Origin of the sequence: Herbiconiux ginsengi (assembly GCF_900107435.1) — a bacterium.
GTDB classification, from domain to species: Bacteria; Actinomycetota; Actinomycetes; order Actinomycetales; family Microbacteriaceae; genus Herbiconiux; species Herbiconiux ginsengi.
Genome location: NZ_FNPZ01000004.1, coordinates 402,107 through 459,777, shown reverse-complemented (window position 1 = coordinate 459,777; position 57,671 = coordinate 402,107). Strand labels below are relative to the sequence as shown.

Sequence of the window (57,671 nt, the reverse complement as noted above, 5' to 3'; positions counted from 1 at the left end):
GAATTCCCAGGAACTTCGCCGACCGGTAGGAGCGACGCATCGCCCGCAGGATGCGATCGGACCCGGATTGCAGCGGCATGTGCAGCTGTGGCATCACCGACGGGGTCTCTGCCATCGCATCGATGACGTCGTCGGTGAACGCCGCCGGATGCGGACTGGTGAAGCGGATGCGTTCCAAGCCTTCGATCTGACCCGCGGCCCGCAGCAGCTTGCCGAAGGCGAAGCGGTCGCCGAACTCCACGCCGTAGGAGTTGACGTTCTGGCCGAGGAGCGTGACCTCGATGGCCCCGTCGTCGACCAGGGACTGGATCTCGGCGAGCACCTCACCTGGCCGCCGGTCTTTCTCCTTGCCACGCAAGGAGGGCACGATGCAGAACGTGCAGGTGTTGTTGCAACCGACCGAGATGGAGACCCACCCGCTGTAGGTGGAGTCGCGTTTGGTGGGCAGCGTCGAAGGGAAGGTCTCGAGCGATTCGAGGATCTCGATCTGCGCCTCGTCGTTGTGACGTGCACGTTCGAGCAGGCTCGGCAGCGCTCCCATGTTGTGGGTTCCGAACACGACATCGACCCACGGGGCCTTGTCGAGGATGACGTTCTTGTCTTTCTGCGCGAGGCAGCCACCGACCGCGATCTGCATGCCCTCGTGCCGTCGCTTCACCGAGGCGAGATGACCGAGATTGCCGTAGAGCTTGTTGTCGGCGTTCTCCCGAACGGCGCAGGTGTTGATGACCACCACGTCGGGCTCGACGCCGTCAGCCCGCACATAGCCGGCCGCCTCGAGCGATCCGCTCAAGCGTTCGGAGTCGTGCACGTTCATCTGACAGCCGAAGGTGCGCACCTCGTAGGTACGCGCCCGCCCCGACGCATCACGGGACGCATCCGATGGCGCGATGAGGGTGGGGGCTTCACTGACGGTGCTCATGGTTCGTCTATTCTACGAACGCTGGCCTGAAACCCTGACCGTCAGCGGAAACGCGGCCCACCCGAGCCCTTGCGCTCCGCCAACGCTCGCCGGGTGACCTCGCGCACGACCCCCGAGGTGTAACCCCGTCGGGTAAGGAAGCCGATCAGCCGACGCTCGGCCGTGGCGTCGTCGTAGGACGACAGCTGGCCCGCTCTCTTCACTGCGGCCTCCAGGGCACGATCGAACTCTTCTCCTTCGTCGAGCTGTTCGAGCGCGGCCTGCACGTAGGCTGCCGGAATCTTGCGCGCCATGAGCTCGCGGGAGATGACCGAACGGCTCTTGTGGTTGCGTTCGCTCAGTCGCTCCACCAGCGACTCCGCCAGCGCGAGATCGTCGAGGTATCCGAGCTCCTCGTAGCGCGCCACGAGCACCACTGCCTCTTCGTCGGAGGCCCCTTGCGCCATCAGCAACGCATGGGTCTCGTCGGCCGAGAGTTGACGACGCCCGAGAGCCCGGATGACGGTGTCGCTCACCCGCTCCAAGCGTTCTTCGTCGCTCACCTCCTGCACGACCGGCAGCACGGCGACCGGTGCGAGTGCCGACACGGCCGAGAGCGTCGCCGGCGAGCGAACGGATTCCGCCCGCGGCTCCGCCTGGGCGTCCGGAGTCTGAGGCCGGCGAGCCCGCCCGGCCGGATGATTCGTCGAACGCCGCCCTTCCGTGGCGCCGGGCGGCGCCGAGTACCATTCCTCGGCCGGTGCACTCTCTCCGGGCGTGACCTCGGCCTCCACCTCAGCCCCGGACTGGGGCGCCGCGACGCGACCGCGCCCACGACGCACCGAGTCCAGGCTGATGATGTCGTTCATCGGAGACTAGGCACCCTTCCGGGCCGCGATCTTCGGCTGAATCGGATCGACTGTGGCAGCACCGGCCGTCGCGGCGGAGGCGATCGCTGCCGCACCGGCCTCGCCGATGCCGAGCTTGGCGAGGATCTTGTTCTCGATCTCGAGCGCGATGTCGGGGTTCTCGATCAGGAAGCGACGCGAGTTCTCCTTGCCCTGGCCGAGTTGATCGCCGTCGTAGGTGTACCAGGCGCCGGACTTGCGCACGATCTCGTGCTCGACGCCGAAGTCGATCAGGCTGCCCTCGCGGGAGATGCCGACGCCGTAGAGGATGTCGAACTCGGCCTGCTTGAACGGCGGCGCCATCTTGTTCTTCACGACCTTGACGCGGGTGCGGTTACCGACAGCCTCGGTGCCCTCCTTGAGGGTCTCGATGCGACGGATGTCGAGCCGCACCGACGCGTAGAACTTCAGCGCCTTGCCGCCGGCCGTGGTCTCGGGGCTGCCGAAGAAGACGCCGATCTTCTCGCGCAGCTGGTTGATGAAGATCATCGTGGTGTTGGTCTGGCTGAGACCACCCGTGAGCTTACGGAGCGCCTGCGACATGAGGCGTGCCTGCAGACCCACGTGCGAGTCGCCCATCTCGCCCTCGATCTCGGCGCGGGGCACGAGCGCCGCGACGGAGTCGATGACGATCAGGTCGATCGAGCCTGAGCGCACCAGCATGTCGGCGATCTCGAGCGCCTGCTCCCCTGTGTCGGGCTGCGAGACCAGGAGCGCGTCGATGTCGACGCCGAGCTTCTTCGCATATTCGGGGTCGAGCGCGTGCTCGGCGTCGATGAACGCGGCGATGCCTCCCGCGCGCTGTGCATTGGCGATGGCGTGCAAGGTCAAGGTGGTCTTACCCGACGACTCCGGACCGTAGATCTCCACGATGCGCCCGCGCGGCAGCCCTCCGATGCCGAGCGCGACATCCAGCGCGATCGATCCGGTCGGAACGACCTCGACAGGGGCGCGTTCGTCGCTGCCGAGCCGCATGACCGATCCCTTGCCGAACTGACGGTCGATCTGGGCGAGTGCGGTTTCGAGGGCCTTCTCACGATTTGCGTCTGACGGCATTTCGGTCTCCTTCTGATCGGTGTGCGGCCTCTTCGGCTGCGTCGGTGTGCCCACAGGCTGTCGTGTGCGTCCGAAGGTTTCCGGATGGCAACGACAAGGCGTTACGAGGATTTCGTCGAACGAGGACCACGGTACGGATACCGTCCGACATTCAGTCGACCGGCATCCGATCTGTGGAGAACTTCTCGGAATCTCCCGATGTGCAGAACACTACCCGCTTCCGAACATATCTTCGAGACAATCGCGGCGTGTCACGCCCGATCTTCGAATGACCCCGGGCACAGAAGAAGGCCCCCGGACGCATCCGGGGCCTTCGAATCAGCTTCTGGGTTGAGCGGGCAATCCCGCTCCGTGCCAGCGCGACGGCGGAACATCCGCCGCCCGGCAGACCGCGAGCCACACCTCTCGCGGGGAGATACCTGCCTTCAACGCTTGCTGTGGGGTTCGATCACCGAGATCGACGAGCACGAGATCGTTGGTCACGACCTGGCCGTAGGCGACACCGAACTCGTCGACGATCGCTTGCCGGAATTCGCTGAGGCGCAACCTACCGGACCACGAGGTCGGCGTCGAAGTCGGCGACGAACTCGTCGGGAATCGTGTCGGGGATCGGGTCGATGCCCTCGACGATGGCGAGACGATCGCCCACCTCGCGCATGATGACGGAGATCGGGGTATCGAGTGCCTCCGCGACCGAGGCGAGGATCTCGCTCGAGGCCTCTTTCTGACCTCGCTCGACCTCGCTCAGGTAGCCGAGCGCGACGCTCGCCTTACTTGCCACTTGACGAAGGGTGCGGCCCTTCTGCAGGCGGAAGTCCCGAAGCACGTCGCCGATTTCCTGACGAACTAGAATCACTGGACCCTCCTTGCGTTCCCGTCACGGTCAATTTCGAGTGGCACCTGAACCGGCCTCTCGGCTGTGGTTCGTAGCAGAAACTCTAAACGACTGGGACTGGACATATCTTGTGAATGACATCAGATGTAACGAGATCGAAACGCGTCACATTCCCGAGCCCGTGCTTGACAGGGATTCTTCCAGGAAAGCGAGGGCTTCGCGCACGACGGCGGCCCGGACGGTGTTGCGGTCACCGTCGAGGTGAAGAGCGAAGCTCCGCACCGAGCCGCCGACGGCGACGCCGACGAATGCGGTGCCCGGCGGATGCCCGTCCTGCGCATCTGGCCCGGCGACGCCCGTCGTGGAGATCCCGATCTCGGGTTCGACCCCGTCGAGCGCGAGCGCCGTGCGCACGCCCACAGCCATCTGCCGCGCCACATCGGGATGGACGGGACCGTACGCGGCGAGCACCTCGGCATCGACGCCGAGCACGCTGTGCTTGATGGCGGTGTCGTAGGCCACCACTCCCCCGCGGAGCACGACGGATGCGCCGGGAACCGCCACGAAGGCGGCCGTCAGCAGGCCGCCGGTGAGCGACTCTGCGACCGCGAGGGTGACGTGACGCGCCGTCAGCGCGGCGACGATGCGCTCGGCCCGCGCATCCGGTTCGTCGCTCATCCTGCTGCCGGGGGCGCCGCAGACGCGGGCGGTGCGGGCGGCGGCGTGCGGTTCAGCCGCCACGCCTGCACGAGGTAGTCGATGCCGGTGACCACGGTGAGGATCAACGCCAGCGCCATGAAGACGGCGTTGACCCAGTTCACCCAGTCGCCGAGGAGGCTCGGGAAGGGCAGCAGAGCGAGCGAGATGGCGATGGACTGCACCAGCGTCTTCAGCTTGCCGCCCCGCGAGGCCGGGATCACCCGATCCGACAGCTGCACGAAGCGCCAGACCGTGATGCCGACCTCGCGCACCAGGATGACGATGGTGACCCACCAGGGCAACTCCGCCAAGATCGAGAGGCCCACCAGTGCGGCGCCGGTGAGCACCTTGTCGGCGATCGGATCGAGCAGCTTGCCGAGATCGGTGACGAGATTGCGGCTGCGGGCGATGTGCCCGTCGATGCCGTCGGTGGCGATGGCCAGGATGAACAGCACCGCGGCCGCCCAGCGCAGCCATCCGTCCTGCCCGTCGTCGACGAGCAACATGATGAAGAAGACGGGCGCGAGCAGGATGCGGATGACCGTGATCGCGTTCGGCAGGTTCCAGTTGCTCGGCTTGGATTGCGCCTGCGTGCCGTCGTTCGCCACCGCGATCACTCCCTGCCGGTCAACCCCCAGGCATCCTCGTCTGAGTCGCCCTCCACCTCAGGGTACTGGTCGAGCGAGGCCGACGGATACGGGGTGTGACCCGACGCGACACCGGCGCTCGACGAGGCGGGCAGGGCGGCCGGCGCAGCGGGCACGGAGCCGCCACCCGTCTCGCCGCGCAGCATCGCCAGCACCTCGGGCAGCTGCTCCGCCGTGACCAGCACGTCGCGGGCCTTCGACCCCTCGGAGGGGCCGACGATCTCGCGCGACTCGAGCAGATCCATCAGGCGGCCCGCCTTCGCGAAGCCGACCTTGAGCTTGCGCTGGAGCATCGAGGTCGATCCGAACTGCGTGTTCACCACGAGCTCCGCCGCCTGCAGCAGCACTTCGAGGTCGTCGCCGATATCGGAGTCGATGTTCTTCTTCTCGGCCGCCGACACCGCGACGTCGTCGCGGTACTCCGGTCGGGCCTGGCGGGTGACGTGCTCGACGACCTTGGCGATCTCGGCCTCGCTCACCCAGGCGCCCTGCACGCGAATCGACTTCGACGAGCCCATCGGCAGGAACAGGGCGTCGCCCTGACCGATCAGCTTGTCGGCGCCCGGCTGGTCGAGGATGACGCGCGAGTCGGTGACGCTCGTCACCGCGAAGGCGAGGCGGGAGGGCACGTTTGCCTTGATGAGGCCGGTCACCACGTCGACGCTCGGACGCTGGGTGGCGAGCACCAGGTGGATGCCGGAGGCGCGCGCGAGCTGGGTGATCCGCACGATCGAGTCCTCGACGTCGCGCGGGGCCACCATCATCAGGTCGGCGAGCTCGTCGACCACCACGAGGAGGTAGGGGTAGGGCTTCAACACGCGCTGCGAGGCCGGGGGGAGCTGGATCTCGTCGTTGACGACGGCGCGGTTGAAGTCGTCGATGTGCCGGAACCCGAAGCTCTCCAGGTCGTCGTAGCGCATGTCCATCTCCTTCACGACCCAGGAGAGCGCCTCAGCGGCCTTCTTCGGGTTCGTGATGATGGGGGTGATGAGGTGCGGCACGCCCTGGTAGGCGGTGAGTTCGACCCGCTTCGGGTCGATCAGCACCATGCGCACCTCGCTCGGCTTCGCCCGCATGAGGATCGACGTGACCATCGAGTTGACGAAGCTCGACTTGCCCGAACCGGTCGAGCCGGCCACGAGCAGGTGCGGCATCTTCGCGAGGTTGGCGAGCACGAACTTGCCCTCGACGTCTTTGCCGACGCCGATGGTCATCGGATGCGTGTCGTTCATGGCCTTGGACGATCGCAGCACGTCGCCGAGCACCACCGTCTCGCGGTCGGTGTTCGGGATCTCGATGCCGATCGCGCTGCGACCCGGGATCGGCGAGAGGATGCGCACCTCGTTGGAGGCGACCGCGTAGGCGAGGTTCTTGCTGAGCGCGGTGACCCGCTCGACCTTGACGCCCTGGCCCAGCTCGATCTCGTAGCGCGTGACGGTCGGGCCGCGGGAGAATCCGGTGACCGCCGCATCGACCGAGAACTGCTTCAGCACGTCGGTGATGGCCCGCACGATCTCGTCGTTGGCTTCCGATCGCGCCTTCGCCGGGCCGCCCGCCACGAGATTGGCCGCCGAAGGGAGACGGTAGTTCGCGGCATCCCGTTCCCGTGCGGCGGCGAGGGTGAACGCGTCGTCGGCCGCGGCCGTCTCGTCGACCGGAGTGGTGGGCAGGGGGGTGCCGGAGAAGGCGGGGAGCGCCTCGGTACCGTCGTCGTCGAGCAGGCCCGTGGCCGATGGCCGGCCCGGCAGGATCTCGCCGGTGATGCGCTTGATGGCGAGTTCGGCCGCCTCCATGTCGTCGAGCAGACCGTTGCCGAAGCTCTCGGTGGTGACGATGTCGGCGGCGCGCTCGAAGGCGCCGTTGTCTTCGGGGGGCGCGGTGCGGTCGACGACTCGCGGGGCCATGAGCGGGGCGTCGAACTCGGGGTCGATCTCGCGCTGGTTCTTGTTGCGGCGCCACCAGGGCAGGGCATCGCCGTCTTTGTCGTCGGTGCGATCGGCGTCGAAGTCGAGCATCTCGTCGATGGAGCCGGTGGCGGTCTTCTTCGACCGACCCTTGGCATCCTTGGCCTCGGCCGGCTGCTCGGGTTCCGGAGCCGGGGCGCCGAACAAGTAGGCGTAGAGCTCGCGGATGCGCCGGCCGAGCTTGTTCGGGGGCGTCTTCGTGATGATGAAGAGTGACAGCGCCGCGAACACCACCATCACGACGGTGGCCCCGATCGGCGTGATCAGCGCCACGAGCGGCGCAGCCACGATCCAGCCGAGCACGCCCCCTGCCACGGCGAGTCCGTCGATGCCGGCCGCGGGGTCGGGGGTGCCGCCGAAGATGTGGCAGAGGCCCGAGACCGAGACGAGGAAGACGGCCAGACCGATGCCGATGCGGCCGTTGTCGTTGACCGAGCTCGGATGCCGGAACAGCCAGAGCGCGAGCAGAAGGAAGATGACGGGGAGCGCGTAGGAGACGCGGCCGAACAGGCCACCGAAGGTCCAGGCGCTGAGCGAGCCGGCCACGGCGTTCGACGCGAGGAACCACTCCACCAGCGCGCCGGCGACGGCGAGCAGGAAGATCAGAAAGGGGAAGCCGTCGCGCCGCTCCTCTTTCTCGAGCTTCTCGGGCCCGAAGGCTCGTGCCGCGCCACCCACCACGTGGGCCAGCCCCAGCCAGGCGCGCGTTACGACGCCCGGGCCCTCGTGCTCGGTGACGGCGGGGTACTTGACGGTCTTCTGGGTGGCGGTGCGAGACGGCGTGGCACGCCCCTTCGCCGCCGACCCGCGCGCCGGAGTGGCCCGCGATCGGGGCGTGGACTTGCTACTCGTGGCCATGCTTTCACGCTACCTGCGCGGCGCGCGGAGGCCGTGATGCCGCGCCGGGTTCCCCCTACGCCTCGATGACGAGGGGCACGATCATCGGCCGGCGGCGGTAGCTCGTGTTCACCCAGCGGCCGACCGTGCGGCGCACGACCTGCTGCAGGGCGTAGGGCTCGCGCACGCCGTTCTGGGCCGCCTCCGTGAGGGCCGCACTGATCTTCGGCTTGACCGCGTCGAACACCCGCTCGTCTTCCGCGAATCCCTTCGCGTGGATCTCCGGCCCCACCACGATGCGCCCGGTCTGGGCCTCCACCACGACGATGATCGAGATGAAACCCTCTTCGCCGAGGATCCGGCGGTCTTTGAGGTCGGCATCCGTGATCTCGCCGACGGTCGATCCGTCGACGTAGACGTAACCGAGGTCGTGCTGGCCGACCACGGTGGCGACACCGTTCTTCAGGTCGATGACGGTGCCGTCTTCGGCGATGAAGGTGTTCGCGGCCGGCACACCGGTCTCGATGGCGAGCTTCTGGTTGGCCACCAGGTGACGGTATTCGCCGTGCACCGGCAGCACGTTCTTCGGCTTCAGGATGTTGTAGCAGTAGAGCAGCTCCCCCGCGGCCGCGTGGCCCGAGACGTGCACCTTCGCGTTGCCCTTGTGGATGACGTTCGCACCCAGCTTCGTGAGCCCGTTGATCACCCGGTAGACCGCGTTCTCGTTGCCCGGGATGAGGCTCGAGGCGAGGATGACGGTGTCGCCCTCGCCCACCTCGATCTGGTGCTCGAGGTTCGCCATCCGCGACAGCACGGCCATCGGCTCGCCCTGCGACCCGGTGGACATGTAGACGATCTTGTCGTCGGGGATGTCGCCGGCCTTCTTGAAGTCGACCAGGACACCCTCGGGCACCCGGAGGTAACCGAGATCGGCCGCGATGGTCATGTTGCGCACCATCGAGCGCCCGAGCAGCGCCACCCGGCGGCCGTGCGCGTGGGCGGCATCCAGCACCTGCTGCACGCGGTGCACGTGACTCGAGAAGCTCGCCACGATGACGCGGCGGGGCGCTCGTTCGATGATCGACTCGAGCACCGGCCCGATGTCGCGTTCGAGCGGGGTGAATCCGGGCACGTCGGCGTTCGTCGAGTCGACGAGGAAGAGGTCGACACCCGCTTCACCCAGGCGAGCGAAGGCGCGCAGGTCGGTGAGCCGGTCGTCGAGCGGCAGCTGGTCCATCTTGAAGTCGCCGGTGTGCAGCACCACGCCCGCGGGGGTCTTGATGGCCACGGCCAGCGCATCCGGGATCGAGTGGTTCACGGCCACGAACTCGCACTCGAAGGGGCCGAGGTTCTCGACCTGACCCTCGGTGACGTCGAAGGTGTACGGCGTGATGCGATGCTCCTTGAGCTTCGCCTCGACCAGCGCCAGGGTGAGTGCCGATCCGATGAGCGGGATGTCTTCGCGCAGCTTCAGCAGGTAGGGCACGGCGCCGATGTGGTCTTCGTGGCCGTGCGTGAGCACGATGCCCACCACATCCTGCAGCCGGTCGCGCACGATGCTGAAGTCGGGCAGGATCAGGTCGACGCCGGGCTGGTTCTCCTCGGGGAAGAGCACCCCGCAGTCGACGATGAGCAGCTTGCCCTCGTATTCGAACACGGTCATGTTGCGACCGATCTCGCCGAGCCCGCCCACGGGAGTGACTCGGAGTGTTCCGGCCTGGAGCGCCGGCGGTTCTGCTATCGGGCTTTGCATGGGCCCTCCTCGGTTGTCGTGCATGCGGTTGTCGTGCATGGTCTGCGGTCCGCCTATGCGGCCGCGGGGGCTTCTGCGGGGGCCGATCGGGGCGGCCTCGGTCTTCTCAGCGAGTGGTGCCCGCCACTTTCGGCAGGGCGCCACCGGCGGCGGCGTTGCGATCGGGGCGGAAGTTCTTGAAATCGAGACCCGGGATGTCGCGCACGAGGTCGATCTCGCTCTCGATCTGCGCGGCCTCCCACTCCTCCGGGCCCACCAGGGGCAGCCGCACGCGCGGGCTGCCGATGCGGCCGAGCCCGTGCAGGATGTACTTCGCGGCGACAGTGCCGGGAACGTGGGTCATGATCGCGCGCACCAGCGGCTCGAGCGACTTGTGCGCCGCCGTCGCGGTGGCCAGATCGCCCGCGTTGACCGCGTCGACGATCACCCGGTAGGGCGCCGGCGCGACGTTCGCGGTGACGCCGATGAGACCCACCGCACCGATCGCGAGGTGCGGGAGCACGTTCGCGTCGTCGCCCGAGAAGTAGAGCAGGTCGGTCTGGTTGAGCACCCGGCTGACCTCGCTGAAGTCACCCTTGGCGTCTTTGACGGCGAGGATGTTCGGATGCTTGGCGAGCCGCAGCATCGTGTCGTACTTGATGGGCACGCCGGTACGGCCCGGGATGTCGTAGAGGATGACGGGCAGATCGGTCGCATCCGCGATCATCCGGAAGTGCGTGAGGATGCCGGCCTGGGTGGGCTTGTTGTAATAGGGCGTGACGACGAGGTTGCCGTCGGCCCCCGCCTTCTCGCTCTGGCGAGCGAGCTGCATGGCGTGCGCGGTCTCGTTCGACCCGCCGCCCGTGATGATCTTGGCGCGGCCGGCCCCGACATCCTTACCCACCTCGACCAGACGGATCTTCTCCGGGTCGGTGAGGGTGGAGGTCTCGCCGGTGGTGCCGGTGACGACGATGCCGTCGGCACCGCCCGCGATCAGCTCGTCGATGAGCTTCTCTACCCCGGGCCAATCGACTTCGCCGTCGGCCGTGAAAGGGGTGACCATGGCGACCAGGACCTGGCCGAATGGGTTCGTAACGTTAGACACGGTTACAGGCTATCGCCTCTCCGTGTCGACGATTCCAGGACGCCGATTCCAGAACGCCGATTTCAGCGGGGGCCAGGATTAGAAGCCCAGCCGACCGAGCAGCTTCGGATCGCGCTGCCAGTCCTTGGCCACCTTGACCCGGATGTTGAGGTAGACCTGCCGCCCGAGCAGCGGTTCGATCTCGGCCCGGGCCCGCGAACCGACATCGCCCAGGCGCGAGCCCTTCGGGCCGATGATGATGCCCTTCTGGCTGTCGCGCTCGACGAACAGGTTGGCGTAGATCTCCACCAGATCGCGGTCGTCGCGCTCGCGCATGTCGTCGATGGTGACGGCGATGGAGTGCGGCAGTTCGTCGCGCACCCCCTCGAGGGCCGCCTCGCGGATCAGCTCCGCGATGCGCGACTCCAGCCCCTCGTCGGTGATCTGGTCTTCGGGGTAGAGCTTCTCCGATCGAGGGAGCAGACGGATGAGCTCACTCGTCAGCACGTCGAGCTGGATACGGCTGGTCGCCGACACCGGGATCACCGTCTCCCAATCGCGCAGCTCGGACACCGCGAGCAGCTGCTCACCCACCTGCTGCTTCGACGCCGAGTCGATCTTCGTGACGATCGCGACCTTCTTCGCCCCGGGGTAGGCATCCAGCTGGTCGTTGATGTAGCGGTCGCCCGGGCCGAGCTTCTCATCGGCCGGCAGGCAGAATCCGATGACGTCGACGTCGCCCAGGGTCGATTGCACGAGGGAGTTGAGCCGCTCGCCGAGCAGCGTGCGCGGGCGGTGCATGCCGGGGGTGTCGACGATGATCAGCTGACCGGCCGGGTCGTGCACGATTCCGCGGATCGCTTGCCGTGTGGTCTGCGGCTTCGAACTCGTGATGGCGACCTTCTCGCCGACCAGGGCGTTCGTGAGGGTGGACTTGCCGACGTTCGGGCGCCCGACGAAGGTGACGAACCCCGCCCGGAAGTCGCCGTCGACGTCGTCTATTGAGTCGCTCATGCGTTCTCCTTGGTGGGGGTGGTTTCTTTGACGGTCGACTTCTTACCGGACTTACCGGGCTTGCCGTTCTTACCGTTCTTGCTCTCGGGCTTCTTGCCCTCGGACTTCGCCGGCTGCGTGCGCACCGGCCCCGTGCGGGTGGGCCCGGTGTCGGTGGAGACCGGTGCCGGCGCATCCGGATCTCGCCGCACGATCACTGTGATGACGCGCTTGCGACGGCCGTCGGTGCGGTCGGCGGTGAGTTCGAGACCGGAGACCCGCGCCACGGAACCGGCGACCGGCAGGCGACCGAGGGTCTTGGAGAGCAGGCCACCGACGGAATCGACGTCGTCGTCGTCGAGCTCGAGGTCGAACAGTTCGCCCAACTCGTCGACAGGCAGACGCGCACTCACACGGTAGCGGCCGTCGCCGAGGTCTTCGACCTCCACGACATCGCGGTCGTACTCGTCGGAGATGTCGCCCACCAGTTCCTCGATGAGGTCTTCGAGGGTGACGAGGCCGGCGATACCGCCGTACTCGTCGACCACCATCGCGAGGTGGTTCGACTCCAGCTGCATCTGCCGCAGCGTGTCGTCGACCTTCTTCGACTCGGGGATGAACAAGGGCGCGCGGGCGAGCTCGCTCACGTGCATCCGGTCGACCTCCTTCGGGCGCTCGTAGCTCAACCGCGCCACGTCGCGCAGGTAGAGCACGCCGGAGATCTGGTCGACGTTGTCGTTCTCGACCACCGGGATGCGCGAGACGCCCTTGCTGAGGAAGAGCCCGAGGCCGTGGCCGACCGTCGCGTCGTCTTCGATCGTGACCATGTCGGTGCGCGGGATCATCACCTCGCGCACCACCGTGTCGTTGAACTCGATGATGGAGTGGATCAACTCCCGGTCGTCTTCTTCGAGCACATCGAGTTCGGTGGCCTCGTCGACCATGCTGAGCAATTGCTCCTCCGACGAGAAGGTGCCCGATCGCGGCCGGCCGGGAGTGACCCGGTTTCCGATGGCGACCAGAGCGTTCGCCACCGGGCCGAGCACCACGCGCACGAGGTGCACGGGCACGGCGCCGTAACGCAGCACCGCGCGGGAGTGGACCCGCCCGACGCTGCGCGGGCTCGAGCCGACGAGCACGAACGACACCGCCGTCATGATCGCCGCCGAGAGCACGAGAGCGAGCCAGAGCACGTCGATCGAGAAGGCGAAGGCGATGGTGACGAGCACGGCCGCCGTGGTCTCGAACACGACGCGCGCGAAGTTCACCGCGTTGACGTGGGCGCCCGGGTCGTCGGCGATGGCGCGCAGGGAGCGTTTCGCGCGGTAGCGGTCGGCGAGTTCCAAGACGTCGGATCGCGACAACGACAGCACCGCGGAATCGACGGCCGCGAACAATCCGCCGAACGCCACGAGGACGAAGGCCGCGATCAGGAACAGGGCGATGGTCATGCCGGGCGGCGACGCTCGCCCATCGCGAAACCGACGAGGATGTCGCGCTGGATGCCGAACATCTCCTTCTCCTCCTCGGGCTCGGCGTGGTCGAAGCCGAGCAGGTGCAGGATGCCGTGGGTGGTGAGAAGCAGCAGCTCCTCGAGGGTGGAGTGCCCCGCCGTCTGCGCCTGGGCCTCGGCCACCTGGGGACAGAGCACCACGTCGCCGAGCAGGCCCGCGGGCGTCGGAGCGTCTTCGGTGCCAGGGCGCAGCTCATCCATCGGGAAGCTCAGCACGTCGGTGGGCCCGGGTTCATCCATCCACTGAACGTGCAGCTGCTCCATCGCGGCCTCGTCGACCAGCACGATCGCGAGCTCCGCATCCGGGTGCACATGCAACTGATCGAGCGCGTAGCTCGCCAGACGCAGGATGGCGGTCTCGTCGACCGGGATCGAGCTCTCGTTGTTGATCTCTATGCTCAATTGTGTCTCCCTGGCTGCGCCGCCGCTTCTGCGGCGCAGCGCGGAAAACCGCCGCGCAGGTCGCCGGTTTTCCTTCTCATCGTCTGCTCCTGTAGCGACGGTCTCGGTCGCTGCCGTATTCGTGGGCCTGGCCCCCATGTTCACGACGGGCCATCTGCACCTGATCGTATTTGGTGTAGGCGTCGACGATCTGCCCCACGAGGGTGTGCCGCACCACGTCGGCGCTGGTCAGCGTGGCGAAATGGATGTCGTCGAGGTGGTCGAGGATGCGCGTCACGATCTGCAGGCCGCTCGTTCCGGTCGGCAGGTCGACCTGCGTGATGTCGCCCGTGACCACCATCTTCGAGCCGAAGCCGAGACGGGTGAGGAACATCTTCATCTGCTCGGGCGTGGTGTTCTGCGCCTCGTCGAGCACGATGAAGGAGTTGTTCAGCGTGCGACCGCGCATGTAGGCCAGCGGCGCCACCTCGATGGTGCCGGTGGCCAGCAGCTTCGGCACGATCTCGGGATCCATCATCTCGTTGAGCGCGTCGTAGAGCGGCCGCAGGTAGGGATCGATCTTGTCGGTGAGCGTGCCCGGGAGGTAGCCGAGGCGCTCCCCTGCCTCGACGGCCGGACGGGTCAGGATGATCCGCTCGACCTCCTTGCGCTGCAGCGCCTGCACGGCCTTGGCCATGGCGAGGTAGGTCTTGCCCGTACCGGCGGGGCCGATGCCGAACACGATGGTGTTCTCGTCGATCGCATCGACGTAGTCTTTCTGACCCGTGGTCTTCGGCCGCACGCTCTTGCCGCGAGCGGTGAGGATGGCCTGGCTCAGCAGTTCGGCCGGGCTCGCCGCGCGGTCGTTCTCGAGGATGCGCGCCGAGGAGGACACCTCGACCGGCGTGAGGTCGTGCCCGTTGCGCACCATCAGCAGCAACTCCTCGACCAGCCGGCGCGCGGCGTCGACCTGATCGGCATCGCCCCGCAGGGTGATGTCGTTGCCGCGCACGAGCACCGTGACGAGCGGGAACTGCCGCTCGATGGTGGTGAGCAGACGATCCTGCGGCCCGAGCAGACGGACCATCTCGATTCCATCGACGTGCAGGCGCGCTTCGCTCTGCGGAGACTGCGGTTCAGGTGCGGATGCTGTGTCAGCCCTGTCCAAGGGTTCCTTCCTCGAGGCCGCCTCCGAGCACGTGGGCGTGCACGTGGAAGACGGTCTGCCCGGCATTGGGACCGGTGTTGAAGATGAGTCGGAAGTCGCCGTCGGTCAATTCGTCGGCGAGGGATTTCGCGACCTCGACCACCTCGGCGAGCAGGCCCGGGTCTCCGGCGGCCAGCTCGACCACGTCGCGGTAGCGCTCGGTCTTCGGCACGACGAGCACGTGCACGGGCGCCTTCGGCGCGATGTCGGGGAACGCGATGACCCGGTCGGTCTCGGCGAGGATCGTCGCCGGGATCTCCCGGGCGACGATGCGGCTGAAGATCGAGGGGGAATCGGTTTCGGTGGACATGGCTCCATTGTAGGTTTGGCACCGGCTGAACGGACCGGCTGTGGACAACTGGGCACCCGGGGTTCGCTACGAGCGTGCCTGTGCAGGAGCAGACGACCTACCAGCGGCCGAGGGCCGCGTTGATGACGGCGAGCGCCGCCGGGCCCGCACTCGAGGTGCGCAGCACCTCCGGGCCGAGTCGCACGGCCTGCGCCCCCGCGGCAGCGAGCGCCTCGAGCTCGCGCGGCGAGATCCCGCCTTCCGGCCCGACGACCAGCAGCACCGGAACGTCGGAGCCGTCGGTGAACGACACCTCGCTGAGCCGGTCGGTCGCGGTCGGCTCGAGCACGAGCATCCGATTCGCGGCGGCGAGCGCACGCAGCCCGGCGAGGTCGGCCGGTTCGCTCACCACGGGGACGAAGGGCCGGATCGACTGCTTCGCCGCTTCTCGCACGATGCTCGACCAGCGCTCGACGCCCTTGGCGACCTTCGGCCCCGACCAGCGCGAGACCGACCGCTCGGCCTGCCAGGGCACGACGGCCGAGACACCGAGCTCGGTGGCGGTCTGCACTGCCAGCTCGTCGCGGTCGCCCTTCGCGAGCGCCTGCACGAGCACGAGAGACGGCGCCGGTTGCGGGTGCATCACCGCGGTCTCGACGGCGAGCTCCAGCTCGCGCGGCTCCACCCGCGTGACGACTCCGGTGACGACGAGACCCTGCCCGTCGCCGATCGAGGTGTGCTCGCCCACGCGCATCCGGTTCACCGTCACCGCGTGGCGCGCCTCGTCGCCCGCGAGCCGCACGACGTCGCCGACCCCGTGGGGCACGGCTGCGAGATCGTCGCGCAGGAACAGGGAACTCACCGGGTGACCCCGCCGATCAGACGTTCAAGAATCGGTCGCGCAGCTTCGCGAACAGGCCCTGCTGGAAGTGCCCGAGCGTGGGAGCCGGATATTTGTGCGCGCTCGCGAGCTGTTTCATCAGCTCCTTCTGCTTGTGGTCGAGCTTCGTAGGCGTCACGACCTGGATTCCGACCCGCAGATCGCCACGGCCGTTGCCGCGCAGGTGCGTGATGCCGCGGCCCTTCACGGTGAGCACCTCGGCGCTCTGCGTGCCCGGCTTGATCTCGATCTCGATGTCGCCGTCCAGCGCCTGGATGGTGGTGGTGGTGCCGAGCACCGCATCCCACATCTGCACTTCGAGGGTGCAGAGCAGATCGTCGTCGTTGCGCGAGAACACGTCGTGATGACGCACCTTCATCTCGAGGTAGACGTCGCCCTGCGGGCCGCCGGCCGGACCGACCTCGCCCTGGCCGGGCATCTGCAGCCGCAGACCGGTGTCGACGCCGGCCGGGATGTCGACCGGGATGGTGCGGCGGGCGCGAACGCGGCCCTGGCCCTGGCAGGTGGGGCACGGGTTCGGGATGACGGTGCCATAGCCGCGGCAGGTGCCGCAGGGCGCGCTCGTCACGACGTTGCCGAGCAGCGAACGCACCGTGCGCTGGATCGAACCGGATCCGCCGCAGATGTCGCAGGTGACGGGCGACGTGCCGGGCTGGCAGCACGAGCCGTTGCAGGTCTCGCAGATCACGGCCGTGTCGACCTCGAGGTCGCGATGCGTGCCGAAGATGACCTCGCCGAGGTCGACCTCCACCCGGAGCAGGGCGTCTTGCCCACGCTCCTCCCGCGACTTCGGCCCCCGGGATGCGCCGCCCTGTCCGCCGAAGAAGGTCTCGAAGATGTCGCCGAAGCCGCCGAAGCCGGCTCCTCCCGCGCCACCGAAACCCGGCTGGGGGCCGCGGTCGTAGTCGCGTCGCTGACCGGGATCGCTCAGCACGTCGTAGGCGTGCGTGACCTGCTTGAACTTCTCCTGCGCATCCGGGCTCGGGTTCACATCGGGGTGCAGTTCGCGCGCGAGCCTGCGGTAGGCCTTCTTGATCTCCTCGGGTGTCGCTTCGCGCGAGACGCCGAGCACGTCGTAATGGTCAGCCACCAGGGGCTTCTCCTTCGTTCGATGGGCGGAGGCGGTCAGCTGGCGCTGCCCGAGTCTCCGAGAGTGCGGGACAGATAGCGCGCCACGGCGCGCACCGCCGAGATGTTGCTCGAGTAGTCCATGCGGGTGGGGCCGAGCACCCCGAGGCGGGAGATCGACGTGCCGATCCCCGAGTAGCCGGAAGCGAGGATGGAGGTCTCGCCGAGGCCGAACGACTCGTTCTCGCGGCCGATCGAGACGGTGACGCCGCGCTGGTCGGCCTCCATCTCGCTGAACAGGCGGAGCAGCACCACCTGTTCCTCGACCGCTTCCAGCACCGGGAGGATGCTGCCGTGGAAGTCTTCTTCGGTGCGCACCAGGTTGGCGGCGCCGGCGATGAGCAGCTTCTCCTGCCGGTTCGCCGTCACCTGCTCCTGCAGGATGTTCGCCACCACGTCGACCGTCGGGCCGTGCTGATGGGCGAAGCGTTCGGAGACACCGGTGAGGGCGCTCGCGGCCTCGGTGAGCCCCAGCCCGCCGATCGTCTCGTTCAGGCGCATCCGCAACTCGGCGATCAACTCGTCGTCGGTCTCGGCCGGAACATCCACGACCCGCTGATCGACGTGGCCGCTGTCGGTGATGACCACCGTCATCAGGCGCCGCGGCGTGAGCGAGACGACTTCGACGTGGCGCACGCGCGCCTGTGAGAGCGACGGATACTGCACCAGCGCGACCTGATGGGTGAGCTGCGAGAGCAGGCGCACGGTGCGGGCGAGCACGTCGTCGACGTCGACGCTCGAGCCCAGGAAGGTCTCGATCGCGTGGCGTTGCGCCGGGCTGAGGGGGCGGAGGTCGGAGAGGTGGTCGACGAACAGGCGGTAGCCCTTGTCGGTGGGCACACGGCCGCTCGAGGTGTGCGGAGCGGTGATCAGCTCCTCTTCTTCGAGCAGCGCCATGTCGTTGCGGATGGTGGCGGCGGAGACCCCGAAGGAATGCCGCTCGGCGATGCTCTTCGAGCCGACGGGCTCCCGGGACGCCACGTAGTCCTGCACGATCACGCGGAGCACTTCGAGGCTGCGTTCTGAGACCATCAGGAACACCCTCCTCTGTTGGCACTCACCTCACTGGAGTGCCAATTATATCTCCGATTGTGACGCGGCGGTTCGGGACACCCTGACGGAAAATCATTGCTGCTGCGCAGCCCGGGCGCTATCTTGTGTCTGTGTGCGGGCTCGTGCCCGCGTGCTGGCCCGCCCGCGGGCCTCTCCCACCGTCTGAAAGGCGCGAGACATGACTGACCCCAACGCAACACCGCCGTACGACCCGGCCGCCGGCCAGCCCACTCCCCCGCCCGGACAGCCGACGCCGCCTCCCGGATACCAGGCGCCGCCTCCCGGTTACCAGGCTCCCCCGCCCGGCTACCAGGGCGCACCCGTCGCGGCCGCGCCGCTCTCCCCCGCTGAAGACAAGCAGTGGGCCATGCTCGGTCAGCTGGGCGGCATCCTGGGCTGGATTCCGCCGCTGATCATCTGGCTGATCTTCAAGGATCGCGGCCCGCTGACCAACCAGGAGGCCAAGGAGTCGCTGAACTTCCAGATCACGGTTGCGATCTTCGTGGTCGGCCTCTACATCATCGGCACGATCACGGCGTTCATCTTCATCGGCTTCCTGTTCTACTTCCTCGCCTGGGCCGTGCAGATCGTGGGCCTCATCTTCGCGATCATCGCGGGCGTGAAGGTCAACCAGGGCGGCACCTACCGCTACTTCTTCAACTTCCGCTTCATCAAGTAGGGTTCGCGTTCAGAACCGCAAACGTCGCGGCAACCAACGCCCATACGGGCTCGGTTGCCGCGACGTTTGCGTTTTCGAACGCGAACGGTCAGGTGAGGCGGCGGACTACCGCGTCGGCGAGGAGGCGGCCCCGGAGGGTGAGGTCGAGGGTGCCGCGGAGGGCTGCCGGGCCGTCGATCAGGCCGTCGGCGATGAGGCCCGCGACTTCGCGGCGCGCGCCGGGCGCCAGCGACGCCACCCGCAGAGCGCCGCGCACGCGGGTGAGCAGGAGCACCCGCTCGAGATCACGAGCGGACGCGTCGATCGTCTCGCGCCCCACCGCCGGAGACTCTCCCGCCGCGATGCGTTGCGCATAGGCGGCCGGATGCTTCACGTTCCACCACCGAGTCGATCCGACGTAGCTGTGCGAACCCGGGCCGATGCCCCACCAATCGTGTCCCACCCAGTAGCCGAGGTTGTGCCTCGAACGGTGCGATGCCCCACGGGCCCAGTTGCTCACCTCGTACCACTCGTATCCCGAGGCCCCGAACGCGGCATCCGCCCGCTCGTACATGTCGGCCTGCAGGTCGTCGGAGGGCGCGGCGACCTGCCCCGAGCGGATCTGCCGGGCGAGCTTCGTGCCGTCCTCCACGATCAAGGCGTAGGCGGAGACGTGGTCGGGCTCGTTCTCGAGCACCGCGTCGATCGAGCGCTGCCAGTCGTCGAGCGTCTCGCCGGGGGTGCCGTAGATGAGGTCGAGGCTGACGTCGAGCCCCGCGTCCTTCGCCCAGCCGACGACGGAGGGGATGCGGGCCGGATCGTGGGTGCGCTCTAGCGTCGCCAGCACGCTCGGAACGGCCGACTGCATCCCGAAGCTCACCCGCGTGAACCCGGCATCGGCGAGCGTGCGGAGGTACGCGGCGTCGACGGAGTCCGGGTTGGCCTCGGTGGTGACCTCGGCGTTGTCGGCCAAGCCCCAGGTGTCACGGGCCGCGCCCAGCATCGCCGCGAGCTGCGCGGCCGGCAGCAGCGTGGGCGTGCCGCCTCCGAAGAACACCGTCGAAAGCGGGCGGTGCGGGTAACCGGATGCGGCGAGCACGCCGGCTGCGAAGGTCATCTCGTCGATCGCCTGCGACGCGTAGTCGCTCTGCTTCACGCCGCGGAGCTCCGTGGCCGTGTAGGTATTGAAGTCGCAGTATCCGCAGCGCACGCGGCAGAACGGCACATGCACGTAGAGGCCGAAGTCGCGGGGCGCGTCGGCAGGCGATTCCGGCGCATCCGGTGCCGGCAGCAGTCCGTCGGCGGGAGCCGGGTCGCCCACCGGCAAGAGAGACGGCACGACCGCGCCTACGCGCCCTTGCTCGGCATGAGTGCGCGCAGGTAGCGACGGGTGGCGCGCGCCTGCATGATGCGCAGCACCGGCTGGCCGAGCCGGTAGAACCAGGTGCTCGGGCGCGAGAACGCGCGCACGACGATCCAGACCGAGTCGTCGGAGAGGTGCTCCACCACGAAGCTCTCTTCGCCGGACTCCGGATGCCCCGGCAGCGTGCCGTAGGCGAACCCGATGCGCCCCGGTTCGTTCACCAGGTACACGACGCGGATCGGCGCGCGGAAGCTCATGCCGAACGCCCGGATGGTGAGCTCGGCGGTGGTGCCGGCCGAGACCAGCGGGGTGCCGTCTTCGCCGTAGCCCTGCTCCGGATGCGCCGCGCGTGGGCCCACGGGGGCGCCCGACTCGTCATAGACCAAGCCGGCGTAGTCGGTCTCGGTGGGGGCAGCGGGCTGGATGTCGCCGACCGTGATGCCCGATCCGCGCTGCACTCCCCACGCCATCAGTTTCGCCGAAGCCGCCTCGAAGCGTTCGGTGCCCGAGCCGAGGCGCGCGCGGCGCTCCATCGGGTGGAAACCCTTCGGCGGGAAGTAGAGCAGGTCTTCGGCCTGAGTGGCGCCCACGGCGGCGTAGCTGAGCGACGCCTCCGACCGGGAGACCGCACGCGCAGTGGTGGTGCTCGCCATCCCTACTTGTCCTTCTTCTTCTCGGTGTCGCCCGAGAGCGCGGCGATGAAGGCCTCCTGGGGCACCTCGACCCGGCCCACCATCTTCATGCGCTTCTTGCCCTCTTTCTGCTTCTCGAGGAGCTTCCGCTTGCGGGTGATGTCACCGCCGTAGCACTTGGCCAGAACGTCTTTGCGCATCGCGCGGATCGACTCGCGCGCGATGATCCGCGCGCCGATCGCGGCCTGGATCGGCACCTCGAACTGCTGCCGCGGGATGAGCTCGCGCAGTCGCCCGGTCATCAGCACGCCGTAGGCGTAGGCCTTGTCGCGGTGCACGATGGCGCTGAACGCGTCCACCTGCTCACCCTGCAGCAGGATGTCGACCTTCACCAGGTCGGCCTCGGCCTCGCCCGCGGGCTCGTAGTCGAGCGACGCGTAGCCGGCGGTCTTCGACTTGAGGTTGTCGAAGAAGTCGAACACGATCTCGCCGAGCGGCATCGTGTACTTGATCTCCACCCGGTCTTCGCCGAGGAACTCCATGCCCTGCAGCGTGCCACGGCGGCTCTGGCAGAGCTCCATGATGACGCCCACGTAGTCTTTCGGCGCGAGGATCGCGGCGTTCACCACCGGCTCCTCGACACTCACGATCTTGCCGCCCGGGAACTCGCTCGGGTTGGTGACCGTGATGGTCTTCTTGTCTTCGGTGGTGACGTGGTAGATCACGCTCGGCGCGGTGGCGATCAGGTCGAGCCCGAATTCGCGTTCCAGCCGCTCGGAGATGATCTCGAGGTGCAGGAGGCCGAGGAATCCGCAGCGGAAGCCGAATCCGAGAGCGACGGATGTCTCGGGCTCGTAGACCAGGGCCGCGTCGCTGAGCTTCAGCTTGTCGAGCGCCTCGCGGAGGGCCGGGTAGTCGGTGCCGTCGAGCGGGTACAGGCCCGAGAACACCATCGGCAGGGGCTCGGTGTAGCCCGGCAGCGCGACGGTGGCGGGCTTCGACGCGGTGGTGACGGTGTCGCCCACCTTCGACTGCCGCACGTCTTTCACGCCCGTGATGAGGTAGCCCACCTCGCCGACGCCGAGGCCCTTGGAGGGGGTGGGCTCGGGGCTCGAGACCCCGATCTCGAGGATCTCGTGCGTGGCCCGGGTCGACATCATCTGGATGCGCTCGCGCGGACTCAGGTGCCCGTCGATCATGCGCACGTAGGTGACGACGCCGCGGTAGGCGTCGTAGACCGAGTCGAAGATCATGGCGCGAGCCGGCGCATCCGCGTCGCCCACCGGAGCGGGGATGAGCTCGGTCACGCGGTCGAGCAGCGCTTCGACGCCCATGCCGGTCTTGCCGGAGACCCGGAGCACGTCGTCGGGGCTGCCGCCGATGAGGCTCGCGAGCTCTTTGGCATACTTCTCGGGGTCGGCCGCCGGCAGGTCGATCTTGTTGAGCACCGGGATGATGGTGAGGTCGTTCTCGAGCGCCAGGTAGAGGTTGGCGAGGGTCTGCGCCTCGATGCCCTGCGCCGCGTCGACGAGCAGGATGGCGCCCTCGCAGGCGGCGAGGCTGCGCGACACCTCGTAGGTGAAGTCGACGTGCCCGGGGGTGTCGATCATGTTGAGGGCGAAGGTCTGGTCGCCGAGGCGCCACGGCATCCGCACCGCCTGGCTCTTGATGGTGATGCCACGCTCGCGCTCGATGTCCATGCGGTCGAGGTACTGGGCGCGCATGTCGCGGTCGCTGACCACGCCGGTGATGCCGAGCATCCGGTCGGCCAGGGTGGACTTGCCGTGGTCGATGTGCGCGATGATGCAGAAGTTGCGGATGAATGCGGGGTCGGTGGAGGCGGGTTCGAGTGCCTTCAGGGCTAGGGGGCTCACGCATTCCTCTGGGTCGTCGGGGCCGGGCGCGGCGAATGACGGGACGACCTATTCTGCCATGTCCGGAAGAGAGGGGCGGATCGTTGTGTTGAATTGGGGTATGGCTATCTTCCTCACCGGCGCGACCGGGTTCATCGGGTCCACCGTTCTCCGTCAACTCCGCTCGCAGGGGCGCGACGTCGTCGCGCTCGTGCGCAACTCCGACAAGATCGCGGAGGTCGAGGCGACCGGCGCCCGCGCGGTGCTCGGCACCCTGACCGACCGCGAGCTCGTCACCCACCTCGCCCTCGAGAGCGACGGGGTCATCCACCTCGCCGCTCACGACACCGACGCGGCGGCCGCCGACGACGCGTTCGTCTCCGCCGTGTTCGCCGGGCTCGAGGGCAGCGACAAGCCCTACGTGCACACGGGCGGCATCTGGGTGTTCGGATCGGGCGATGCGATCACCGAGCGCACGCCGTTCGACCCGCCGGCCATCACCGCCTGGCGGGTGCCGATCGAGGCGCGGGTGCGCAGCGCCGAGGGCATCAAGACGACGATCATCGCGCCCGGCATCGTGTTCGGCCAGGGGCAGGGCATTCCCCGGGTGATCCAGGATGCGCCGCGCGGCTCGGGCGTCGCGCCCGCCCTGTCGCTCGTGGGCTCCGGCGAGCAGCACTGGACCACCGTGTTCGTCGACGACCTCGCCGAGCTCTACCTGCTGGCCTTCGACCTGGCCGACGGCGGGTCGTACTACATCGGCGCCAGCGGCCAGAACCCGACCGTACGCGAGCTCGGTGAGGCCGCGGCGACCGCTGCCGGGCTCGACGGGCGGGTTGCGCCGTCGACGGTCGAGGAGACGCGCGCACGCCTCGGTGAGGGGTTCGCCGACGCCCTCTTGCTCGACCAGCAGGCCACCGGATCGGCAGCGCGCATCGACCTCGGCTGGGAGCCCAACGGCCCGTCTCTCGTGGACGAGCTGCGGGCGGGCTCGTATCTGGGCTAGCTGCCTCGGGGCCGTGCTAGCTGCCTCGGGGGCCGTGCTTCGCGCGGCCTCCGAGGGCGGCGCCGGTCCTTGCCCGGCGCCGCGCGGCATGTTCGCGTGAGGTCGCTTCGCGGCCTCGCGCTCACCCTGGGTCGTCGATAAGGGCCTGTTGCGTGCCTTCCTGTGCGCATCACTTCGGGAGTGTGAGTGAAATCGCGATCTCTTCCGGGGTGATGAAGGCGCCCTCGGCCTCGACTCGGTGCACGAGGCGTACGAGGTGGGCGTTGATGGGGGCCTCGACGCCGGCGGCGCGGGCCTCGCGCATGACGGCGCCGTTGAGGTGGTCGATCTCGGTGAGTTGGCCGCGGCGGATGCTCTGCAGGGTCGAGCCCGGGTTCGGCGTCGATCCGACTCGGCGCGACATCAGCCGGGGGAGCAGCTGTGCGAGGGGACGGGGCGCTGCCGCGAAGATGCGGAGTAGACGATCGCTCAAGCCGAGCAGGGTCTCGAAGTGCACATCGCGCGCCCGGGCGACGGCGACCGCCTCGCGCATGCTCGCGGTGAGCACGGCGCGCAGCCGCGGATCGGCGATCGTCTCCTGCACGGAGAGTCCGGTGATCGCGGGGAGGGCATTGACCTGGTTGACGATGAGCTTGGTCCATTGCGCGCCGGCGAAGTTCGCGGTGACCTCGATCGGCATGAACGCGCCGAGGGTCGCGGTGGCGAGGCGGAGGGCGGCCTCCGCTGCGGACCGGGCGGAGGCGGCAGAGGCGGTCGGGAGGCCGTCGGCCGCTGCGGAGGCGGAACTCGGCGCCGGGGCGGAGGCGGATACGGAGGGGGACGCGGGCGGGGAGGCAGAGGCGGGCGCGGGTGCGCTGGTGAGCGCAGGAGTGGTGGACGCCGCGCCATCGGACGGCGCAGCAGGAGTGGACGCCGCGGCATTGGACGGCGCGGTGGTGGACGGCGCGGCATCGGACGGCGCGGGAGTGGTGAACGGCGCGGCGGGGCTCGGCGCCGCACCGCGACCGAGGGGCGGCACCGCAGCGGGCAGGCCGAGGTAGGTGGCGGCGGGCGTGGTGATCGACACCTCGCCCGGTGAGAGATACGAGGCGGCGAACAACGCGAGTCCGCCCACCACGGGCGTCGTCGGCAGCTGCGCCGCCGCAGCCTCAGCCCCGCCCAACCCGTTCTGCACCACCACCAGGGGTACGCCGTCCAGGAAATCGGCATTCGCTTCCAGGGCCGCACGCGCATCCTGAGCCTTCACCGTCAGCACCGCGAGCTCGGGCCGCTCGTCGAGGACAGCGGATGCGCGGGGCCGGGCCGTGTGCTCGCCCCAGTGCCCGGTGAGATGCAGGCCGCTCCGTTGCACTGCCTCGAGCTGGGCTCCCCGCGCGGTGACCGTCACCGCATGGCCGGCACGGTCGGCGAGCGCGGCGATCACGCCGCCGACGGCTCCGGCCCCGATGACGGCGATCCGCATCAGAGGTCGAGACCGTAGGCGCGCGTGGGCTCGACGCCGGGCGGATTCTCGCGCTCCGGCATCCGGGCGAACCCCAGGGATTCGTAGAGGCGGTGGGCCACCACCATGTCGGTTCCGCTGTTCATCACGACCCGTGTCGCGCCGCGGCTACGCGCGGTGTCGAGCACGAACTCGGTGAGCTGGCGCCCGACGCCGCGGCCCCTGGCCCCGGGGTCGACGGCGAGCAGTCGGAACTCCAGCTCGCCCTCCCGGCCGAGTTCGGTCAGCGCCTCACCGGGACGGGGCAGCGTCACCGAGCCCAGGAGGTCGCCGGTGGCGGAATCCACGGCCACCCACACCTCGGCGACCGTGGCGTGCATCTCGACGGCCCGCACGTTCTCGGCGTACTCACCGCCGATCTCGTAGTCGTGCGCGTAGGCGGCGAAGCGCTGCCGCGACACGGCCTCGTACTCGTCGGGCCGGACGAGGCGGATCTCGGTGCGCGGCGGCTCGGGCAGGCGACGGATGCCCTCGAGCAGGTCGTCGAGCGCGGCCGCGGCGCAGAAGCGGATCCAGCCCTCCCCCATCCGCCCGAAGGCGCTGCCCGGAGCCACCGCGACGCGCTGCTCGAGCAGGAATCGTTCGGCCCACTCGGCGACGTCGCCCCGGCTGGCGTAGGAGACATCCACCCACAGGTAGAAGGCGCCGGCCGGATCGAGGTAGCGGATGCCGCGCTCACGCAGGGCGGCCGTGGCCTCGGCGAGGTTCTCGCGGTAGTGGGCGGCGGCATCGGTCACCGACTGCTGCGAGCCCGTGAGCGCAACGACCACCGCGCGCTGAGCGGGGGTGTTGATGCAGCTGATCATGGCCTCCTGCGCCGAGCGGAGCAGGGGCGCGAAGCCCGAGGGCGTCAGCAGCCAGCCGACCCGGGCGCCGGTGAGGGCATAGGTCTTCGAGGCCGAGAAGACCGTGAAGACGCGGTCGTCGTCGCCGGTGCCCGCACCGGCCAGGCTCGCCATGCTGACGTGCGCGGTGCCGTAGGTGAAGCGTTCGTAGACCTCGTCGCTGATGACCCAGAGATCGTGCTCGCGGGCGAAGTCGAGCAGACCCTGCATCGTCGGGCGGTCGAAGACGGCGCCGAGCGGGTTCGAGGGCGAGTTGACGATGATCACGCGGGTGCGGTCGGTGACGAGCCGCCCGAGCTCGGCCAGATCGGGCACGAACGCGTTCTCGGGGCGCAGGGGGTAGGGCACGGCGGTGGCCGAGAGCAGGTGGGCGTTCATCGTGAAGGTGGTGTAGCCCGGATCGGGCACGAGCACCTCGTCACCCGGGTCGAGCAACAGTCCCATCGCGAGGTGAAGGCCCTGAGTGGCTCCGTTCGTGACCCAGACGCGCTCCGGATCGGTGAGGATCCCGTTGTGCTCCGCCACCGCGCGCACGATCGCCTCGCGGAGCTCCGGGATGCCGCCGTTGGGCGTGTAATCGGTGTCGTCGGCCAGCCAGGCGCGGGAGCCGGCATCCAGGGTCGCCGGGTCGGCGGGAACGTCGGGCTCACCGATCACCAGGGCGATGACGTCGTCGAGCGACTGGGCCAGTTCGAAGATGCGTCGGATGCCGGACGGCGGCACCGAGTCGGTGTGCGATGCGAGACGGGGCATAGGCTATAACGGTACCTCGCTCGTTCGGATTGTTCGGGCGCTCGAGAACTGGTAATGTTGCCTGTTGGCTTACGCATCCACACGTTTCTGCTGGGTGCGAACAGCGAGTGGCTCTTTCCGCGGCCCAGCCGCAGCGGACCACCGCACCGCACTCATCCGATACAGATACAGAGGTTACTTCCGTGGCAAACATCAAGTCGCAGATCAAGCGCATCGGCACCAACAAGAAGGCGCAGGAGCGCAACAAGGCCGTCAAGAGCGAGCTCAAGACCGCCATCCGCGCCACCCGCACCGCCGTGGTGGCCGGTGACAAAGACACCGCCGTCGCCGCACTGCTCGTGGCCGGCAAGAAGCTCGACAAGGCTGCGTCGAAGGGCGTCATCCACAAGAACCAGGCGGCCAACAAGAAGTCGGCCATCGCCAAGCAGGTCGCCGCGCTCTGATCCTGCGCCGCACAGCATCGGGCCCCGCTTCGGCGGGGCCCTTTTTCGTGCGCTCCCGCTGATCGCCCCGTCCATCCGTACGGTCTGGCGCTTCGCAGCGCGCCGGCAGCGCTCAGACGTGCGGACGAAGGCCTGGAAGGGTGCCGCCGACGCTAGAGCATGCCCCGGGACGACACGGTGCCGATCATGCGCTCGAGGGCGAAGACCGGGTCGCGGCCGGCGCCCTTGACGCTCTCGTCGGTCTCGGCGAGCACCTGGATGCTGCGGCCGAGGCCTTCGCTGGTCCAGCCCGCGAGGTCGCGGCGCGCCCGGTCGACCTGCCATGGCGCCATCCCGAGCTGCCCGGCGAGCTGACCCGAGCCGCCGCGGGTGCCGAGCACCTTCGCCATCGTTCGGAGCTTCATCGCGAAGGCGGCGACGATGGGCACCGGATCGGCTCCGGAGGCGAGCGCGTGCCGGAGCAGCGCGAGAGCCTCGCCGTAGCTGCCGGCGATCGCGGAGTCGGCCACGGCGAACGCATTCGTCTCCACCCGCCCGGCGTAGTAGCGCTCGACCGTGACCTCGGTCACCTCTTCGCCCGTGTCGGACACCAGTTGGGCGCAGGCCGCCGAGAGTTCGGCGAGATCGTCGGAGAACGCCGAGACGAGAGCCCGGATGGCGCCCGGCGTGGCGCGCTTGCCGGCGGCGCGGAACTCGGCCGAGGCGAACTCGTACTTGTCGGTGTCGCGCTTGATCTCGGCGCACACGATCTCGATCGCGACCCCGTCGGCCGCGCGGATCGCTTCGAGCAGCTTCTTGCCGCGCACCCCGCCGCCGTGGCGCATGACGATGGAGGTGTCGTCGGCCGGGTAGCCGAGATAGGCGATCGCGTCGTCGATGAACGCGTCTGTGCACTTCTCGACCGCGGACACCCGGATGAGCCGCGGCTCGTTGAACAACGACGGGCTCGCGAGCGACAGGAGCTCGCCCGGGGTGTAGGAGGCGGCGTCGACGTCGGTGATCTCGAGGCTCGGATCTTCGGCCTTCAGCAGGTCGCGCAGCTGCCGGATGGCGCGCTCGGCCAGGAACGTCTCGGCTCCCGTGACCAGCACGACAGGCGCAGGGCGCACCTGGTTCCACTCGAGCTGCGGGATCGCCGCTTTCGCGGCCGGTTTGGCCGCGGACCTGCCGCGCGCGACTGCCATGCTCACTCTCCCGTCGATCGGCATTCAGCCTAGCCGCCACGGCCGACACGCCCTGCCGGCGTGCCCGCCGAGACGTCGCTTTCCGCGCCATACGACGCCGCATCGCGCGGAAAGCGACGTCTCGTGATTGCGGTGCTAGGGCGGCACGGGCTTCTCGGTCCAGATCGAGAGGGCGGCGGAGGTGCCGGCCACCACGATCAGGCCCCCGAGGTCGGTGCGGAAGGCGCCTGTACCGACCCGGCCGAGGATGCCGAGGAGCCGGTCGGTGGGATGGCCGTAGCTGTTTCCGGCGCCCACGGAGATGAGTCCGGCGACGGCGCGGATGTCGCCGTAGAGTCGTTCGCTCTGGTCGGCACTGCCGTGGTGCGCGACCTTCACCACGTCGACGTGGCCGATCCGGTTGGCCGCACGCACCGCATCCTGAGCCTGTTCACCCAGGTCGCCGAGGAAGAGCAGCCGCATCGGGCCGGTGAACAGCACCGTGACACTCGCCTCGTTGCCCGAAAGAGGGGCGCCCGCGCGCGGCCACAGGATGTCCCAGCGGTAGTCGCCGAGGGCGCCGCTCTGACCACGGGCGGCGTCGGCCACCTGGGCACCGCCGTCTCGCAGGTCGGTGAGGAGCCGCTCGTCGGCCGGCCCGTCAGTGGGGCCGACGAGCGCCACGTCGACGCGGCCGATCACGGCGGCGAGGCCGCCGACGTGATCGCGGTCGTAGTGCGTCAGCACGAGCAGGTCGATGCGTTGCACGTGCATCTGCTCGAGACAGTCGGTGAGCGGCTGCGGATCGGGACCCACGTCGACCAGGGCGATGCGGTCGCGGCTGTGCACCAGCACGGCGTCGCCCTGACCGATGTCGCAGGCGGCCACCTGCCACTCGCCCGGAACCGCCGCGGTGCGGGCGAGCGCGGCGCCGGTGACCGCACCGATCCCGACCACGACGGCCATGGCGGCCAGCAGGCCGGCGAAAGGCGCGAGCCGCGGATGACGGCGCCCCGCGAGAACCGCGACCAGGAACAGCAGGGTGAACACGACCGCCGCAGCGGCTGCCACTGCTCCGTCGGCGACCGGGATGGCCGCGAACGGCGCGCTCGCGAAGAAGCGCGCGACCGCCGCGATCCAGGCCGACGGCGCCCAGGGCAGCCAGGCCGCTGCGGAGCCGAGGACCGGAGCGACGACCCCGAGGAGACAGACGACGAGTCCGAGCACGCTCACCGCGGCGGCAGCGGGCTCGGCGAGGATGTTCGCCGGCAGGGTGTACGGCGTGATCTGCGGCGCCAGCAGGAACAGCACGGGCTGGCAGGCCAGCTGCGCGGCCACCGGCACCGCGACGGCCAGTGCGAGCCACCGGGGCAGGAATCGTTCGCCCACGGATGCGAGAGGCCGGGTGAGCAGCAGGAGGCCGCCGGTCGCGAGCACCGAGAGCGCGAATCCGGCGCTGCGGGCCAGCCACGGATCCAGCGCGAGCAGCACGACCACCGAGAGGCACAGCGGCGGCATCCCGCTCGACGGGCGCCCGGCAGCCAGTGCGATCAACACGATCGCCGCCATCGTGGCCGCGCGGAGCACGCTGGGCTCCGGGGTGACCAGCACGACGAAGAGGGCGAGCACGAGGATCGACACGGCGACCCGGATGCGCCGCCGGAGTCCGAGCGCCCCGCCGACCAGCATCACGGCCGACACGACGATCGCGCAGTTGGCACCGGAGACGGCGGTCAGATGGGTGAGCCCGCTCACCGTCATGGCGTCGTGGAGAGCGGGGCTGACGCCGCTGTCGTCGCCGATGGCGAGACCGACGAGGAGGTCGGCGCCGTCGCCCGGGAGGCCGGCCGTCGTGTGCCGGAAGCCTGTGCGCACACCGTCGGCCCAGGCGACGTACCAGGGCGGTCCGCGGTCGGCCCGCGGACCGTCGCGCGCGAAGAGCAGGAATTCGTGCGATTCCCCCGGCGGCAGAGGCGTCAGAGTGCCGTGCACGCGGAAGGACGCCCCGATCGGGAGCCGCATCCCGTGGGCGACGGTCGCGAAGACGAGCGTCGGCGCGCGGGCCTGGGTGCGGGTGCCGGCCGCGTCGAAGGTCTCGAGCACCGCATCCACGGTCACCCGTTGCCCGTCGGCGTCGGTGCCGAAGGCGGCGCTCGCCGCCGGCTCGGCCACGCCGGTCACGGTGACGACGGCTTCGCCGGCCCGCGAGCGGCCGCCTTCGAGGCCAGGGGGATGCCGCAGGTGCCCCAGGGCGAACGCCGAGGTGCACACGAGTGCGACCGCGGCCGCCGCGAGAACCATGCCGGGCAGCACACCGCCGCGGTATCGACGCGTGCGGCCGGCGACGCGCGGCGCGCGGTGGGACGCGCGCTGCCGTGCGTCGGCCGCAGTGTTTCGGAGAAGGGGCTGGGACGCGGCAGGCGCGGCTGAGGCCGAGTTCGTCCTGCCGCTGCCGGTGCGCTCGGCCGCACCCCGGGTGCGGGGCCACGACGAACCGCGTCGCCGCGCGCGAACGAGGAGAAACAAGGTCGCGGCGGCCGTCGCGCCCCACGCGACGACGACTGCCGACGCCGCGAGGGCCGGTGCGCCCACCAGGAGCCAGGATGCCGCCCAGGCTGCCGCAGCGGGGAGGGCCAGGCGGAGGTCGGCGCGCATCGGTCAGACCGTGACCAGATCGCGCAGACCTTCGAAGGTCTTGTCGCCGATGCCCGTCACCTGGAGCAGGTCGTCGACCGAGCTGAAGGGGCCGTTGTCGGTGCGCCAGGCGATGATGCGGGCAGCCATGGCCGGACCGATGCGGGGCAGACCGTCGAGCTCCAGTTCGGTCGCAGCGTTGAGGTTGACCTTCGCACCGGGGGCGCCCGCGGCACCGGCGCCTCCCCCGCCGGCGACCGCGCCGGCCCCGCTCCCGGCATCGCCGCCGACCGCGGCAGCGGGCGGCGCCTCGCCCACGGCGAACACCCGGAGCTGCTCGCCATCGGTCAACGGCCGCGCCAGATTCACCGACGCCTGATCGGCCTGCTCCGTGAATCCGCCGGCCGCCGCCACCGCGTCGACGACCCGCGCGCCTTCGTCGAGTTCGTAGACACCGGGCGACGCCACGGCGCCCAGCACGTGCACGAGCAGCACCGCACCCGTGGCGTCAGCGCCGGCTTCCGGCTCGGGAGGAGCCGCACGATGGGACGGACCCGAGGCCGGTGACGGGGCGCCCGCTCCGGCCGATTGCGACCCGCCCGCCGCATCTCCACCGGAACCGAGCGTGGTGGCCGCTCCGACCGGCGAGAGCGCGGTGATGAGAACCGACGCCACGAGCCCCACCACCACGAGCACCACCGCGGCTCCGATGCCGACCCGCACCCGAACCGAGGGCCCGGCCGCGGCGCCGGGCGGCTCCAGACCGTGCTCGTCGCCGCCGGGCTCCGGCCCGCGCGCCGACGCCCCGCGATGCGATCCGAACCCAGCTTCCATGCGGCAAGGCTAGGAACCCGGATCGCCTCACGGGGCGCGGAGACGACTTCTGTGGAGAACTTCTAGGAGGCCGGCTTTGTGACGAAGTTGACCAGTCGCGGGGCCCGCGCCACCACGGTCACGACCTCGCGGTCGCCGATCGACCGCGCCACCGAAGGCAGGGCACGCGCGGCCTCCTCGAGCGCCGCGCCGTCGATCTTCGGCGACACCTCGATACGGTCGCGCACCTTGCCGTCGACCTGCACGACCGCCGTGACGGTCTCCTCGGTCAGCAGTGACGCATCCGCACCCCGCCAGCCGTAGTTCGCGATCGAAGGCTCGTAGCCGAGCCGCGCCCACATGTCCTCGGCCGTGTACGGCGCGAACAGCGAGAGTCCGAGAGCGACCGTCTCCACCGCCTCGCGCACCGCAGGGTCGCCACCGCCGGGGCCGGAGTCGATCGCCTTGCGGGCCGCGTTCACGAGCTCCATCAGGCGCGCGACGACCACGTTGAACTTGAACGACTCGATGAGGCCCGGGGCCTCGGCCAAGAACTTGTGCGTCACGCGCCGCAGCGCGCGGTCGCCGTCGCGCCAGTTGACCTCGGGAGACGACGTCACGTCGCCCACCAGCCGCCAGGCCCGGGCGAGGAACTTCGCCGAGCCGGCCGGGGAGACATCCGCCCAATCGATGTCGTCTTCGGGCGGGCCGGCGAACGCCATCGTGAGGCGCACCGCGTCGACGCCGTGCTCGTCGAGCTGGTCGGAGAGGCGAACCAGGTTGCCCTTCGACTTCGACATGGCCGATCCGTCCATCAGCACCATGCCCTGGTTGAGCAGCGCGCTGAACGGCTCTGTGAATGAGACGTAGCCGAGGTCGAACAGCACCTTCGTGATGAACCGGGCGTAGAGCAGGTGCAGGATGGCGTGGGTCACCCCTCCGACGTACTGATCGACCGGCGCCCACTTGTCGACCTCGCGCGGGTCGAAGGCCTTGGTCTCGTCGTTCGGCGAGAGGAAGCGCAGGAAGTACCACGAGCTGTCGACGAAGGTGTCCATGGTGTCGGCGTCGCGCAGTGCGGGCGACCCATCCACCGGGTTCGGCACATTCACCCAGTCCTCGGCCCCGCCGAGCGGCGAGGTGCCCTTCGGGGTGAGGTTCAGCCCCTCGGTCGGCGGCAGCAGCACGGGCAGCTGGTCTTCGGGCACCGGGTACTCCGCGCCGTCCGCTCCGTGGATGATCGGGATCGGCGTGCCCCAGTAGCGCTGGCGCGAGATCAGCCAGTCGCGCAGACGGTAGTTCTTGGCCGGGCGGCCGGTGCCCGCCGACTCCAGGATCTCGATGATCTTGCGGATCGCGTTCGACTTCGACAGCCCGTCGAGCGGCCCGGAGTTGATCAGCCGCCCCTCTCCGGCCAGCGCGAGGCCGGTCTTGGCGGGGTTGATCTCGTTGATGTCGCTCGGCCAGTCATCGGGCAGCTCGTCGCCCTGCAGCACCGGGATGGCCCCGGTCACCGGCTGCAGCGTGTCGACCACGATGCGGATCGGCAGATCGAAGGCGCGCGCGAAGTCGAGGTCGCGCTGGTCGTGCGCGGGCACGGCCATGACCGCGCCGTGACCGTAGTCGGCCAGCACGTAGTCGGCGGCCCAGATCGGCAGCCGCTCCCCGTTCACCGGGTTGATCGCGTAGCGCTCGAGGAAGATGCCGGTCTTCGGACGATCGGTGGCCTGGCGCTCGGTCTCCGACGACTTCTGCACGTCGGCCAGGTAGGTGGCGAATCGTCTCCGCACGTCGTCGGAGGGACCCGACGCCACGAGATCCTGAGCCAGGTCGGAGTCGGGGGCGACCACCATGAAGGTCGCGCCGTAGAGCGTGTCGGGTCGCGTCGTGAACACGGTGACGGGCTCGTCGCGCCCCTCGATGGTGAAGTCGACGTCGGCGCCGATGGAGCGGCCGATCCAGTTGCGCTGCATCGCGATGACCTTCGCGGGCCAGGAGCCCTCGAGCTGCCGCAGGTCGTCGAGCAGGCGATCGGCGTAGTCGGTGATGCGGAAGTACCACTGGGTCAGCTTCTTCTTCACCACGACCGCGCCGGAGCGCTCCGAGGTGCCGTCGGGCAGCACCTGCTCGTTGGCGAGCACGGTCTGGTCCACCGGGTCCCAGTTCACCCAGCTGGCCTTGCGGTAGGCCAGCCCCTTCTCGTACATCTTGAGGAACAGCCACTGGTTCCACTTGTAGTACTCGGGGTCGGAGGTGTGCAGCACGCGATCCCAGTCAAAGGAGGTCGCGTAGCGCTTCATGCTCGTGCGCTGCTGCTCGATGTTGTCGTAGGTCCACTCGCGCGGGTCGAGGCCGCGCTTGATGGCGGCGTTCTCGGCGGGCAGGCCGAACGAGTCCCAGCCGATCGGGTGCAGCACGTTGAAGCCCTGCTGGCGCCAGTAACGCGCGATCACGTCGCCCAGGGCGTAGGCCTCGGCGTGACCCATGTGGAGGTCACCCGAGGGGTAGGGGAACATGTCGAGCACGTACTTGCGCGGGCGCTTGTCGCCCTCGATGTCGCTCTGGTAGGGCTTCAGGTCTTCCCAGATCGGCATCCACTTGTCCTGGATGGCCTGGAAGTCGTAGCGCTCGGCGTCGTCGTGCGACGCGCCGGTGGCGGAAGGGTTCTCGATGACCACGTGACTCTCATTCGTTGCTGTGCGCAGGCGACCACCGGTAGCGGCGGCGATGCCAGAGGTGGACGGCTCGGGGCGGCGCGCCCGGGCGCACCAAGGAACAACAGTACTAAAGGTTGTCGTCTTCCCGGCGTGAGCGCGGTTCCGGAGCCTTCGCCCCGAGCACCGCGAGCAGTGCCGCCGCCTTCACACGGGTCTCCTCCACCTCGTCCGCGGCGTCCGAGAGCGCGGTGATGCCCCCTCCGGAGCCGACGGATGCGCGACCGGGCGTGAGCACGATGCTGCGGATCACCATGGCCAGGTCGATCGACCCGTCGAACGAGAGGTAGCCGAAGGCGCCCGAGTAGATGCCGCGCGGGGCGCCCTCGAGGGCCGCCAGGTGCATCATGGCGCTGCGCTTGGGAGCGCCGGTCATCGAGCCGGCCGGGAAGCAGGCGGCGACGGCATCCGGCCCGGTCACGCCCTCGGCGAGCGTGCCCTCCACCGTGCTGACCAGTTGATGCACTTGCCGGTAGCTCTCCACCTCGAGCAGCGACGTCACTCGCACGGTGCCGACGGCGCAGACACGGGAGAGGTCGTTGCGCATCAGATCGACGATCATCAGGTTCTCAGCGCGCTCCTTCTCGCTCGCAGCGAGTTCGGCGCGCAGCAGGGCGTCTTCGACCGGACCGGCGCCGCGCGGACGCGTGCCTTTGATCGGACGGGTGATGACGCGGCGCTCGGGCGTGACGGCGAGGAACTGCTCGGGCGAGGTGCTGAGAAGGGTCGTGTCGCCGGCACGGAGATAGCCGCCGTGATGACTGGGGCTCGCGGCTCGGAGGCGCAGGTAGGTCTCGAGCGGGTCGGGCTCGCTGCCGGGCGCGTAGTCGAGGCCGAACTCGTTCGTGAGGCACAGCTGGTAGGCGTCGCCGCGCTCGATGACGCGTTTGCACTCCTCGACGAGATGCGCGTAGGCGTCGTAGTCGTGACGCACCGTGGCGACGCGGAGAGGGGCGGATGCGACGGGGGCGGTGGCCTCGATTGCGGCGTCGGGGGCGGTGGCGGGCCTGGCGGCGTCGGGGGCGCTCGCGGTCGTGGCATCGACGGGGGTGGCGGCGCCCGCCGGGGTAGCGGCTCCGGCAGCGTCGGCGAGCGCGATCTCCGCGGCCGCCTCGAGGGCTGCGGCGGTCTCGGCGAACCAGGCCTCGGCATCCGGAGCCGCGAGCGCGAGGAGGGTGACGGCGCCCGTGGCATGGTCGAACTCCACGGCCCGGTCGACCCGCAGGAAGACGGCCACCGGATGCGCGGGGTGCGGCACGCGACCCGCCCGCTCCTCGTCGAGGGTGCCGAGCTCGTAGGCCAGCCAGCCCACCCAGCCGAGGCGGAAGGCGGGCTCGCCCCGCGCATCCGTGCCGCCTGCCGCGGGGCCGGAGAGAGCGGCAGCGGCATCGTCGATCGCGGGGTCGGCTCCGTCGCTCGCGCCGGCACCCACCTCGCCGAGGCCCGCCACGACGTCGGCCCAGGACCGCCAGCGCCGCACGTCGTCAGAGGCACCGAGATAACTCATGCCGCTACCGGCATGTACCCCGCTGTCGAGCCAGAACGCGTTCGGAGCGCCGCCGTGGAGCGCGCGGAACGCGACGGCCGGGTCGAGCTCGACGTCCAGCCTTCGCCGCAGGAGCGTCAGGGGCATTGCACTAGCGTAGGACGTGGCGCAGATCGTGGCGCGACGAAGGAGGACCGACCGTGCTGGAGGCTCCTGCGACGTTCGTCTGGGCCGGCGGCGCCTTGGTCGAACAGGCCCTGCGGCCGCATGACGAACTGCTGGTGGCCGACTCCTGGTACGTCTCCGACTCCGGGCGCGCTCGAGCGATCGACGCGCATCGCGAGCGGTTCCTGGCGAGCGTCGACGAGTCGGCGGGCGGGGTCGCAGCGGGCGACGCCGAGGCGTTCTGGGGGGCGGCGATCGCTCGGTTGAGGGCAATCCGTACGGGGGCGCTCTTCCCCCGGGTGGAACTGGCACGGATCGCGGGCATCAGCGGCGCGGTACCGACGACGAGCGGCGGACGGCTGCCCGACGGCGACACATCACGATCACGGGGGGCATCCGATCGCCCTGGCGACACCTCGGGCGTGGGAGCGGCGGCCGCGACGCCCGACTACGAACTGCGGCTGCGCGTGCGCGCGGCGCCACGCTTGCGAGAGACCGCGGTGCTCAGCACGTACGAGGGCCCCGACCCGCGGCGCGTGCCCCGCGTGAAGGGACCCGACCTCGAGCGCCTTCTCGCCCTCCGCGCGACCGCGCAGGAGAACGGCGCCGACGAGGTGGCGCTGCTGCATGACGGATACGTCGTCGACGGATCGAGCTCGGCGCTGCTCTGGTGGCGCGGCGAGACGCTCGTGGCGCCGGCGAGCGACCTCGCCCGGGTGCCGAGCGTGACCGCTCGGAGCATCCGCCTGATCGCCACCGCCACCGGCACCCGCGTCGTGGAGGAGCGGGCGCGTCCCGCCGATCTCGAGGGCTGCGAACTCTGGATCGTGAGCGCATTGCACGGCATCACCGTGGTCGAGGTCTGGATCGACGGCCCCGTGCTCGAGGTGCGGCCCTCGCGCGCGGCCACGTGGCGCAAGCGCCTCGACGCCCTCTCCCGCCCCCTGTGACACCCGGTGCGTTCGCCGGGTAGCGCGAATTGGGCGAGAAGCCGAGCAAGGTTCCCCATTCGGGCTACCCGGCCGCGGCGAAGGGGTTACCCGAGGGTGAGGGTGCGCGTGACGAGGTGCGCGGGCACGGGGGTGTGCGAGATGAGCACGACGGCGCGCGCGGAGTCGGCCGCCGCTGCGAGCAGGTCGGCGACGAGCGCGTCGGCGTGGTCGGGGTCGACGTTCGCGGTGGGCTCGTCGAGCACGAGCACCGGGAACCCGGCCAGCAAGGCCCGCGCCAGCGCCAGGCGCTGCGCCTGTCCGCCCGAGACGAGCGCGCCCCGCTCCCCCACCCGCGCGGTGAGCCCGCCGCGCGACCGCACCCAGTCGCCGAGCCCCACCCGCTCGAGCACGTCGAGCAGCTCGTCGTCGGTGGCCGTGTCACGGGCGAAGAGCAGGTTCTGCCGGATGTCGTCGTCGAAGAGGTAGGGCCTCTGCTCGCAGAGCCCGATCACGCGGCGCACCTCGTCTTGCGGCAGCTCGCGCACGTCCACGCCGTTCACGGAGAACTCGCCCCGGAAGTCGAGGAACCGCACGAGCACGTGCGCGAGGGTCGTCTTGCCCGAACCGCTCGGCCCGCGAACCAGCACCCGGTCGCCGGGCGCGAGGTCGACGGATGCGCCGGCGAGGGCATCCGTCGACGACCCGGGCCACCGGGCCGAGACGTCACGCAAGCGCACGGTCACCGGGCCTGGCGGCACCTCGCGGCGAGCCGACACCACCTCTGCAGGATCGACGGGCACCCCCTCCGGCACGGCATCGGGAACGACGGATGCGATGCGTTCGGCACTCGCCGACACCTGCCGCCAGGCGCCCCAGGCCAGCGGGATCATGCCGAACACCTCGAACGCCGCCATCGGCACGAGCGCGATCACGGCGAGCGCCGGCCCCTCGAATCCGCCCTGCCCGAGCGATGGGATGCCGAGCAACAGCACCACGACCGTCACGGCCCCGGCGATCAACGAGACGAGCGCCGTGGTGGCGCCCGCCCCCGCGGAGCGACGCACGAGCGCCGAGGTGAGTCGCGCATCCGTCTCGGCGAGCGAGGCACGGGCCGTGGGGGCCGCTCCGTAGGCGACGAGGGTGTCGAGCGAGCCGAGGTAGTCGGCCAGGTCGGCCTGGTAGCGGCCGCGGAGACCGGCGAGCGCACGTTCGGCCCGGCCCGAGACCCAGGAGTTCACGGCCGTTCCGAGCAGCGCGGCGAGCACCAGGCCGATGAGCAGAACGAGCCCCGCGGCCGGGAGGAGGAGCCACACCACGATCACGATCGCGACCGCCGTCAACCCGGAGACCACGAGCGGCTGCACCACCCGCAGGGGGAAGTTCTGCTGCTCATCGACGTCGGACACGAGCCGGGTGAGGAGGTCGCCGCGCCGGCTGCGGCCGAGCCCGTCGGGGCTCACGGGCACGAGCCGCTCGTAGACGCCGACGCGCAGTTCGGGCATCGTGGCGAAGGCGGCGTCGTGGCTGGCCAGTCGCTCGACGTAGCGGAACGCCGCGCGTCCGAGCGCGAACGCCCGCACCGCCACCATCGCGGCGGAGAGGTAGAGGATGGGCGGCTGCTCGGCGGCCTTGGTGATGAGGTAGGCGCTCGTTGCGAGCAGACCGACGGCGCAGAGGGCGCTGATCAGCCCGAGCACGACCCCGGGCACGAACCGTCGCAGCCGCGGTTGGGCGAGCCGGATGACCTCCCCACGCTTCACGAGCGCACCGCCGGATGTCCGGGCTGCTCGCCGACGCCGTCGACCGTCGGCTCCGCCACCGTCGCCGCGCTCGCGGGCTCCGACGCCGGCGGAGACGACACGGGGCGGGACGCGGGCGCAGACACCGACACGTGCGTCCCGGGTCGCGAGGCGTCGAGCAGGACCTCGTGGTCGGCCGCGGCGATGACCGCCGGGCGGTGACTGACCACGACGACCGCGCGTCCCTCGTCGGCGAGCGATCGAAGGGCCTGGATGACCGCGGCCTCGGTCGACTCGTCGAGCGCTGAGGTGGGTTCGTCGAACACCACGACCGCGCAGTCGAAACGTCGCGCGCGATAGACGGCGCGGGCTGCTGCGACGCGTTGCGCCTGGCCGCCGGAGAGCCCGCCACCGCGCGGATCGACGGCGGTCGCCAGGGCGATGGACTCCCCGCCCACCACATCGAGCGCATCCCGTGCAAGGTACTCGTCGGGCGCGGGGTCGCCGAGCGCGACGTTCTCGGCGACGGTGCCGGGCAGCAGCACCGCACCTTGACCCGCCCACGACAGCCACGGCCTCGGCACCGGGTCGGCGTTCGCAGCTCTCCCGTCGACGAGGATCTCCCCCGATGCCGGCACGTAGCCGAGCAGCGCCGCCACGAGCGACGACTTGCCGCTCCCGGATGCGCCGGTGACAGCGGTCACCTCGCCCGCCGGGAACCGCGCATCCAGGGCCGCGAAGGCCACGCTCTCCCCGTACCGGACGCCCAGGCCCCGCACTTCGACCCCGCCCGCCGATGTGGGAGGGCTGGGGCTGAACGGGACGGAGGAACCGACCGCGGGAGCAGACGCGTCACCCGCGTCGAGGATGGCGAAGACGTCGTCGGCCGCCGCGACGCCGTCGGCCGCGGCGTGGAACTGCGCTCCCACGTTGCGCACCGGCAGGAACGCCTCGGGAGCCAGCAGCAGCACGAACAGCCCCACCGACAGCCCGAGCGAGCCGTCGATCAGGCGCACCCCGATCGACACGGCCACCAGCGCCACCGACAGGCTCGCCGCGAGCTCCAGGGCGAAACCGGAGAGGAAGGACACCCGCAGCACCTTCATGGTCTGCGAGCGGTAGTCGTCGGTGACCGAGCGGATGCGTGCCGCCTGCCGGTGCTGCCGACCGAAGATCTTCAGCGTCGCCAGACCGCCGACCACGTCGAGAAACGCGGTGGAGAGCCGCCCGAGCTTCTCCCACTGCTTCGACTGCACCGATTGCGTGGCCCAGCCGATCAGGATCATGAACACCGGGATGAGCGGCAGCGTGACCGCGACGGTGAGCCCGGAGATCCAGTCCTGCGACCAGATCACGAGCACCAGAACGGGAGTCGCGATCGCGGTGAGCACCAGCTGAGGCAGGTACTTCGCGAAGTAGGTGTCGAGCGCATCCAGCCCCGGGCCCACGGTCACCCCGACCGAGGTCGAGTTGCGCGCACCGAGCCAGGCGGGGCCGAGCCGCGTCACCGCATCCAGCACCCGCCCGCGGAGTTCGCTCTTCACGACCGCTGCCCCCCGAGCCGAGTTCACCTCCGAGCCCCACGACAGCACGAAGCGCAGCACGACGACGCCGGCCAGCCCCGCGAGGAGGGGGGCGAGCGCCGCGACCGACGCACCCGCGATCGCCTGCACGATCAGCTGCGTCACGAGCAGCGAGAACGCGACCACGACCGCCGTCTGCAGCAGGGCGAGCACCCCGCCGACGGCGAAGAACACGCGCGCCGCGGAGGCGTACTTCAGGAGTCGCGGATCGACGGGGCGCACGACTCTAGTGTGCCTCCTCCGCGCCACCGACCGGAGCCTCGACCGGGATCTGCGCTCGGCTCACCCGCTTGCGGAAGATCCAATAGGTGAACGCCTGGTAGGCCAGGATGAGCGGCAGGAAGATCAGCGCGACCCACGTCATGATCGTGAGGGTGTACTCCGACGACGAGGCGTTGGTGATGGTGAGGCTGTTGGCGAGGTCGTTGGAGGCCGGCATCACGTCGGGGAACAGGGCGAAGAACAGGCTCAGCACCGCGACCCCGATGGTGGCCGCCATGAGCCCGAACGAGAGACCTTCACGGCCCCGCGCGTTCGCGAGCACGGCACCGATGAGGGTCACCGCCGCGACCGCGGAGAGGAGGACGGATGCGAGGGTGCCGTAGGCGAGCGAGGTCCAGAGCAGGAACGCGGCGGCGACCACGATGGTGACCACACCGGCGCGGGTCGCGAGCCTGCGTGCGCGGGCCCGGATGTCGCCGTCGGTCTTCAGCGACACGAACACGACGCCGTGGGTGAAGAACAGCAGCAGCGTGGTCAGTCCGCCGAGGAGGGCGTAGGGGTTGAGGAGGTCGAAGAAGGTGCCGATGTAGTTGTGGCCCTCGTCGAGCGGCACACCGCGCACGATGTTGGCGAAGGCGACCCCCCAGAGCAGGGCGGGCACGGCGGAGCCGATCACGATCATCCGGTCGAACCGCCGCTTCCACGCCGCCTCCGGCCGTTGGTGCCGGTACTCGAAGGAGACACCGCGGAGGATCAGAGCGAGCAGGATGAGCAGCAGCGGCAGGTAGAAGCCGCTGAACAGCGTGGCGTACCACTCCGGGAAGGCAGCGAACAACGACGCCCCCGCCACGATCACCCAGGTCTCGTTGAGGTCCCAGACGGGGCCGATGGTGTTGATGAGCACGCGGCGGTCGGTGTCGTCACGGCCGAGGAAGGGCAGCGACATCCCGACGCCGAAGTCGAAGCCGTCGAGCACGAAGTAGCCGACGAACAAGAAGCCGACGATACAGAACCACAGGATTGTCAGGTCCATCATGTCTCCCTAGTAGACCGTGGCCTCGTGCCGGACGTCGCCCGACTCGGGATCGGGTTCCGGCGCGTCATCCGGCCCCTTCTGAATGGCCTTCTTGATGAGCTTGAACTCGACCACGGCGAGGGTGCCGTAGATCGCGGTGAACGCGATCAGCGAGATCAGCACGTCGAGGCCCGTGATGCCGGGCGACACCGCATCCGAGGTCTTCAGCAGGCTGAACACGATCCACGGCTGCCGGCCCATCTCGGTGAAGATCCAGCCCACGATCATGGCGCCGAGCGAGAGCGGGAAGGCCCAGATGGCCACTCGCCAGAGCCAGCGCCAGCGGGGCGACCGGCCCTTGCGGGTCAGCCACAGACCCACGAGCGCGATCAGCACGTGCAGCATGCCGAGGCCGATCATCCAGCGGAAGGCCCAGTAGGTGACCCAGATGGTGGGCGTGTAGTCGCCCGGGCCGTAGAGCTGCACGTACTGCGCCTGCAGGTCGTTGATGCCCTCGACCGTTCCGTCGAAGGTGTGCGTCGACAGGAAGGAGAGGAGATACGGCACCCGGATCGAGAACAATTCGTGCACACCGTCGGGCGTGCCGAGAGTGAAGATCGAGAAGGATGCGTCGGCGCCGGTGGACGTTCGATAGAGCGCTTCGGCCGCTGCCATCTTCATCGGCTGCGTCTCGACCATGGCTAGACCCAGTTGGTCTCCTGACAGCACCGTCAGCGCGCCGGCGATCACCATCATCCAGAGCCCGAACTTCAGCGCGGGACGCATGGTCTCGAGGTGCTGGTTGCGGTAGAGGTGCCAGGCGGCGGCCGCGATGATGAGGCCCGCCGTCACCATAAAGCAGGCGAAGATCGTGTGCGGGAAGGCCGCCACCGCCACCTTGTTCGTGAGCAGCGCCCCGATGTCGGTGAGTTCGGCCCGGCCCTTGGCCTCGTTGATGTCGTAGCCGACCGGGTTCTGCATGAACGCGTTCGCGGCGATGATGAAGTACGCCGAGAGGATGCTGCCCAGCGCCGTGACCCAGATGGTGGCGAGGTGCAGCTTCTTGGGCAGTTTGTCCCAGCCGAAGATCCACAACCCGATGAACGTCGCCTCGAGGAAGAACGCCAGCAGGCCCTCGAGTGCGAGCGGCGCACCGAACACGTCGCCCACGAAGCGCGAGTAGTCGCTCCAGTTCATGCCGAACTGGAACTCCTGCACGATGCCCGTCACCACACCCATGGCGAAGTTGATCAAGAAGATCTTGCCGAAGAAGCGGGTGAGTTGGAGGTAATGAGCCTTGCCGGTGCGCACCCAGGCCGTCTGGAAGATCGCGGTCGTGGTGGCCAGTCCGATCGTGAGGGGCACGAACAGGAAGTGGTAGATCGTCGTCAACCCGAATTGCCAGCGGGAGAGCAAGAGCGGGTCGAGTAATTCGTTCACGAGGAACTCCTTGCGTCAGCACCGATCCTAGCCTGCTTGTATACAAGCATCCAAACCCATCGGGGAATCCTCCGGAAGACCCGCTAGGGTTGCTGGCATGCCCTGTGGAATACAGCGATGAACGAGGTGCTGTCCTGGCTGCTGGATACCGTGCAGTCGGTAGATCCCCTGGTCCGGACCCTATTGGCGGGAGTCGCGATCCTGCTCGAGACGAGTATCCTGATCGGCCTCGTGGTGCCCGGCGACACGGTGGTGCTGGTGGCCTCGACCGCCGTCGACGGTCCACTTGAATACATCTCCCTCGTGGCAGTGGTGATCGTCGGCGCGCTCTGCGGCGAGAGCATCGGGTTCGCGATCGGCCGCTGGTTCGGGCCGAAACTGCGCGCCAGCCGGCTGGGGCGACGGATCGGCGAGAAGAACTGGGTGCGCGCCGAGACGTATCTCGCCAAGCGCGGCGGCATCGCCGTGTTCCTGTCGCGGTTCATCCCGGTGCTGCACTCGCTCATCCCGCTCACGGTCGGCATGAGCCCGATGCGCTACCGCCGCTTCATGACCTGGACGGTGCCGGCCTGCATCCTCTGGGCCTTCGCCTACGTCTCGGTCGGCGCCTTCGCGGCCGGCTCCTACCGCGAGCTCTCCCGCGACCTGCACTGGGCCGGTTACGCCTTCGTCGCCATCATCGCCCTGTTCGTCGCGCTGGTCTTCGTGGCCAAGAAGCTGATCAATCGGGCCGAGTCCCGCCACATGCAAGAAGCCCCGCCCTCCCCCACCGAGGTGGAGGGCGACGGGGCTCCCTGAAGCGCGAACGTGTCTAGAACAAGTTCACTTTGTCCAGCCAGTTCTTCGCGATCGTGTCGGCCGACTCCTGGTCGTTGACGCTCTGTGAGTTGAGGTCGACCAGGTCTTCCGCGGTGAGTGCCGCGCTGACCTTGTTGATCACCTCGGTGACCTCCGGGGTCGCCGCGTCGGTGTTGATCAGCGGCACGACGTTCGAGGCCAGGAAGAGGCCCTTCGGGTCGGCCAGCGTCACGAGACCCGAGGTCTTGATGTTCGGGTCGGCGCTGTAGATGTTCACCAGCTGCACCGTGTTGTCTTTGAGCGCCTGGATGGTGAGCGGTCCGCCCGAGTCCTCGATCGGCGTGAAGCCGACGGTGACGTCGTAGGTGCTCTTCAGCCCGTCGGGGCCGTAGGGGCGGGTCTGCAGCTCGGAGTTGCCGCCCAGGGTGAGCGGGGTGGTGACCTTCGACAGGTCGGCCAGGCTGGTCACGCCGTTGGCCTCGGAGAACTCCTTGGTGACGTTGTAGGAGTCCTGGTCGGTGGCGGGCGACTGGTCGAGAACCTCGAGGCCCTCGGGCAGCGCGCCGGCGAGGGCCGCGTAGACGTCGTCGCTGGTCTTGGCCGTGGTGTCGGGCTCGTAGTACTGCAGCAGGTTGCCGGTGTACTCCGGGAAGAGCTGCACTTCGCCGCTCTCGAGCGCCGGCAGGTAGGCGTCGCGCTGACCGATGTTGAACTGGCGCGTCACCTCGATGTCATTGGCTTCGAGCGCCTGAGCATAGATCTCGGCGATGATCTCGTTGGAGTAGTAGGCCTGCGACCCGATCACGATCGGTCCGGAGGCGGCGTCGCTCGAGCCCGACGTCGACGTGGTGTCGAGCGGATCGCTTGACGCACACCCTGCCAGTGCCACCACCGCACTGACCGCGACTAGCCCACTGACGAGCCGGCCTTTCTTGATTGCTGTGAACATGTGATCATTTCCCTTCTTGGGCGGGGACTCCCGCCGCCGCCAGCGGACGGGATGACCGCTGGCGGACGTCTTTCAGTTCTTTGGCGACGACGCCACGTGGTACGACCAACTTCTGCAGCAAGGCGAAGATTCCCTCCAGCACCAGAGCCAGCGCCGTGACGAGGATCGAGGCGCCGAGCGCCTCGGGGTAATTGCGCGTGGCGAAGGCGTCGAAGATGAACACGCCGAGCGCGCCTCCGGAGACGTAGGCGGCGAGGGTCGCGGTAGCCACCACTTGCAGGAGCGACGAGCGGATCCCGCCGATGAGCAGCGGCAGGCCGAGCGGGATCTCGACGCGAGTCACCACCTGCCACTCGGTCATCCCCACCGCACGTGCCGCGTCGATGGTCTTGCGGTCGACAGCCTCGAAGCCCGCATAAGCGCCCGCGAGAATCGGCGGGATGGCGATGATCACGAACGTGAGCAACGGCGCCTTGAAACCGATGCCGAGGCCAAGGCCCAGCAGGATCAGCACTCCGAGGCTCGGCAGCGCCCGGAAACCGCCCGAGAACGACACGGCGAGATCCCGCCCGCGACCCGTGTGACCCACCAGATAGCCGAGCGGCACCGCGATGAGGAGCGCGATGGCGGTGGCCCCGAAGGTGTACGCGAGCTGCTCGAGCAGCCGCACGATCCAGCCCTGACCACCCGAGTAGTTGGCGGGATCGAAGATCCACGCGAAGCCTTCGACGAAGAGATTCACCGGGCGCCCTCCGCGATCAGAACGGCGCGACGGCGCGCCGCTCTGGCGCTCGTGCGATCTTGCCGGATCCACGGCAGCAGCAGGCGGCCGATCAGCACGAGCACGAGGTCGAACACCACGGCGATGAGCAGGGTGGCCACGATCCCGGTGATGACCTCGCCCGGGATGCTCCGCTGCAGCCCGTTGATGAAGAGGTAGCCGAGGCTCGTGACACCGATCACCGAGCCGATCGTGGCGAGGCTCACGGTGCTCGCGGAGACCACGCGCAGGCCCGCGAGCAGAACGGGACCCGAGAGCGGCAGCTCCACCCGCCAAAACCGTTGCCAGCCGGAGTAGCCCATCGCCGACGCGGCCTGCAGAATGTCTTTGTCGACCGACGACAACCCGTCCGCCGCCGAACGCACCATGAGTGCCACGGCGTAGATGGTGAGTGCCACGACGACGTTGAGCGACGAGAGCTGAGGCGTGCCGAGAACCAGCGGCATGAAGATGAACAGCGGCAGCGACGGGATCGTGTAGAGCAGGCCGAGGACCAGCAGGATGACCCCGCGCGAGAGCTTGTAGCGGTTCGCCACCCAGCCGATCGGGATGGAGATCAAGAAGCCGATCAGGATGGGTGGGATGCACAGCGCGATGTGCGCCTGCATCAGCTCCCAGACGAGCCCGTAGTTCGACGCGAGCCACTTCACGACTGGAGCACTCCGGTCGGCGTGCCGTTCTCGTCGACCACCACGTCGCGGCCGTCGACGTTCTGGATGCGCAGCACCCGCTTGCCCTTGTCGGCACCGATGAAGGTGGCCACGAAGTCGTCGGCGGGACGGGCGAGGATCTCGGCCGGCGTGCCGACCTGGGCGATGTGCCCGCCCTTCTGCAGGATGACCACCTGGTGGCCGAGCAGGAACGCCTCGTCGATGTCGTGCGTGACGAACACGACCGTCTTGCCGAGACCCTCCTGCAGCCGGATCGTCTCCTGCTGCAACTCGGCCCGCACGATCGGGTCGACCGCGCCGAACGGCTCGTCCATCAACAGGATGTTCGGATCGGCCGCGAGCCCGCGTGCCACACCCACCCGCTGCTGCTGACCGCCGGAGAGCTGACGAGGGTACTTGTCGGCGAGCGAGCGGTCGAGGCCCACCGTGTCGAGCAGCTCGAGCGCGTGCGCCCGCGCCTCCTTCTTCGGCACGCCGTTCAGCACCGGCACGGTGGCGACGTTGTCGACGACCTTGCGGTGCGGCAGCAGGCCCGAGTTCTGCATCACGTAGCCGATGCGGCGGCGCAGCTTCACCGGCGCCAGCCCGCCGGTGTCTTCGCCGTCGATCAGGATGCTCCCGGAGGTCGGGTCGATCATCCGGTTGATCATGCGCAGCAGTGTCGTCTTGCCGCAGCCGGACGAGCCGACGAGAACCGTGGTCTTGCGCGGCGGGATGACCAGATCGAAGCCCTCGACCGCGACCGTGCCGTCAGGGAACTGCTTCGTCACCGAACGGAACTCGATCATCGCGGCGCCCTATCGTCTGCGGGTCACGGACTGCGACCCATCACCAACCCAAACATCTCCGGAAGCAAACGCAAAGCCCTCCGTCAGAGATCGTCATCTTCGCATCCGCCACCGACATCGGCTCATCGCAACAGAATCTCTTGCTATTCAGTGTTGCTATATACCGGTAGTCGGCGTTACTATCTAGTGGTAGTCAGCATCACTGAGTAGCGAAAGGAGGACCAGCATGGCCAAGCAGATGACCGAGATGCTCAAGGGCACGCTCGAGGGGATCGTTCTCGCGATCCTCGCCGTGCAGCCGGCATACGGCTACGAGATCACCGCACGACTTCGGGAGCAGGGCTTCGCCGACATCGTCGAGGGCACCGTCTACGCCCTCCTGGTGCGCATCGAGCAGCGCGGTTACGTCGACGTCGTGAAGGTTCCGTCGGAGAAGGGGCCACCCCGCAAGGTCTATTCGCTGAACGCCTCGGGCGGCGAGTACCTCGACGAGTTCTGGAGGAGCTGGGAGTTCCTGGCGGAACGGATCGGGAAGCTGCACACCACCACAACCACCGAACAACCGCACGACGAAAGAGAGAACTGATCATGGCCGCGAAGTGGATCGAGACCCTCACGGGTTCACTCGAACAGAAGAAGCAGTACAAGAAGGACAAGAAGCGCATCGATGCCCTTCCGGAGCCGTACCGGGCTTCGGCGAAAGCGATGCATCGGTACCTGATGTACTCCGGGGGCATCACCGACGGCGACAGCCTCGTCGTGATGTTCACCGACCTGGCCGACCTCTGGGAGCGAGCGGCCGTCGACGAGACGCCGTTGCGCGACATCGTCGGCGACGACCCCGTCGAGTTCGCCGAGTCGTTCGCCCAGGCGTATACGAGCAAGCAGTGGATCGACAAGGAGCGTGCCCGCTTCACGCAGGCCATCGAGCACGCGGAAGGAAAGGAGGAGAAATGACCACCGAACCCGCCATCCGGGTGCAGGGCGTCACCAAGTCGTTCAAAGAGGTGCAGGTGCTGCGGGGCGTGGACTTCGACGTCGCCGCGGGCACCATCTTCGCCCTGCTGGGCTCGAACGGGGCCGGCAAGACCACGCTGGTGCGCATCCTGTCGACCCTGCTGAAAGCGGATGCCGGCACCGCCACGGTGAACGGCCACGACGTGGCCGCGAAGACCGCCGAGGTGCGCGAGTCGATCAGCCTCACCGGGCAGTTCGCCGCCGTCGACGAGGTGCTGACCGGCCGGGAGAATCTGATCCTGGTGGCGCGGCTGAGGCACCTGCCGAACCCGGGCGCGATCGCCGACGAACTGCTCGCCCGCTTCTCGCTGACCGACGCGGGCAAGCGCAAGGCCGCCACCTACTCGGGCGGCATGCGCCGCCGGCTCGACATCGCGATGAGCCTGATCGGCGACCCGCCGGTCGTCTTCCTCGACGAGCCCACCACGGGGCTCGACCCGCAAGCGCGCATCGAGGTGTGGCAGACCGTCAAGCAGCTCGCCGGGCAGGGCACCACGGTGCTCCTCACGACGCAGTACCTCGACGAGGCCGAGCAGCTCGCCGACCGCATCGCCATCCTGCACGAGGGCACCATCATCCAGAACGGCACCCTCAGCGAACTCAAGCAGCTGCTCCCGCCGGCCACGGTCGAGTACGTGGAGAAGCAGCCCTCCCTCGAAGACGTCTTCCTCGCCCTCGTGGGCGACTCCTCACGAAAGGACACCTGACATGACCACCCACGTCCTCGGCGACACCGGCGTCCTGACCGGCCGATCGCTCCGGCACATCCTGCGCAGCCCCGACACCATCATCACCACCGCGGTCACCCCGGTGGCGCTGATGCTGCTGTTCGTCTACGTCTTGGGCGGCGCGATCCAGACGGGATCCGACGAGTCGTACGTGAACTACATGCTCCCGGGCATCCTGCTCATCACGATCGCGTCGGGCGTGGCCTACACCTCTTATCGGCTGTTCCTCGATTTGCAGGGCGGCATCTTCGAACGCTTCCAGTCGATGCCGATCGCGCGGTCGAGTGTGCTCTGGGCGCACGTGCTCACCTCGCTGGTGGCGAACATCGTGTCGATCACCATCGTCACCGGTGTCGCGCTGATCCTGGGGTTCCGCACCGGCGCCTCCCTCGGCGCCTGGCTCGCCGTGGCCGGCATACTCATCCTGTTCACCCTCGCGCTGACATGGATCGCCGTGATCGCCGGGCTCTCGGCGAAGTCGGTCGACGGCGCGAGTGCGTTCAGCTATCCGCTCATCTTCCTGCCCTTCATCAGTTCTGCCTTCGTGCCCACCGACTCGATGCCGGGGCCGGTGGCCTGGTTCGCCGAGAACCAGCCCGTGACGTCGATCGTGAACACCATCCGGGCACTCTTCGCCGAGCAGCCGGTGGGCAGCGACATCGGGATCGCGCTGGCCTGGCTCGTCGGCATCCTCGTGGTGGCCTACGGGTTCGCCATCGTGATCTACCGTCGCAAGATCAGCTGACCCCGAGCGGGCGATTGCGGGCCGGACACCCCGGCCCGCAATCGGCCGTTCTGGTGCAGCAGGGCACTCCTCCGGCCCGATACCCCCCTTTGGGGAGCGAAATCGGCGATTTCACGAGTGGAGTGAGAACAATCGGTCCGATTTCGCGATTTCTGTAACGCCGGAGAAACACAGCGGAAACCGTTCGGGTGTCTTCTGCCCGCTAGCGTGAGCCTACCTGAGCCACATCTCGCATCGCCTCTCAGGTCGCTGTGCGGCGCCCGCCTTCTCCTTCGGCCGCCCTGTTCCGGATCAGCGACCCGACCACCGGGGCTCCTTCGGCGCGCCTGAACACGCGCCGGCGCGAGGTGTGAAACCGATGAGAAAGAAGGACCGCGTGCCCCTGCACGACCACACCCCGCACCGGCGGCGATTGCGAACAGCGGTGCTGACCGGCGCCGTCGCCCTCGGCCTGTCCCTGCTCGGCGCGAGCCCTGCCCTCGCCGCCCCGACCACCGCATCGGTGGCACTGACCGCGACCCCCTCGGTCACGGTGGGCGACACCGTCGACGTCGGCATCGGCCTCGTCGGCGCCGCCGACGTCTACGCCTACGAGGTCACCCTCAGCTACGACCCCGCCCTGTTCAGCTACGTCGCCGACAGCGCGACGGCCCCGGCCGGCGGCTACGACACGGTGAAGGAGTCGGCGGGCAGCGTCACGCTCGTGCACTCCCGCCTCGGCACCTCACCCAGCCTCGGCGGCGACGTCGCCGCGTCGCTGCAGCTGACCGCACTGGCCAGCGGAAGCGGATCGGCCGCGCTCAACGCCGCATCCGTCACCCTGGTCGACCCGGCCGGCGAGACCACGACGCTCACGGATGCCGCGACCGCGGCCGTGACCATCGCGCCGCTCGCGAGCGAGACGCCCACGCCCACGCCGTCGCCCACCGCGACGACCACCCCGGGCGGCAACACCGACCCCGCCTCGACCACCACGGCCGGATCGGGCAGCGGATCGCTCGCCGCCACCGGCTTCGGCATCGGTGCGCTGCTCATCGTCGCAGCCGCGGCCGTCGCCGCCGGCGTGCTCGTGCTCCTCCGTCGCCGGACGGCGGGTTCCCGATGAGCATCCGACGAACCAGCGCGCACCAGCCCGACCAGCGCCCCACCAGCCCGCAGAGGACGATCGTGACCCGACGCACCCGCACCCGCACCACCGCCGCAGCCGCGGTGGGCATTCTGGCGACCGTCGCCGCCGGCGCCCTCGCCGCCGCACCGGCCAACGCCGACCCGGTACCCGCGACCACCGCCGCCTTCCTGGCGCCGTACTACACGGCCCTCGACCTCACGGGCGATCAGCAGGTCACGAAAGACGACCTCGCCGTCGTCGGCGACCACCTCGGCGCCACGACCTCGTCGCCCGACTGGGCGAGCGTGGCGACGGCCGATGTGGACGCCGACGGTGTCCTCACCGTGGCCGACCTCGCCGCGGTCTCGGAGCGGATGATCTACGACGACGGCCCGTTCGACCTGATCGAGGCGTCGGCCATCGACATGCAGGCCGCGATGAACGCCGGCGTCACCACCTCGGTGGCCATCACACAGGACTACCTCGACCGCATCGCGGCCTACGACCGCACGGTGGTGGCCCCGGGCGACGGCGCACGCGCCCTCAACTCGATCATCACCACGAGCGACGTCGCGCTGCAGGCGGCGGCCGACGCCGACGCCGAGCGCGCCGCGGACGGCATGACGAGCCCGCTGCTCGGCGTGCCGATCGCGGTGAAGGACAACTACGACACCGCCGACATGCCGACCACCGGCGGATGCGGATGCTGGGACGACAACCAGACCACGACCGACGCGGCCATGATCACGGGACTCCGCGACGAGGGCGCCGTCATCCTGGCCAAGGCCAGCCTCGACGAGTTCGCCTTCGGCTTCGTCTCGGAGTTCTCGGCCTTCCAGCCCGCGGGCACCAGCACCCTGGTGGCGAGCCCCTACGACACCACGAAGACCGCAGGAGGTTCGAGCGGAGGAACCGGCGCGGCGATCTCGGCGAACCTGGCCGGCATCGGCTTCGGCACCGACACGGGTGGGTCGATCCGCGTTCCCTCGTCGTACAACCAGCTCGTCGGCATCCGCCCCACGGTCGGCCTGACCAGCCGTGACGGCATCATCCCGCTCGCGCTCAGTCAGGACACCGGCGGCCCGCTCGCCCGCAGCGTGACGGATGCGGCCGTGGCCCTCGACGCGGTCGTGGGAGTCGACCCCAACGACCCGATCACCGCGGAGCAGGAAGGCAAGGTGCCCGACTCCTACACCTCCTACCTCGACCCGACAGCCCTGCAGGGCGCGCGGATCGGCTACGTCGCGTCGATGATCGGTTCGAACCCGACCACCGTGCGGCTGTGGAACGACGCGAAGGCCACCCTCGAGGCGCAGGGCGCGACCGTGGTGGAGGTCACCCCGCCCGCCGATTTCTCGAAGGTGCTCGGTGAGCCCAGCGGCAGCACCAACGAGTTCAAGCACGACCTGAACGGCTACATCGCGGCGCACCTCGACCCGGATGTCACCGCCCGGTCGCTCCAGGGCATCCTCGACTCCGGTAAGTACGTGCCGTCGCGGCAGGGCACCTACAGCTCGCGCGACAAGATCACCGAGGAGACCTACCAGGCCTGGGCCGGACCGACGGGAAGCCACACCACGGCCATCGCCACCGGCAACGCCCTCGTCACCTCGATGATGGACGAGCAGGACCTGGATGCGCTGGTCTACCCCTCGGCGAACCCCTACGGCACGCAGAGCACCAACCTGCGGCTCAGCCCGAACACCGGGATGCCCGCGGTGACCGTTCCGATGGGACAGTCGATCGAGGCCGACGGCACCACCGCGGGAGCGGGCGTGAACCTGGAGTTCCTGGGTCACGACTACGCCGAGGGCACGCTGATCGGTCTGACCTACTCCTTCGAGCAGGCCACGCACGCACGCACCACACCGGCGGCGTACGGCCCGCTCGGCTGATCCGGAGCCGCACGCACCACTGTGGGCGTCCGTGCCACTGCCGAGAGGCGGTGGCGCGGACGCCCACGGTGGTTTCCGGCACGGTTCGTCGGGCGGGCCCGGGCGGGGTACCCTGATCCCTCCAGGAGGTGAGCATGGCCCGACGCGTCGCGATCGTCGACGACCACGAGGTGGTCTCCCTCGCCCTCTCCGCGCTGATCGCGACGCGCTCCGATCTGGAGTACGCGGGCTCCGCCGACACCGTGCCGAATCTCCTGCGGAGCACCACGACGGCCGATCTGGTGGTGCTCGATCTCAACCTCCGTGACGGCTCGCGTCCTTCCGACAACGTGCACACCCTGCGGGAGTGGGGCGCGGGTGTGCTCGCGCTGACCTCGGGCGAGAACCCCTTCCTCATCCGCGAGGTGTCGCGCTCCGCCTCGCTCGGCATCGTGCGCAAATCGGCGCCGGCCGCGAGCATCCTCGACGCCATCGCACGCGCGGCCGCCGGAGAGCCCGTCATCACCACCGAATGGGCGGCCGCGGTCGATTCCGACCCCGACCTGCGCACCGCCCCGCTCACCGCCCGCGAACGCGAGGTGCTCGCCCTCTACGCCTCCGGCCTCGGTGCGAAATCGGTGGCCGTCGAGCTCGGGATCAGCGAGAACACGGTCGACGACCACATCCGCCGCATCCGCACCGTCTATCGCCGACTCGGCCGGCCGGCCAACAGCAAGGTCGATCTCTACCGGCGCGGCTTGGAAGACGGATTCCTCCCGCTGCCGACGAGCGCGTGACGTCTCCTCCGCACAGGGCACTCCTCGACTCCGAGCTGCGGGCCATCCGGTTGCTCTCGATCGGAGCCGGTGTCGTGTCGATCCTCTCCGTCGTGGCCGATCTGCTGCTGGTGCGCCAGAGCGACGTCGTGCGGCTGCCCCCGTGGTACGAGGGCGCTGTCGTCATCGTGTGCGCCTTCCCGATTCTCGTCGGCGTGCTCGCCCCGCTGAGCCGCACTCGGGCACTCCGTCGACTCAACGGCGCCACCGCGGTGTCGCACGCCCTGCTGCTCGCCGCGCTCTGGCCCGCGCTGAGCTTCTTCCCGGCGCATGCTCCCGGCGGACATCTGCCCTGGATGCTCTCGGTCACCGGCCTCGCCACGATCGCCGCCGTGGCCGCCTGGGGCCAGGTCGGCGCCTGGCTCACGCTGGGCGCCGTCACTCTGCTGCTGTTCGGCTGCCGGCTGGCCCTCCACGACATCACGCCCACCTCGATCGTGAACGACCACCACACCGTCATCACCGCGATGCTGATGCTGTTGATGTGCTCTGCGGTGCTGACCGCAAGCCGACAGCTCGACGCCTCGGTCGCGGCGACGTCTGCCGCGACCGCCCGACGGGCCCACGAGAGCGCACGCCGCACCGCGATGGCGCGCACGCAGGCACTCGTGCACGACGAGATCCTGTCGACGCTGGCGTTCGCCGCACAGAACTCACCCGCGCTGAACCGGGTCGTCTCGCGCCGTGCGGGCCGCGTGCGCGCACTTCTCGGCGATCTCGCCGAGGGCCGCACCGCCGGCAGCACCTCCGCGGCCCGTGAATTCGCCGCCGCGGCGGCTCGCATCACGGCAGAAGCCGACAGCGCCGCGACCTTCTGCTGGCTTCCGGACAGCGCCCCGGCCGCCGAGGCCGCCGCCTTCATCGACCCGGATGCCGCGTCGACCCTGCTCGGCGCGTTGCGGCAGGCGCTCGTGAACAGCGTCGGCCACGCCGGACCCGGTGCGTCGCGCACCGTCACCCTCACGACAGATGCCGACGAGCACTGGCTCCGCCTGACGATCGCCGACGACGGCCGGGGATTCGACACGGAAGCATTGCGAGGCGACCGGATGGGGATCTCGGCGAGCATCCTGGCCCGGCTGGAGGCCCTGCCCGGCGGTACGGCCCGCGTGGTGTCGCGACCGGGCGCAGGAACCCTCGTGGCGCTGGAATGGCGCGGCGATGTCGCCTCCGCGCGCGAGAACGAACGGGAACCGGCGCAGGAACACCACGATCTTGCGTGGTGGGAGGCGAACCACCGCTCGTTCCTCGCCGGGGCGCGGGTCGGGACCGTCCTCTTCCTGCTGGTGCAGGTCGCACCGGCGGTCACCGCAGCCCACCACTCGGTCACCCCCGCGCTCTCCCTGCTCACCCTGGCCGGCGTCTGGCTGGCGGTGCTCGCTCTGGGCTGGCGGAGCATCCGTCGCCCCTCGATGAGCCGCACCACCGCGACGGTCGCGATCGTGTCGGCCACCGCGGCGCTCATGCTCCTGCTGGGCGCACCCGGATCGATCGGCTACCGGGATTCCTGGTATCTCACCGGTTGCACACTCGTGCTTTTCGCTCTCGCCCTGCGGGGACGGGTGTTCCCGGCCCTCGCCGGGCTGGGCGTCCTCACGATCATTACCGCGGTCGGTGCCACCGGTGGGCTCTACGCGAGCACCGATCTCGCGGTCTCGATCGCCCGGCCGATCGGCATCGTGGCGATCGGCGGCGCCTTCGCCGTGGCGATCGCGCTGTTGCGGGTGAAGACCCGCAACCTGCAGGCCGAGTCGTTGCAGATCGTGCGGCACGAGGCGTACGAATCGGCCACACGTTTCGAGTTGCGCGACGGCGCCCGGGAGCTCGAAGCGCAGCTCGGCCCTCTGCTCGTCCGCCTCGAAGAACTCGACGGTCCGGGCGCCACCCTCAGCTCCGCGGAGGCCGCCGAGTGCGCCGCGCTGGAAGGCATGCTGCGCGACCGGTACCGCGGGGGGCGCCTCTCCGCCGAGCCCCTGACGGCGGCGGCGATGTCGGCGCGGCGGCGCGGGATCGACGTGATGCTGCTCGACGACGCCGTGGGAGAGCCTGTGGCGGCGGCCGACCTGGAGAAGGTGGTCGAGTGGATGGCCGAACAGCTCGACCGGGCGCCGGACGGCGGAACCGTGATCGCCCGCCTCCTGCCCGTCGACCGCGACAGCATCGCCAGCGTGGTGTGCGACGGATCGGCCACCCTTTTCCGTGGCCGGAAGGCCCGCACCGACGCACCCGCGGTTCCTAGATTCGAGGTATGAGTCGCGGCACCGATCCGGTCGAGGCGACACCCGGGGGTCCGGGGCCGCAGGTGCTTCCCGGCGCCGCAGGATTCGCGTGTCTGACCCTGCCGGTGCACGGCGGCCCGGTGCGGTCGAGCCCGCCCGCCACCGGGGAGCCGATCAGTCTCGTGCTCCCGATCGACGTGCCGGTGCTGCTGCACTCCGGCGACCGTGCCGGGTTCGCCGATCTCGGGGCGCGTCCCGGTGAAGCGATCGTGCTCGTGGGGCCCGGCAGCTTCTCCGCGGCCGCAGCGACCCCGAGCGGTGGGCGCCTGCTGGTGGTCTCGGCTCCGCGCGCGCCGATCGAAGCGCTCACCGGCACGCCGTGCAGCAACCGACACCTGGCGGGCACGGTCGTGCTGCGCGCGACCGTGAGGTTCCTCCTCGACGTGACCGAGGGAACGAGCGCCGGCGAGCGCCCCTCGATGCCGGCGCTCGAGCGGCTGCTGCGTGAGATGATCGTGGCGGTGCTGATCGACGCACAGGGCACGGTGCCGGCCGAGGCGCATTGGGTCGGTCTGTTCGATCGAGCTGCCGAGCACATCGCCGGGCACCGCACCGACCAAGGGCTCGGCACCGAATCGCTCGCCCGTGCCCTGAACGTCTCGGCGCGCCAGCTGCAACGCGTGTTCGCCGCCGCCGGCTCGACGCCGCAGCGCGAGATCCGCCGGCACCGGGCCGCGCTGGCGGTGTCGCTCCTCGGCGACCCCGCCTTCGCCGCGCTCTCGATCGACCAGATCGCGCACCAGTGCGGATTCCGCAACGCCGCCGACATGCGCCGGGCGCTCGCCGGCCACGACCTGCCGTCGCCGCGAGAGCTGCGCGCCGGCTCCACGCCCGGCGGTGCCGGAGTGCCCGCGTAGCATGGACGGCGGTGCTATTCGGCAGACGACGTGAGACAGCAACGGCCCGCCGCACTCGCGGCGGATCGCTCGGCGCGACGCGTGCCGCCGGTGCGGCGGTCGTGGCGGTGACAGCGCTGCTCGTCTCGTCATGCGTCGGTGGGGGCCCTCAGGATGCGCCGCCCGGAACCGTGCGCACGTCGGTTCCCGCTGCCGCCACGACCGTTCTCGGCGATGCGGATGCCGCCGCCCTCGCGCTCTCGGCGAGCGCTGCCCTGTTCGAGGAGTCGCCGCTCGTCGTGATCGCCCCGGCCGAGGACCCGCGGGCCCAGCTCCTCGCGGCTGCGGCGAGCGTGTCCCTCGGTGTGCCGTTGCTGCTCTCCGACGAGTCCGCCGTTGCCTCGCCGGAGCCGGCATCCGCTCCCGCGGCGAGCGCCGCCTCACGCGGGCTCGCTGCCGAGCTCACCCGGCTCCGCACGACGCGCGCGCTCCTCGTCGGCGACACCCGCTATTCGCCGCCCGACGACCTGACGGTGGTCACCGCGGAAGCCACGGTGGAGTCCGTCGAGTCGGCGACCGGGCTGCGCCTGGACGCGTCAGTCGCCCCGGGCACGGAGTCACGCAGCGGCGCGAGCACCGACACTCCTCGACCCGAGGGGCCCGATGCCGACCGGGGCGCCGACGCGGTGGACACCGGCGGCGGCGACCCGGTCTCCGTCGTGGCCGCCCTGCCGACCGGGGCCGAGCGCGACCCCCACGCCGGGGAAGACCGGGGCACGTCCCCCGTCGGTCCGCCGCCCGCACGCGCGGCCGCCCTCCGCACCACCCTCGCTCTGGTCGACGACGACCCCCGCTCGGTCGCGGCGGTCGCGACGATCCGGGCCGCCCGCGCCGGCATCCAGGTGATCTCCGACCCTCCCGCCGATCTCCTCGACGACCCGGCGATCATCGATCGCGTACACGACAGCGGCACCGCGGCCGGGAACGTGCTGCTCGTCGGTCACGGCTTCGCCGGGCAGCCCGCCCCGGACTGGTCGGTGCGCGTCGCCCGCACGGCGGCGCAACTCCCGGGCGGCGGCCTGCGCCTGTTCGGCAGCCACCGCTTCGTGGCGCTCTACGGAACGCCCGGCGCGGCGGTGCTCGGCGTGCTCGGCGAGCAAGACGTCGCCGGCA

General features: G+C 69.5%; 51 protein-coding genes (2 of these 51 running past the window's edge). 15 read left to right on the top strand and 36 right to left on the bottom strand.

Annotated elements, in window-relative coordinates:
- The 18 genes from miaB to hrcA all read right to left on the bottom strand — a co-directional run.
- Positions 1 to 922, bottom strand: the 5' portion of a protein-coding gene (miaB, locus tag BLW00_RS18495; protein ID WP_092556943.1) for a tRNA (N6-isopentenyl adenosine(37)-C2)-methylthiotransferase MiaB. It extends 701 nt beyond the left edge of the window; only the first 922 of its 1,623 coding nucleotides appear in the window; the start codon lies at positions 920 to 922; its stop codon lies beyond the left edge, outside the window.
- 41 nt (positions 923 to 963) lie between these two features.
- Positions 964 to 1,770 carry a regulatory protein RecX gene (locus tag BLW00_RS18490; RefSeq protein WP_092556941.1) on the bottom strand — a complete coding sequence of 269 codons (807 nt, stop codon included), beginning with the start codon at positions 1,768 to 1,770 and terminating at the stop codon, positions 964 to 966.
- A 6-nt stretch (positions 1,771 to 1,776) separates the two neighbouring features.
- Entirely contained in the window at positions 1,777 to 2,865 is a 1,089-nt protein-coding gene (gene recA / locus BLW00_RS18485; protein WP_092556939.1) for a recombinase RecA, read from the bottom strand.
- 318 nt (positions 2,866 to 3,183) lie between these two features.
- The gene (locus tag BLW00_RS18480) at positions 3,184 to 3,411 is read right to left on the bottom strand and encodes a DUF3046 domain-containing protein (RefSeq protein WP_092556937.1); all 228 of its coding nucleotides are present in this window, start codon (positions 3,409 to 3,411) and stop codon (positions 3,184 to 3,186) included.
- A 1-nt stretch (position 3,412) separates the two neighbouring features.
- Entirely contained in the window at positions 3,413 to 3,721 is a 309-nt protein-coding gene (locus BLW00_RS18475) for a helix-turn-helix domain-containing protein (protein WP_092556935.1), read from the bottom strand.
- A 144-nt stretch (positions 3,722 to 3,865) separates the two neighbouring features.
- Positions 3,866 to 4,378 (bottom strand): CinA family protein, encoded by a 513-nt coding sequence (locus BLW00_RS18470; protein WP_092557197.1) that lies wholly within the window; start codon positions 4,376 to 4,378, stop codon positions 3,866 to 3,868.
- Positions 4,375 to 5,007, bottom strand: a complete 633-nt coding sequence (gene pgsA / locus BLW00_RS18465; RefSeq protein ID WP_245741673.1) for a CDP-diacylglycerol--glycerol-3-phosphate 3-phosphatidyltransferase — start codon at positions 5,005 to 5,007, stop codon at positions 4,375 to 4,377. The genes BLW00_RS18470 and pgsA overlap by 4 nt, the downstream gene beginning before the upstream one ends.
- A 5-nt stretch (positions 5,008 to 5,012) precedes the next feature.
- Positions 5,013 to 7,868 (bottom strand): FtsK/SpoIIIE family DNA translocase, encoded by a 2,856-nt coding sequence (locus tag BLW00_RS18460; protein ID WP_092556931.1) that lies wholly within the window; start codon positions 7,866 to 7,868, stop codon positions 5,013 to 5,015.
- Positions 7,869 to 7,923: 55 nt separating this feature from the next.
- Entirely contained in the window at positions 7,924 to 9,600 is a 1,677-nt protein-coding gene (locus BLW00_RS18455) for a ribonuclease J (RefSeq protein WP_092557195.1), read from the bottom strand.
- Between the two features lie 106 nt (positions 9,601 to 9,706).
- Complete coding sequence (gene dapA / locus BLW00_RS18450; protein ID WP_092556929.1) at positions 9,707 to 10,684, bottom strand: 4-hydroxy-tetrahydrodipicolinate synthase; 978 nt, start codon at positions 10,682 to 10,684, stop codon at positions 9,707 to 9,709.
- Positions 10,685 to 10,762: 78 nt separating this feature from the next.
- Entirely contained in the window at positions 10,763 to 11,677 is a 915-nt protein-coding gene (gene era / locus BLW00_RS18445) for a GTPase Era (protein WP_092556927.1), read from the bottom strand.
- Complete coding sequence (locus tag BLW00_RS18440; RefSeq protein WP_092556925.1) at positions 11,674 to 13,107, bottom strand: hemolysin family protein; 1,434 nt, start codon at positions 13,105 to 13,107, stop codon at positions 11,674 to 11,676. The genes era and BLW00_RS18440 overlap by 4 nt, the downstream gene beginning before the upstream one ends.
- A complete protein-coding gene (gene ybeY / locus BLW00_RS18435) occupies positions 13,104 to 13,571 on the bottom strand; it encodes an rRNA maturation RNase YbeY (protein ID WP_092556923.1) in 468 nt (155 codons plus the stop codon). The genes BLW00_RS18440 and ybeY overlap by 4 nt, the downstream gene beginning before the upstream one ends.
- A 76-nt stretch (positions 13,572 to 13,647) precedes the next feature.
- Positions 13,648 to 14,637: a PhoH family protein gene (locus BLW00_RS18430; RefSeq protein WP_245741672.1), complete on the bottom strand. Its 990-nt coding sequence runs from the start codon at positions 14,635 to 14,637 to the stop codon at positions 13,648 to 13,650.
- A gap of 67 nt (positions 14,638 to 14,704) precedes the next feature.
- Complete coding sequence (locus BLW00_RS18425; protein WP_092556919.1) at positions 14,705 to 15,067, bottom strand: HIT domain-containing protein; 363 nt, start codon at positions 15,065 to 15,067, stop codon at positions 14,705 to 14,707.
- Between the two features lie 97 nt (positions 15,068 to 15,164).
- Positions 15,165 to 15,908: a 16S rRNA (uracil(1498)-N(3))-methyltransferase gene (locus BLW00_RS18420; protein ID WP_092556916.1), complete on the bottom strand. Its 744-nt coding sequence runs from the start codon at positions 15,906 to 15,908 to the stop codon at positions 15,165 to 15,167.
- A gap of 16 nt (positions 15,909 to 15,924) precedes the next feature.
- Complete coding sequence (dnaJ, locus tag BLW00_RS18415; protein ID WP_092556914.1) at positions 15,925 to 17,037, bottom strand: molecular chaperone DnaJ; 1,113 nt, start codon at positions 17,035 to 17,037, stop codon at positions 15,925 to 15,927.
- Positions 17,038 to 17,072: 35 nt separating this feature from the next.
- Complete coding sequence (gene hrcA, locus BLW00_RS18410; RefSeq protein ID WP_092556912.1) at positions 17,073 to 18,107, bottom strand: heat-inducible transcriptional repressor HrcA; 1,035 nt, start codon at positions 18,105 to 18,107, stop codon at positions 17,073 to 17,075.
- A gap of 199 nt (positions 18,108 to 18,306) precedes the next feature.
- On the opposite strand from hrcA, the gene BLW00_RS18405 reads away from it, so the two are divergent.
- Positions 18,307 to 18,807 carry a DUF4870 domain-containing protein gene (locus tag BLW00_RS18405; RefSeq protein WP_092556910.1) on the top strand — a complete coding sequence of 167 codons (501 nt, stop codon included), beginning with the start codon at positions 18,307 to 18,309 and terminating at the stop codon, positions 18,805 to 18,807.
- A gap of 88 nt (positions 18,808 to 18,895) precedes the next feature.
- Here BLW00_RS18405 and hemW read toward each other — a convergent pair whose 3' ends face one another.
- The 3 genes from hemW to lepA are packed head-to-tail and all read right to left on the bottom strand — an operon-like array spanning position 18,896 to position 22,655.
- Entirely contained in the window at positions 18,896 to 20,125 is a 1,230-nt protein-coding gene (gene hemW, locus BLW00_RS18400) for a radical SAM family heme chaperone HemW (protein ID WP_092556908.1), read from the bottom strand.
- A gap of 8 nt (positions 20,126 to 20,133) precedes the next feature.
- Positions 20,134 to 20,802 carry a DUF1990 family protein gene (locus BLW00_RS18395; protein ID WP_092556906.1) on the bottom strand — a complete coding sequence of 223 codons (669 nt, stop codon included), beginning with the start codon at positions 20,800 to 20,802 and terminating at the stop codon, positions 20,134 to 20,136.
- A gap of 2 nt (positions 20,803 to 20,804) precedes the next feature.
- Positions 20,805 to 22,655, bottom strand: a complete 1,851-nt coding sequence (gene lepA, locus BLW00_RS18390) for a translation elongation factor 4 (protein WP_092556904.1) — start codon at positions 22,653 to 22,655, stop codon at positions 20,805 to 20,807.
- 100 nt (positions 22,656 to 22,755) lie between these two features.
- Here lepA and BLW00_RS18385 point away from each other — a divergent pair, with 100 nt between their 5' ends.
- Positions 22,756 to 23,640: an NAD-dependent epimerase/dehydratase family protein gene (locus BLW00_RS18385; RefSeq protein ID WP_092556902.1), complete on the top strand. Its 885-nt coding sequence runs from the start codon at positions 22,756 to 22,758 to the stop codon at positions 23,638 to 23,640.
- A gap of 169 nt (positions 23,641 to 23,809) precedes the next feature.
- On the opposite strand, the gene BLW00_RS23845 is transcribed toward BLW00_RS18385, so the two are convergent.
- Together BLW00_RS23845 and BLW00_RS18375 are read right to left on the bottom strand one after the other, a co-directional pair.
- A complete protein-coding gene (locus tag BLW00_RS23845; RefSeq protein WP_245741671.1) occupies positions 23,810 to 25,102 on the bottom strand; it encodes a 2-dehydropantoate 2-reductase N-terminal domain-containing protein in 1,293 nt (430 codons plus the stop codon).
- Positions 25,102 to 26,739: an aminotransferase class I/II-fold pyridoxal phosphate-dependent enzyme gene (locus BLW00_RS18375; RefSeq protein WP_217634420.1), complete on the bottom strand. Its 1,638-nt coding sequence runs from the start codon at positions 26,737 to 26,739 to the stop codon at positions 25,102 to 25,104. Before BLW00_RS18375 ends, BLW00_RS23845 begins: the two co-directional genes overlap by 1 nt.
- 182 nt (positions 26,740 to 26,921) lie before the next feature.
- Between BLW00_RS18375 and rpsT the strand changes: the two genes are divergently transcribed.
- Positions 26,922 to 27,182, top strand: coding sequence for a 30S ribosomal protein S20 (gene rpsT / locus BLW00_RS18370; RefSeq protein WP_092556900.1), 261 nt, complete (start codon positions 26,922 to 26,924; stop codon positions 27,180 to 27,182).
- 152 nt (positions 27,183 to 27,334) lie between these two features.
- Here the strand turns inward: rpsT and holA are convergent, their stop codons facing one another.
- From holA to BLW00_RS18345, 5 genes are all read right to left on the bottom strand, one after another.
- Positions 27,335 to 28,366, bottom strand: a complete 1,032-nt coding sequence (gene holA / locus BLW00_RS18365; RefSeq protein ID WP_092556898.1) for a DNA polymerase III subunit delta — start codon at positions 28,364 to 28,366, stop codon at positions 27,335 to 27,337.
- A gap of 135 nt (positions 28,367 to 28,501) precedes the next feature.
- Positions 28,502 to 31,000, bottom strand: a complete 2,499-nt coding sequence (locus BLW00_RS18360) for a ComEC/Rec2 family competence protein (RefSeq protein WP_092556896.1) — start codon at positions 30,998 to 31,000, stop codon at positions 28,502 to 28,504.
- Between the two features lie 3 nt (positions 31,001 to 31,003).
- Complete coding sequence (locus BLW00_RS18355) at positions 31,004 to 31,813, bottom strand: helix-hairpin-helix domain-containing protein (protein WP_092556894.1); 810 nt, start codon at positions 31,811 to 31,813, stop codon at positions 31,004 to 31,006.
- A 62-nt stretch (positions 31,814 to 31,875) separates the two neighbouring features.
- A complete protein-coding gene (gene leuS, locus BLW00_RS18350) occupies positions 31,876 to 34,470 on the bottom strand; it encodes a leucine--tRNA ligase (protein WP_245741670.1) in 2,595 nt (864 codons plus the stop codon).
- Between the two features lie 106 nt (positions 34,471 to 34,576).
- Positions 34,577 to 36,139 carry an anthranilate synthase component I family protein gene (locus BLW00_RS18345; protein WP_092556892.1) on the bottom strand — a complete coding sequence of 521 codons (1,563 nt, stop codon included), beginning with the start codon at positions 36,137 to 36,139 and terminating at the stop codon, positions 34,577 to 34,579.
- A gap of 53 nt (positions 36,140 to 36,192) precedes the next feature.
- Here BLW00_RS18345 and BLW00_RS18340 point away from each other — a divergent pair, with 53 nt between their 5' ends.
- Positions 36,193 to 37,107, top strand: a complete 915-nt coding sequence (locus BLW00_RS18340) for an aminotransferase class IV (RefSeq protein ID WP_092556890.1) — start codon at positions 36,193 to 36,195, stop codon at positions 37,105 to 37,107.
- 86 nt (positions 37,108 to 37,193) lie between these two features.
- Here the strand turns inward: BLW00_RS18340 and cydC are convergent, their stop codons facing one another.
- From cydC to BLW00_RS18320, 4 genes are read right to left on the bottom strand one after another with little or no spacing between them, the layout of a single operon-like run.
- Positions 37,194 to 38,849 (bottom strand): thiol reductant ABC exporter subunit CydC, encoded by a 1,656-nt coding sequence (gene cydC / locus BLW00_RS18335; protein ID WP_092556888.1) that lies wholly within the window; start codon positions 38,847 to 38,849, stop codon positions 37,194 to 37,196.
- Complete coding sequence (cydD, locus tag BLW00_RS18330) at positions 38,846 to 40,633, bottom strand: thiol reductant ABC exporter subunit CydD (protein WP_092556886.1); 1,788 nt, start codon at positions 40,631 to 40,633, stop codon at positions 38,846 to 38,848. The genes cydC and cydD overlap by 4 nt, the downstream gene beginning before the upstream one ends.
- A gap of 4 nt (positions 40,634 to 40,637) precedes the next feature.
- Positions 40,638 to 41,666 carry a cytochrome d ubiquinol oxidase subunit II gene (gene cydB / locus BLW00_RS18325; RefSeq protein ID WP_092556884.1) on the bottom strand — a complete coding sequence of 343 codons (1,029 nt, stop codon included), beginning with the start codon at positions 41,664 to 41,666 and terminating at the stop codon, positions 40,638 to 40,640.
- Positions 41,667 to 41,675: 9 nt separating this feature from the next.
- A complete protein-coding gene (locus BLW00_RS18320) occupies positions 41,676 to 43,088 on the bottom strand; it encodes a cytochrome ubiquinol oxidase subunit I (RefSeq protein WP_092556882.1) in 1,413 nt (470 codons plus the stop codon).
- 117 nt (positions 43,089 to 43,205) lie between these two features.
- On the opposite strand from BLW00_RS18320, the gene BLW00_RS18315 reads away from it, so the two are divergent.
- Positions 43,206 to 43,886: a DedA family protein gene (locus tag BLW00_RS18315; RefSeq protein WP_092556880.1), complete on the top strand. Its 681-nt coding sequence runs from the start codon at positions 43,206 to 43,208 to the stop codon at positions 43,884 to 43,886.
- 13 nt (positions 43,887 to 43,899) lie between these two features.
- Here BLW00_RS18315 and BLW00_RS18310 read toward each other — a convergent pair whose 3' ends face one another.
- The 4 genes from BLW00_RS18310 to BLW00_RS18295 are packed head-to-tail and all read right to left on the bottom strand — an operon-like array spanning position 43,900 to position 47,075.
- Positions 43,900 to 44,835 (bottom strand): ABC transporter substrate-binding protein, encoded by a 936-nt coding sequence (locus tag BLW00_RS18310; RefSeq protein WP_092556878.1) that lies wholly within the window; start codon positions 44,833 to 44,835, stop codon positions 43,900 to 43,902.
- A 4-nt stretch (positions 44,836 to 44,839) separates the two neighbouring features.
- Positions 44,840 to 45,577 carry an ABC transporter permease gene (locus BLW00_RS18305; protein WP_092556876.1) on the bottom strand — a complete coding sequence of 246 codons (738 nt, stop codon included), beginning with the start codon at positions 45,575 to 45,577 and terminating at the stop codon, positions 44,840 to 44,842.
- Entirely contained in the window at positions 45,574 to 46,266 is a 693-nt protein-coding gene (locus tag BLW00_RS18300; protein ID WP_092556874.1) for an ABC transporter permease, read from the bottom strand. Before BLW00_RS18300 ends, BLW00_RS18305 begins: the two co-directional genes overlap by 4 nt.
- Complete coding sequence (locus BLW00_RS18295) at positions 46,263 to 47,075, bottom strand: ABC transporter ATP-binding protein (protein WP_092556872.1); 813 nt, start codon at positions 47,073 to 47,075, stop codon at positions 46,263 to 46,265. Before BLW00_RS18295 ends, BLW00_RS18300 begins: the two co-directional genes overlap by 4 nt.
- Positions 47,076 to 47,301: 226 nt before the next feature.
- Between BLW00_RS18295 and BLW00_RS18290 the strand changes: the two genes are divergently transcribed.
- The 10 genes from BLW00_RS18290 to BLW00_RS18245 form a co-directional block, all read left to right on the top strand.
- Positions 47,302 to 47,661, top strand: a complete 360-nt coding sequence (locus tag BLW00_RS18290; RefSeq protein WP_092556870.1) for a PadR family transcriptional regulator — start codon at positions 47,302 to 47,304, stop codon at positions 47,659 to 47,661.
- Positions 47,662 to 47,663: 2 nt separating this feature from the next.
- Entirely contained in the window at positions 47,664 to 48,032 is a 369-nt protein-coding gene (locus BLW00_RS18285) for a DUF1048 domain-containing protein (RefSeq protein WP_092556868.1), read from the top strand.
- Positions 48,029 to 48,799, top strand: a complete 771-nt coding sequence (locus BLW00_RS18280) for an ABC transporter ATP-binding protein (RefSeq protein WP_092556866.1) — start codon at positions 48,029 to 48,031, stop codon at positions 48,797 to 48,799. The genes BLW00_RS18285 and BLW00_RS18280 overlap by 4 nt, the downstream gene beginning before the upstream one ends.
- 1 nt (position 48,800) lies before the next feature.
- Positions 48,801 to 49,565 carry an ABC transporter permease gene (locus tag BLW00_RS18275; protein WP_092556864.1) on the top strand — a complete coding sequence of 255 codons (765 nt, stop codon included), beginning with the start codon at positions 48,801 to 48,803 and terminating at the stop codon, positions 49,563 to 49,565.
- Between the two features lie 358 nt (positions 49,566 to 49,923).
- The gene (locus BLW00_RS18270; protein ID WP_139256791.1) at positions 49,924 to 50,670 is read left to right on the top strand and encodes a cohesin domain-containing protein; all 747 of its coding nucleotides are present in this window, start codon (positions 49,924 to 49,926) and stop codon (positions 50,668 to 50,670) included.
- Positions 50,667 to 52,568: an amidase family protein gene (locus BLW00_RS18265; protein WP_092556860.1), complete on the top strand. Its 1,902-nt coding sequence runs from the start codon at positions 50,667 to 50,669 to the stop codon at positions 52,566 to 52,568. The genes BLW00_RS18270 and BLW00_RS18265 overlap by 4 nt, the downstream gene beginning before the upstream one ends.
- Before the next feature lie 134 nt (positions 52,569 to 52,702).
- The gene (locus BLW00_RS18260; protein ID WP_092556858.1) at positions 52,703 to 53,344 is read left to right on the top strand and encodes a response regulator transcription factor; all 642 of its coding nucleotides are present in this window, start codon (positions 52,703 to 52,705) and stop codon (positions 53,342 to 53,344) included.
- Complete coding sequence (locus BLW00_RS18255) at positions 53,341 to 55,635, top strand: sensor histidine kinase (protein ID WP_092556856.1); 2,295 nt, start codon at positions 53,341 to 53,343, stop codon at positions 55,633 to 55,635. The genes BLW00_RS18260 and BLW00_RS18255 overlap by 4 nt, the downstream gene beginning before the upstream one ends.
- Complete coding sequence (locus BLW00_RS18250; RefSeq protein ID WP_092556854.1) at positions 55,632 to 56,519, top strand: AraC family transcriptional regulator; 888 nt, start codon at positions 55,632 to 55,634, stop codon at positions 56,517 to 56,519. The genes BLW00_RS18255 and BLW00_RS18250 overlap by 4 nt, the downstream gene beginning before the upstream one ends.
- 11 nt (positions 56,520 to 56,530) lie before the next feature.
- Positions 56,531 to 57,671, top strand: partial view of a hypothetical protein gene (locus BLW00_RS18245; protein ID WP_139256790.1) — the 5' portion only. It continues 683 nt past the right edge of the window; the window shows 1,141 of its 1,824 coding nt (coding positions 1-1,141); it begins with the start codon at positions 56,531 to 56,533; its stop codon lies beyond the right edge, outside the window.

Bases quoted from the DNA above. Each gene is read 5' to 3' on its own strand.
- BLW00_RS18430 (WP_245741672.1), bottom strand. From the start codon at position 14,637: ATGGTCCGTCTGCTCGGGCCGCAGGATCGTCTGCTCACCACCATCGAG.
- BLW00_RS18470 (WP_092557197.1), bottom strand. From the start codon at position 4,378: ATGAGCGACGAACCGGATGCGCGGGCCGAGCGCATCGTCGCCGCGCTG.
- BLW00_RS18270 (WP_139256791.1), top strand. From the start codon at position 49,924: ATGAGAAAGAAGGACCGCGTGCCCCTGCACGACCACACCCCGCACCGG.
- BLW00_RS18460 (WP_092556931.1), bottom strand. From the start codon at position 7,868: ATGGCCACGAGTAGCAAGTCCACGCCCCGATCGCGGGCCACTCCGGCG.
- BLW00_RS18260 (WP_092556858.1), top strand. From the start codon at position 52,703: ATGGCCCGACGCGTCGCGATCGTCGACGACCACGAGGTGGTCTCCCTC.
- BLW00_RS18275 (WP_092556864.1), top strand. From the start codon at position 48,801: ATGACCACCCACGTCCTCGGCGACACCGGCGTCCTGACCGGCCGATCG.
- BLW00_RS18285 (WP_092556868.1), top strand. From the start codon at position 47,664: ATGGCCGCGAAGTGGATCGAGACCCTCACGGGTTCACTCGAACAGAAG.
- recA (WP_092556939.1), bottom strand. From the start codon at position 2,865: ATGCCGTCAGACGCAAATCGTGAGAAGGCCCTCGAAACCGCACTCGCC.
- BLW00_RS18315 (WP_092556880.1), top strand. From the start codon at position 43,206: ATGAACGAGGTGCTGTCCTGGCTGCTGGATACCGTGCAGTCGGTAGAT.
- BLW00_RS18385 (WP_092556902.1), top strand. From the start codon at position 22,756: ATGGCTATCTTCCTCACCGGCGCGACCGGGTTCATCGGGTCCACCGTT.
- BLW00_RS18455 (WP_092557195.1), bottom strand. From the start codon at position 9,600: ATGCAAAGCCCGATAGCAGAACCGCCGGCGCTCCAGGCCGGAACACTC.
- BLW00_RS18440 (WP_092556925.1), bottom strand. From the start codon at position 13,107: ATGACCATCGCCCTGTTCCTGATCGCGGCCTTCGTCCTCGTGGCGTTC.
- BLW00_RS18425 (WP_092556919.1), bottom strand. From the start codon at position 15,067: ATGTCCACCGAAACCGATTCCCCCTCGATCTTCAGCCGCATCGTCGCC.
- BLW00_RS18265 (WP_092556860.1), top strand. From the start codon at position 50,667: ATGAGCATCCGACGAACCAGCGCGCACCAGCCCGACCAGCGCCCCACC.
- BLW00_RS18405 (WP_092556910.1), top strand. From the start codon at position 18,307: ATGACTGACCCCAACGCAACACCGCCGTACGACCCGGCCGCCGGCCAG.
- BLW00_RS18360 (WP_092556896.1), bottom strand. From the start codon at position 31,000: ATGCGCGCCGACCTCCGCCTGGCCCTCCCCGCTGCGGCAGCCTGGGCG.
- BLW00_RS18355 (WP_092556894.1), bottom strand. From the start codon at position 31,813: ATGGAAGCTGGGTTCGGATCGCATCGCGGGGCGTCGGCGCGCGGGCCG.
- BLW00_RS23845 (WP_245741671.1), bottom strand. From the start codon at position 25,102: ATGCGGATCGCCGTCATCGGGGCCGGAGCCGTCGGCGGCGTGATCGCC.
- holA (WP_092556898.1), bottom strand. From the start codon at position 28,366: ATGGCAGTCGCGCGCGGCAGGTCCGCGGCCAAACCGGCCGCGAAAGCG.
- era (WP_092556927.1), bottom strand. From the start codon at position 11,677: ATGAGCGACTCAATAGACGACGTCGACGGCGACTTCCGGGCGGGGTTC.
- BLW00_RS18290 (WP_092556870.1), top strand. From the start codon at position 47,302: ATGGCCAAGCAGATGACCGAGATGCTCAAGGGCACGCTCGAGGGGATC.
- BLW00_RS18490 (WP_092556941.1), bottom strand. From the start codon at position 1,770: ATGAACGACATCATCAGCCTGGACTCGGTGCGTCGTGGGCGCGGTCGC.
- BLW00_RS18345 (WP_092556892.1), bottom strand. From the start codon at position 36,139: ATGCCCCTGACGCTCCTGCGGCGAAGGCTGGACGTCGAGCTCGACCCG.
- hrcA (WP_092556912.1), bottom strand. From the start codon at position 18,107: ATGGTCTCAGAACGCAGCCTCGAAGTGCTCCGCGTGATCGTGCAGGAC.
- BLW00_RS18250 (WP_092556854.1), top strand. From the start codon at position 55,632: ATGAGTCGCGGCACCGATCCGGTCGAGGCGACACCCGGGGGTCCGGGG.
- BLW00_RS18280 (WP_092556866.1), top strand. From the start codon at position 48,029: ATGACCACCGAACCCGCCATCCGGGTGCAGGGCGTCACCAAGTCGTTC.
- cydB (WP_092556884.1), bottom strand. From the start codon at position 41,666: ATGGACCTGACAATCCTGTGGTTCTGTATCGTCGGCTTCTTGTTCGTC.
- BLW00_RS18395 (WP_092556906.1), bottom strand. From the start codon at position 20,802: ATGGCGAGCACCACCACTGCGCGTGCGGTCTCCCGGTCGGAGGCGTCG.
- BLW00_RS18295 (WP_092556872.1), bottom strand. From the start codon at position 47,075: ATGATCGAGTTCCGTTCGGTGACGAAGCAGTTCCCTGACGGCACGGTC.
- BLW00_RS18375 (WP_217634420.1), bottom strand. From the start codon at position 26,739: ATGCCCCGTCTCGCATCGCACACCGACTCGGTGCCGCCGTCCGGCATC.
- BLW00_RS18310 (WP_092556878.1), bottom strand. From the start codon at position 44,835: ATGTTCACAGCAATCAAGAAAGGCCGGCTCGTCAGTGGGCTAGTCGCG.